The sequence below is a fragment of the Bradyrhizobium sp. ORS 111 genome, assembly GCF_045571485.1.
GTDB lineage: Bacteria > Pseudomonadota > Alphaproteobacteria > Rhizobiales > Xanthobacteraceae > Bradyrhizobium.
Window position 1 is genome coordinate 4,656,023 of sequence record NZ_CP120701.1, and the last position, 57,671, is coordinate 4,713,693.

Consider the following 57,671-nt stretch of genomic DNA (forward strand, 5'->3'; position numbering starts at 1 on the left):
CCGAGCCCCTCGTGCAGGCGAAAGCCGAACGCCTTCGGAAACCAGTAGGTGTAGCCGGCGAACGCGCCGAACAGCACGCCGCCGATGATGACGTTGTGGAAGTGCGCGACCAGGAAAGAGGCTGTTGTGCAGCACGAAATCGGCCGGCGGCACCGCGACCAGGACGCCGGTAAGGCCACCGATCAGGAACGTGACCATGAATCCGATCGCCCACAGCATCGGCGACGTAAAGCGGACCCGCCCGAGGAACATGGTGAACAGCCAGTTATAGATCTTCACGCCGGTCGGCACCGCGATGATCATGCTGGCGATGCCGAAGATCGCGTTGACGTTCGGCCCGGCCCCCATCGTGAAGAAATGGTGCAGCCACACCATGAACGAGATGACGCAAATCGCCATGGTCGCGAGCACCATCGAGCGGTAGCCGAACAGCGGCTTGCCGGAGAACGTCGACACGACCTCCGAATAGATCCCGAACGCCGGCAGGACGAGGATGTAGACCTCTGGATGTCCCCATGCCCAGATCAGGTTCATGAACATCATGACGTTGCCGCCGGCCTCGTTGGTGAAGAAATGGAAGCCGAAGTAGCGGTCGAGGATCAGCATCGCCAGCGTGGCGGTAAGGATCGGGAATGCCGCGACGATCAGGAGATTTGACGCCAGCGTGGTCCAGCAGAACATCGGCATCCGCAGATAGTTCATGCCCCGGGTGCGCAGCTTCAACACCGTGGTGACGAGGTTGATGCCGGCAACCAGCGTGCCGATGCCCGAGATCTGCAGCGACCAGAGATAGTAGTCGACGCCCACGCCCGGCGAATAGGTCAGCTCCGACAGCGGTGGATAAGGCAGCCATCCGGTTCGTGCGAACTCGCCGACGACCAGCGAGATATTGACGAGGAGTGCCCCGGTCGCCGTCAACCAGAAGCCCACCGAATTGAGCGTGGGAAACGCGACGTCGCGCACGCCGAGTTGCAGCGGGACGACGAGGTTCATCAACCCGATCACGAACGGCATCGCGACGAAGAAGATCATGATCGTGCCGTGCGCCGAGAAGATCTGGTTATAGTGCTCCGGCGGCAGATAGCCCTGCGACTGAAACGCGATCGCCTGCTGCCCCCGCATCATCAGCGCGTCGGAAAAGCCGCGCAGCAACATCACCAGAGCGAGCAAGGTGTACATCACGCCGATCCGCTTGTGATCGACGCTGGTGATCCACTCCCGCCAGAGATACGGCAGGTGACCCGCGAGCACGATCCAGACGAGCACCGCAAGGATGATGAACACGACCACGCCCGAGGCCACCATGGGAATCGGCTGGTCGATCGGGATCGCCGACCAGCTCAGCTTGCCGAACATCAGTGACTCCGTGGCGAGACTTCGGCCTCCCGATCCAACGATGGACCGGGCCCTGCCGGGATATGCTGGGTCGCCACCGCCTGGAACAGCAGCGGGTCATCCAGCCGATAAGTGCGCTTCGCATCGTCCACCGATTGACGTGCGAGTTTGACGTAGCTCTCCGCGTTCATCGCTTCGCTGCTCTTGGCCGCTCGCGCCACCCAGTCGGTAAACCCCATCTGCGAGACGACATGCACGTCGAACATCATGTCGGGAAAGCCGTCGCCGCTGAAATGCGCCGACAACCCTTGATAGGTGCCCTCGTTGTCAGCGCGCAGTTGCAGACGCGTCACCATCCCGTTCATCGTGTAGATCATGCTGCCGAGCTGCGGGATGAAGAACGCGTTCATCACGCTCGACGATGTCAATTCGAATTGGAGCGGCGACCCGATCGGGACAGTCAGCGTGTTGACACTGGCGACCCGCTGATCGGGATAGATGAACAGCCACTTCCAATCGAGCGAGACGACCTGGATCCTGATCGGCGGCCCTGTCCCCTCGACGGGACGCGCCGGATCGAGTTGATGCGAGCCGATCCAGGCGACGCCGCCGAGCAGGATGATCGTGAGTGCGGGAATTGCCCAGACCACCAACTCCACGCGGCCGGAATAGGCCCAATCCGGTCGATACTCGGCGCGAGGATTGGAGGCGCGGTACCAGTAGGCGAATCCGAGGATGGCTGCGATCGTGGGCACGATGATCGCGAGCATGATGGCAACGGAATCCACCAGGATTGTCCGCTCCGCCGCGGCAATGGGGCCTTGGGGATCCAGGATATTCATTGCGGGGTTGACCCTGCCCGGAACGCTTTCAGGGCGATCAACGAAACCGGAACCAAACGGTTCCCGAAAAATTGAGAACCCGTTGGGCGAACGTCCCCCGGCAGCCTAGGGTCGCCTAGCCCCCTGCTCCAAGATCGATCAGCGCGATCCCCAATTCTGGCCGCTTGGTACGCCTCAACGGGGCCGGCGTTTCCGTCATCACGACCTCGAGCGTCGGGCGGACCGTCGCGGCGAGAAGGTGCCCGCCCCGGGTCGTACCATCGGCCAGCCCCAGGACGACATGTATATGCAGACTTGGCCGGCCGTCGTCGGCCAGTGCGACATCGCCGATCGCGCTCAAGACCTCACACTGCTCACGCACCTCGATCTTCTTGTACGTCTTGCGCTCGAGATCAAACCATCCGACCGTCGCCTTCTCGAACGCGCCGATCGCAGTCAGTGACGCGGCCGGTATCGCCAGCTTTCTTGCGACGTCCGTGAGCGCTGCAAACGCCTCTTCACCGGAATCGAGAATCACGACGTGAATCCGATGTCCGGCCTCGTCGGCCACGAGCTTCGTTTTCATCAATGCACCTCTGCCTGATCACGTTGGCGAACGCTAATGCCTATGGCGCCCTATGGCGCCGGCTGGCCCAAAGCGGCTTCGCCCTCCTGCCTTGCGGGGACGCTGACGTGGACCTCATGACCTTCCCGGATCGCCAACGACGCCGCGGTCGCGGCCGCTTCGAACGCCGCCTCCTTGGTGGCGTATCCGCCGTTCAGATTGCCGTCGTGCAGGACGCCCCATTCGTTGTGAACCGGAACCACCGCGTACTGAGCCAATCCCATGATCCTCTCCTCATGCGTATCAATTCAACCAGGCTACATCTCAGGCTGCGCGCTCGCGGTCGCGCCGGCCGCCCTGGTTCTGGTCTGGCCTAGCGCAAGCTCGCATTCGTCGGCTGACGGTTCGAGCCGGTGACGCGCCACACGGTGTTGCCGACGTCATCCGCGATCAGAAGACCGCCCGATTTGTCGATCGCCAGGCCAACGGGACGGCCGCGTGATTTTTCGTCCTTGTTCAGAAAACCAGTCACGACATCCTGTGCGGGGCCATTGGGGTGGCCGTCGGCGAATGGGATGAACACGACCTTGTAGCCGTTGAGCTCCGGCCTATTCCAACTACCGTGCTCGCCGACGAAAGCGCCGCCGCGGTAACGCTCCGGAAGCGCGTCGCCGTTGTAGAACGCGAGGCCCAGCGGCGCGACGTGCGAGCTCAGCGCGTAATCGGGCACGATCGCCTTCGCGACGAGATCGGGCCGCTGCGGCTGCACGCGTGGATCGACATGCTGGCCGAAGTAGCTGTAGGGCCAGCCGTAGAAGGCGCCGTCCTTGACCGACGTCAGATAGTCCGGGACGAGGTTGGGTCCGATCTCGTCGCGTTCGTTCACGACGGTCCACAGCGCGTGACTTTGCGGCTCGAAGGTCAACCCGTTCGGATTGCGCAGTCCGCTTGCGAAGATTCGCCAGCGCCCGGTCGCACGATCGACCTCCAGGATCGCGGCGCGGTTCTTCTCCGCCTCGATACCGTTCTCGGTAATGTTGCTGTTCGAGCCGACGCCGACATAGAGCAACGAGCCGTCCGGGCTTGCCACCAGACTCTTGGTCCAATGGTGATCGATCGGCCCTCCGGGCAGCGGCGTCAGGGTCTGTCCTGGGGCCGTGATCTTCGTGTCCCCGGTTTGATAGGGATAGCGCACGATCGCATCGGTGTTGGCGACGTACAGATCGTTGCCCACCAACGCGACGCCGAACGGCGACTTGAGGTGATCGAGGAAAACGCTCTGCACCTCGGGCTTGCCGTCGCCATTCGCGCCGCGCAGCAGCGTGATGCGATTGCTCTCTCCGGTATCACCACCCGACGTCGCCCATGACTCCACCCATTTCATGATGAAGTCCTTCGGACGCTTGATCGGCTCAGTGCCCGGCGCCTTCGATTCGACGACGAGAATGTCTCCGTTGGGCAGCACATAGAGCGATCGCGGATGCTGCAGGCCGGTGGCAAGCGCGTTGATCTGGAGACCGTCGGGCACTGCCGGCTTCTCGCCTTGCTGCCATCCCACGACCGGCGCGATGTGCATCGGCGGGATCAGGTACTGTTGCAGCGCCGGCAAATCGGGCTTCGCACCGATCTGGGTCTTCGGATCAGGCGCGGATTCACCGCACCCTGCAAGGCATAAGACGGCCGAGAGCACCACAGCGAGCCGGATGCGGCTGATCTCGATCGGGCTGTTGATCACAGGCATCAATCCGCAACTCCCACGTGACGGCGATAGACCATTTCCCACCCCATCCATCCCGTGAACAGCATCACGAGCACGGTGAGCGCGGACAGCACCAGTCCGACAGGAACGACCGAAGTCCAGGCATCGCGGCTGTGAATGAACGAGTTGAACAAGGCGAGCAGCAGCACCACCACGTTGCCGGCCATGTGCAGCCAGGCCGGTGCCAACTCGCGGATGCGGCGACTGGCGAGGAAATCAATCAGGCCGGCGATCGCCGCAAGCACGCCAAGGACTACGCCGGCAAATAGCAGCCACGCCGAGAAATCGGCCCACATCATCTGGGCGGTTTGCCAATAGGCGATGTCGCTGATCAGCGCGCCGACGAAGCACACGATCGGAAACGGCACCAACATCGGATGGATGGGGTGCATGGCAATCCGCGCCGTCGAGTCCGGATTTGACGTGCGGCTGCCGGCTTGCGCTGCCTGTGACATTCCGAGCCTCCGAGATGAGCCACCAACGGCTCGCCTGAGGCGATGTTCCTAACGGGCGCCGGTAGTCCCCCCGGAACAACAGGAACGAAGGCGCCACAACAACGTCGACCTGTGGTCGTGATCACAGCGCAAGAGGCCTACCATGGTCCGCGAAGGTCCCGCTGAACCGCCACCCCCTCCCGCCGCAGAAACCACGGAAGCCAGGCAGACGCGCCCGTATGGGCTGCTGGCCACATCGCTGATCATCGTGGTGGTCATCATCGTTGTTGCATATATTGTATTGAGATAGGTGACGATTGCCGCTTGCTGCCTTCCGGCAGTGCCGCGCCGACCCCGGCCTCGTGCGGAGCCCCCTGCATTCCTGGTCCTCGACCGTTTCGGCAGATCCCGCCAATGTCATGCAGAGGTCATTTAACCCTGCTGCGGTTCGAGAACATCGCTCCGGTGCGGCCGTCGTATTGGGAACAGCATAACGGTCGAGAAGCGACGTTGCGCCTCGAACCTGCGTGCTGCGTCAAACGCACCGTTGATCGGGACTCAAGTCTTGATCGAACCCAAGCCTGCCTTGTCGCGTTTGTTCCTGTGCACCGCACCGACATGCCGCTTCGCAATAGGCGCGCACCAGGGGAGTTCCGCTCGAGATCGACGGGCGCGTCAGACGATGACTGGCCGAAAAACCAAAACACTTGCCATGACGGGGCCGCTGTGGGCGCTGCTCGCATTGAATTTCTTCATGGCCGATATGCAGTCCGGGATCGGACCGTTCGTCGGGGTCTTCCTGCAGGGTCACGGCTGGACCAGCGGGCTGATCGGAACGGCGCTTACGATCGGGAGCGTCGCGGGGATGCTGATCACCACGCCGATCGGCGGCTTCATCGATACGACCAATCACAAGCGCGCGTGGGTCATCGTTCCCGGTGTCGCCGTCGTCGTCTCATCGGCCATCATCCTGGTGTCGCAGACGTTCTGGGCGGTCGCGCTGTCCCAGATCGCAACCTCGGTCGCGGGCGCCGCAATCGTCCCGGCAGTGACCGGCATCACGCTCGGCATGGTCAAGCAACGCGGCTTCAACCGGCAGAACGGCCGCAACCAGGCCTTCAACCACGCAGGAAACATGCTGGGCGCGGCAGCCTCAGGCTATCTCGGCTGGCAGTACGGGTATGTCGCGGTGTTCCTGCTCGCAGCAGCGTTCGGCGTGCTGACGATCGTAAGCGTGATGTTGATACCGGCCGATGCCATCGATCATCACGCCGCACGCGGCAAGGAAGACGACCCGGAAAGCGCGCCGCACCGATTCCGCGTTCTCGCCAGGCACAAGCCGCTGCTGGTGCTTGCCGTCGCGCTCGCGATCTTCCATCTCGGTAACGCCGCCATCGTTCCATTGTACGGATTGGCCGCGGTCGAGGCCGGTATCACGAATGGAGCCGGCGTGGTGGCGACCACGATCGTGGTGGCGCAGGGCGTGATGGTGATCATGTCCGTCGTCGGCATGCATGCCGCCGAACGCCGCAATTTCTGGCCGGTCCTGCTTGCGTCGTTTCTGGCCCTGCCCGCGCGCGGCGTACTGGCGTATTTCCTGTCGGGCTGGTGGGGCGTGTTTCCGGTGCAAATCCTGGATGGCATCGGCGCGGGTCTGCAAAGCGTGGCCGTCCCCGGTATCGTGGCGCGCACGCTCAACGGCACCGGGCGCGTGAACCTCGGCCAGGGGGCGGTCATCACTGTGCAAGGAGTCGGCGCCTCACTGAGCCCTGCGCTTGGCGGCTGGATCGCCCAATGGGTCGGCTACCAGCTCGCATTCCTCTGCCTCGCCGGATTCGGCCTGCTCTCGGTCGCGCTGTGGATTTCGCTTCGAAGCGTCGTGAAGCACTATTGAGGACGTCCGCGCGCAACCGGACACAATATCGCGCGCTATCGTGACCCGCGAAGCGGATCTCTCAACGCCTCAGTACAGCCCGCCTGTCCCCGACCGCACGATCGCGCGATCGGCATCAGGTGAAATTCCGGCCTGGGTGCCGTCGATCACATCGGTGCCCGGCACGGTGTCATAGATCGGTGGCGCCTGGCCCGGCTTGAAGGCTTCGAGCAGCGTGCCGCTGGTCTCGCCGGGACCCGCGCGCGCACCGGTCTTGGCCACGACCCGAACCAGCCGGATGCCGGGTGGGATCTTGAACGGAACGGGCGGCTTGTCGGCCAGCGCGAGCTTCATGAAGTCGCGTGCGATCGGCGCTGCGGTGTGACCGGCTTGCGCGCTCCGGCCGAGCGAGCGCGGCTTGTCATAGCCGACATAGAGACCGACCACGAGGTCCGGTGAGAAGCCGACGAACCAAAGGTCCTTGGCCTCGTTGGAGGTGCCGGTCTTGCCGGCGATCGGCTTGCCGACCTCCTTCAGCGCTGTGCCGGTACCGGCCTGCACCACGCCTTCCATCAGCGATGTGATCTGGTAGGCGGTCATGGCGTCGAGCACCTGTTCGCGGTGGTCGATCAGTTGCGGTTCGGGCTGGTTCTTCCATCCTTCCGGTGCATCGCAGCCAATGCAGTCGCGCTGGTCGTGCTTGAAGATGGTGTGGCCGTAGCGATCCTGGATGCGATCGATCAGGGTCGGCTTCACCCGGCGGCCGCCATTGTCGATCATCGAATACGCCGTCACCATGCGCATGACCGTGGTCTCGCCGGCGCCGAGCGCGTAAGAGAGATAGTTCGGCAGCTCGTCATAGACGCCGAAGCGCTTGGCGTACTCGCCGATCAGCGGCATGCCGATCTCCTGCGCGAGCCGCACCGTCACGGTATTGCGCGACAGCCGCAGCGCATTCCGCAAGGTCATCGGCCCCATATACCTGCCGACATCGAAGTTTTCCGGCCGCCAGACGTTGCCCTGCCCCTGGTCGATCTCGATCGGCGCGTCAACCAGGACGCTCGATCCCGTGTAACCATTGTCGAGCGCCGACGAATAGACGATCGGTTTGAACGTCGATCCGGGCTGCCGATAGGCCTGCGTCGCGCGGTTGAACTGGCTCTGGTCGAACGAGAAGCCGCCGACCATCGCGAGCACACGGCCGGTCCGCGGATCCATCGCCACCATCGCGCCAGAAATCTCGGGGATCTGGCGCAGGCGGTACTGTCCTTCGACGAGATGTCCGTCCTTGTAGAGCGGGTCGGCGTAGATCACGTCGCCGGGCTGCAGCACCTGCGCGACCGAGGTCGGTGTCTTGCCCTTCAGCGACCCCGAGGCCGCCCTCGCCCATCTCACGCCGTCGAGCGAGACAAGTCCGGTCTCGCGCTGCTTGCTGATGGCGCCGCCGAGCTCGCGCCCCGGCTGGAAGCCGATCCGCGCCGACTGCGGGCTGGTCTCCAGCACCACCGCCATCCGCCACGGCGAGATGTCCGAGAGTGACTTGATGTCCGCGAGACGCACGCCCCAGTCGCCGGAGATGTCGAGCTTTTGAATCGCGCCGCGATAGCCCTGCTGCTCGTCATAGTTCACGAGCCCCGCCACCATGGTCTTGCGCGCCATCACCTGGATCTTGGGATCCAGCGTGGTGCGCACCGACAGGCCGCCCTCATAGAGTTTCTTCTCGCCGTAGCGCTCGAAGATGTCGCGGCGGACTTCTTCCGAGAAATACTCGCCGGCGAAGGTATGCGCGCCGCTGGCGCGGTTGGTGACGACCAGCGGCTCCTTGCGCGCCTTGTCGGCGTCGGCCGCAGTGATCCAGCCGTTCTCCTGCAGGCGGTCGATCACATAGTTGCGCCGCTCGACGGCGCGCGCGTGGTTACGCACCGGATGCAGGCTGGCCGGCATCTTCGGCAGCGCCGCCAGATACGCGGCTTCCGCGATGGTGAGCTCCTTCACCGACTTGTCGAAATAGACCAGCGAGGCGGCCGCGATGCCGTAGGCGCCGAGGCCGAGATAGATTTCGTTGAGATAGAGCTCGAGGATCTTGTCCTTGGAATAAGCCTTCTCGATCCGCATCGCGAGCAAGGCTTCCTTGATCTTGCGGGAGAACGACACCTCGTTGGTCAGCAGGAAGTTCTTGGCGACCTGCTGGGTGATCGTGGAGGCGCCCTGAGGACGACGGTTGGAACCGTAGTTCTGGATATAGGCGAGGCCAGCGCGCGCCATGCCGGTATAATCGACGCCGCCGTGCTCGTAGAAATTCTTGTCTTCTGCGGCGAGGAAGCTGTTGATCACGAGCTTCGGCACCGCCTGGATCGGGAGATAAAGCCTGCGCTCCCTGGCGTATTCGGCGAGCAGCGAGCCATCGGCTGCGTGCACGCGCGTCATCACCGGCGGCTCATAGTTCTGAAGCTGCGTGTAGTCGGGCAGATCCTTGGAAAAATGCCAGAACAGCCCCGCGACCGCGGCCAGGCCAGCCAGAAACAGGATCGATCCTGCAGTGAACAGAAATCCAAAGAACCGAAACAGCAATCTCATCGACGAAGTCCCGTGGCGAATACGCGGCTCATTCTGAGCCCGCTGCCGGCCACACAGGCGGTCGGTATATCGGTCGCTCCGGATACCTGCAATTCGATGCGGGAGAATAATAGCGGGTCAGCCGCCAAACTTATGCCATAGAGCCGGGGTCGCACTCCCGGCCAAATCAGCGAGCGGCCGAGCAGCCGCGCTCGGTGGGCCGAACCGAGCGATCCGTCGCACTCGGCGCGCCCTGTCCCCTCGTCGATTGAACCGGTCAATTCGGCTGTCGTCACATTCCGGTCGTCATCGCGCCGATCACATGCGCGCGACGTCGCCGATTCGCTCCGCCCACAGCCCCTTCCCGTGCGTTGCTGGGCCCGTTGTGGAACCGGATTCGCGCCCGCGCCAGCTCCGGCAACTGCACCATTGAGGCTTCGGACTCCAACGGCACAACCAGAAATCGGCCACGATTAGCCATTCATTAACCATATCGGCCACATCGTGTCATGGCCCATCATGACTCGGCTGACCATCATGGCACTGCGCGGCTTCAGAAAGCCATTTGCAACCGGCGAAAACATTCTCGACCTTCCGAAGCCGTCCGCCCCCGATGTGGGTGCCGAGGCCCTCGACCTCGTCCATCAGGCGGCGGACCTGTTTCGCAGCATCGAGGACCGGGCTCGTGCCACCGAGACACGCGCCGAGGCCGCCGAGCGGGCTCAGCTCGAGATCATCAGCGCGACCGAACGCAAGCTGAGAGAGGCATCCCGGGCGCTCGACGAAGCGCAAAAGCGCATCGAAGTCCAGCAGAGGCAATTGGAGGCGATCGAGCTTCGTGCCCAGGCCGCCGAGGCCGAGGCACGCGAAGCCCGCCAGACCCTGGCATTGGTCGAGGATGCGATTCGCCGGCGGCTCCTCCTCACCGCTGAGCCTGCGGACAACAGGTCATCGGCGGTCGCCTGAGGCCCGGCCGATTCCGCGAGCGACTTAGCCTGCCCTCATCGCAACGACACGCTCAGTAGCCGGCCGCCAGTCCGGTGTTGAGGCGTGGATCGTTCGCCCCGTAGAAGCGATTGTTGCCGACCGGCTTGCCGCCCAGCGCCGGTGCGCCGACGATGATCATCGCCAGGTGATTGGGAGGCTGCGGCGGACCGAACTTGTGTCCCATCCCCTCCAGGATCTTCTGCGTGTCCGGCGACAGCGTGTAGCGCTCCAGGTTGGTCGGCTCCGGAAGCCATTGCTGGTGGAAGCGCGGCATGTCGACGGCTTCCTGCGCGTTCATGCCGTAATCGATCGCGTTGATCATCGTCAGCATCACGGCCGTGATGATGCGACTGCCGCCCGGCGTGCCCACCACGATGACCGGCTTGCCGTCCCTGGTAACGATGGTCGGGCTCATCGAGGACAGCGGACGCTTGCCCGGCACGATCGCGTTGGTCTCGCCCTGCACAAGGCCGTACAGGTTAGGAACGCCGATCTTGGCAGTGAAGTCGTCCATCTCGTCGTTGAGCAGCACGCCGGTCTTGGCCGCCGTCACCTTGGCGCCGAACCAGTCGTTCAACGTATAGGTCACCGACACCGCGTTGCCGTCCTTGTCGGCAATCGAATAATGCGTGGTGTTGCTGCCCTCGTGCGGTGCAACGCCCGGCTTGATGTCCCTGGACACACCGGCCTTGTTCGGATCGATCGCGGCGCGGATCTTCGCGGCGTAGCTCTTGTCGAGCAGATGCTCGAGCGGATTCTTCACGAAGTCGGGGTCGCCGAGATAGCTGTTGCGGTCGACATAGGCATGCCGCATCGCCTCGATCTGGTAGTGCACGGCCTGCGCGGAGTGATAGCCCAGCTCCTTGAGCGGATAGCCCTCCAGAATGTTCAACATCTCGCAGATGATCGCCCCGCCCGAGCTCGGCGGCGGCGCCGAGATCACGTGGTAGCCGCGGTAGTCGCACTCGACGGGAGCGAGTTCCCGGACCTTGTAGTTGTCGAGGTCGTCCTGCGTGAGCAGGCCCTTGCCGGCCTGGTTCGAGGCCACGATGGCGGCGCCGACCCAACCCTTGTAGAACCCGTCGGTGCCGCGCTTGCTGATCTCGCGCAGGGTTTCGGCGAGCTCGTGCTGCACCAGCCGCTCGCCGACCTCGAACGGCTTGCCGTTGTTGAGGAAGATCGCGGCCGAAGCCGGGTCTTCCTTGAGGTCGTCGGTCGCGGAATGCAGCATGTCGACGTCGCCCTGGCGCAGCGCAAAGCCGTCCTCCGCCAGTTGCAACGCGGGCGCGATCAGGTCGGCGCGCTTCATGGTGCCGTATTTCTCGCGCGCATATTCCATGCCGGCGACCGAACCCGGCACGCCGACGGCGAGATGGCCCTTGGTCGACAGGCCCTTGATGACGTTGCCGTCTTTGTCGAGATACATGTTGGCAGTGGCGCCCTTCGGCGCCGTTTCGCGGAAATCCAGGAAGGTCTTTCGACCATCCGCGAGCTGGATGGTCATGAAGCCGCCGCCACCGAGATTGCCGGCCGCCGGATAGACCACGGCGAGCGCGTAACCGACCGCCACCGCGGCGTCCACGGCGTTGCCACCCCGCTTGAGCACATCAACACCCACCATCGTCGCCAGATGCTGGGCAGTCACCACCATGCCGTGCTCGGCCGCGACCGGCGCAACGGACGCAGCATGGCCGGGCGCGGTTGTCGCAACGCCGATCGATACAATCGCGGCGACGACCCACCGCACGCCGGTCACTTTCTCTTGCATTGGAATTCCCCCGCGAAACGCCGACTGCTGCGGCGCTTGTTGCTATCTAGACGCGCAAACCTAGCAGGCTGCGCGGCCATGCACCATGGGAGATGTTTCGCGCGGCAGCGCGTCAGCCCGACGCCCGCATATTCGTCGGTCCGGCAAAGTCGAGCACCGGCGTCGCCGCCAGCAGCGCCTTGGTGTAGTCATGCTGCGGGCGATCGAACACATCGTCGCGCGTGCCCTGCTCGACGATGCGGCCGCCCTGCATCACCACCACGCGATCGGCGACCTGCTCGACCGCGGCAAGGTCATGGCTGATGAAAAGACAAGCAAAGCCGTACTGCGCCTGCAGCCGCTCGAACAGCTTCAGCACCTGGGCCTGGATCGTCATGTCGAGCGCGGAGACCGGTTCGTCCGCCACCACGAACGCCGGATGCCGCACGATCGCGCGCGCGATCGCGATGCGCTGCCGCTGCCCGCCGGAGAGCTCATGCGGCCAGCGCTCGGCGAAGCCGTCGAGCCCGACCTCGTCGAGCATGCCGGCGACGCGCTTATTGCGCTCGGTGGCCGAAAGTCCCGCGACATGACGCAGCGGCTCGGCAACGATCTCACCGACGCGCATGCGCGGGTCGAGCGACGAATACGGATCCTGGAACACGAGCTGCGCGGCAAGGCGAAACGCGCGGTCATGCGCTGTCACGTCCCTGCCCTGAAAGCGGATCTCGCCGCCGGCCGCTGGGATCAGCCGCAGCATGGCGCGACCCAGCGTGGTCTTGCCCGATCCGCTGCCGCCGACCACGGCCACCGTCTCGCCGGCACCGATATCGAGATCGACGCCGTTGACTGCCGCGACGTCGGCGTCGCGTCGGAACAGGCGCTGCCGGCCGCCGAACGACACCTTCAGCCCACGCACGCTCATCAGCGGCTCACCCGCCGCGCGCCGCGGCGCCGCAGCGCGACGGCGCGGCAGGGCGTCGACGAGCTGGCGCGTGTAGGCTTCGCGCGGCGCGGACAATATCTGCCGGACGCTGCCGGTCTCCACCACCCGTCCCTGCCGCAGCACCACCGCGCGCTGCGCGTAGCGCGACACCAGGCCGAGATTGTGCGTGATCAGCATCACCGAGGTGCCGTGATCGCGCGCCAACTCCACCATCAGGTCGAGCACCTCGCGCTGGCTCAGCGTGTCGAGCGCGGTGGTGGGCTCGTCGGCCAGCAAGAGCTTCGGCTTCAACAGCATCACCGAAGCGAGCATGATGCGCTGGCGCATGCCGCCGGAGAACTCGTGCGGATAGGTATTGAAGGTGTGCTCGGGATCGCGGATCTGCACCCGCGCCAGCATGTCGAGGCAGCGGCACTTGATCTCGCGCTTGGTCAGCGTCTCATGCAGCGCAAGGCCCTCGGCCATCTGCGCGCCGACGCTGATCGCCGGATTGAGCGAGACCATCGGCTCCTGGAACACCATGCCGACCGAACGGCCGCGCAGCGCGCGCATGCGGTGCGGCCCAACGGTCGCGAGGTCCTCGCCGTCGAGCCGGATCCGGCCGCCGGCCCGGCGCAGCCCCGGCGGCAGCAGGCCGAGAATGGCACGCGCCGCCGCAGTCTTGCCGCTGCCGGACTCGCCAACCACGGCGAGGAATTCGCCGCGCTCGATCGCGAACGAGACGTCGTCGACCACCACGAGCCCGGTCCTGCCGGCCTCGATGCGCAGATGATCGACGGTGAGCAGCGGTGTCGTCATCCGTGTGCCATCCTGGGATCGAGACGATCGCGCAAGGAATCGCCGAGCAGGTTGATGCCGAGCAGCGTGAGCGCGATGCACAGCCCGGGCGCGATGCTGAGCCAGGCCGCCGTTTCCATGTAGGGACGGCTTGCCGCCAGCATGTTGCCCCAGGTCGGCGCCGGCGGCGGCACGCCGAGACCGAGGAAGCTCAGCGCGCTCTCGGCCAGCAGCACCCAGCCGAACATGCTGGTCGCGAGCACGGCGACCGGCGCCACCGCGTTCGGCAGCACGTGCCGGACCATCGAGTAGAATTCCGAGTTTCCGATCACGCGCGAGGCCTCGATATATTCCTTCTCGCGGATCGACAGCACCGTACCGCGCACGACGCGCGCGACCGAAGGAATGTAGGCGAGCCCGAGCGCCAGCACGAGGCCGGACTTGTTGGCGCCGATCACGATCATCACCGCCAGCGCCAGCAGAATGCCGGGAAACGCCAGCAGCGCGTCATTGATCGCCATGATGATGCGATCGGTCCAGCCGCGCAGATAACCGGCGACGCCGCCGACCACGACGCCGATGCAGACCGCAAGCACGACGGTAGCGAGCGCCACCACGACGCTGGCGCTGGCGCCCGCCATCAGGCGGCTCAGTACGTCGCGGCCGAACTCGTCGGTGCCAAGCCAGTACATCGACGACGGCGGTTGCAGCCGCGCCTTTAGATTGATCCGCAACGGATCGAACGGCGTCCAGAACGCCGCAGTGACCGCGGTGCCGAGCAGCAGCGCGATCAGCGCCCCGCCGATGATGGTGTTGGCGCGCCACCTCATGCGATGGTCACCCTCGGATCGAACAGCGGATAGCAGAGATCGACGATCAGGTTGACGACGACATAGATCACCGCGGTGAACAGCAGGCAGCCCTGCACCACCGGATAATCCCGCGCGAAGATCGAATCGACCAGCAGCCGCCCGAGGCCCGGCAGCGTGAACACGGTCTCGATCACAGCGATGCCGCCGAGCAGATGGCCGAGCACGAGGCCAATCAGGGTCCAGGTCGGCGCGAAGGCGTTGGGCAGCACGTGGCGGCCGAGCACCAGCCATTCCGGCACGCCCTTGGCGAGCGCATGGGTGACATATTCGAGCCGCAGCACCTCGATCGAGGACGCCCGCGCCATCCGCGTCAGCACGCCGATCTCGACGATGGTCAACGTTGCGACCGGCAGCAGCATGAACATCAAAGCCTGCCAGAAATTCTCCGAGAACGGCACGTAGCCGATGACCGGCAGCCATTTCAGCGTGAGGCCGAACAGCAAGAGCAGCAGCAGGCCGAGCCAGAAGCTCGGGATTGACAGCAGCAGCGTGGCGCTACCGACGATCGCCAGATCGAGCGCGCTGTTCTGCTTCCAGGCCGCGATCAGGCCGGCCACGACCGCGATAGAGGCGGCAAGGCCCACCGCGACCAACACGATGACGGCGCTGACCTGGAAGCGTTCCAGGATCAGCGGCAGCACCGGAAGGTTGTTGGTGATGGAGTGGCCGAGGTCGCCGGTCGCGAGCTTGCCGAGCCAGTAGAGGAATTGCAGCGGCACCGGCTGGTCGAGCCCAAGCTGCGCGCGCAGTTGCGCGGCCTGCGTGGCATCGGCGTTGTCGCCGAGCATCACCTGCACCGGATCGCCCGGGATCAGGCGCACCAGCGTGAACACCGCGACCGCCACCAGCAGCAGCGTCGGGATCGTCATCGCCAGCCGTCTTGCAAGGTAGCCCAGCATCGCCGCGATTCCTTCCCGTTACTCGACGCTGACGCCCCAGAAGCGCGGCTGCGCGAACAGCCAGCCGGCATACCCCTTGACATTCTTGCGCAGAGCGGAAATCTCGGAGCCGTTGAACAGCACGACCATCGGCACGTCGTCGATGAAGCGCCGATGCAGCTCGTCGAACAGCTTCTGGCGCTTGGCCTTGTCGTCGATCATCATCGACTCCTGCAGCATTCGCTGCGCCTCCGGGTTGTCCCAAACCTTGCGCGGCTGCGTCGCCTTCGGTCCGGTCAGCATCTCGAAGCTGAGCGAGGGGTCGAGCCGCGCCGAGTAGACGAAGGCCATCGACTGGTAGTCGCCGCGGTTGTAGCGGTCGAGCTGGGCGGCCCAGTCCAGCACCTCGATGTCGATATTGATGCCGACCGCCTGCGCCATCGCCTGCACCAGCACCGCGGAATCGAACACGAAGGCGTAGCGTTTGTTGGCGATCATCTTGATCGGCTGGCCGTGGTAGCCGGCCTGCGCCAGGAGCTTCTTGGCCTCCGCGATATTCTGGGTGTAGCCGTGCGCCTCGACCTCGCCGTAGAACGGGCTGCCGATCGGCAGCGCCGAATTGTTCGGCCGCGCCGTGCCCTGCATCACCGCATCGACGATCTGCGGCGTGTCGAGGCAGAGCGCGATCGCGCGGCGGATGCGGACGTCCTTCAACAGCGGATCGCGGGTCTGGAACAGGATGCCGGTGACGCCGAGCGCCGGCGTGATGCTGAGCTGCACGTCCGGCCGCGCCTTGAGGTCGTCGCGATCCGGGATCGCGAGGTTGCTGATCACATCCAGCGAGCCCGAGAGCAGGCCCGCCTTCGCCGCCGAGCTGTCCGGAATGACGTTGAAGCGGACACGGTCGACCACCGCGGTCTTGTTGCCGGTGTAGCCGGTGCGCGGCTCGGCCCGCGCGGCGTAGCCGTCGAAACGCACCAGATCGACATACTGTCCCCGCTTCCACTCGCCGAGCTTGAACGGCCCGGTGCCAACAGGCGCGATCCATTTGCCGTCCGGCCCGACCGAGTCGCGATGGATGATGGCGGTCTGCCCGCAATCGGGCCGCGCGATGGTCGGCAGGAACAGCGCGGTCGGCTGGTCGAGCGTGATGACGACGGTCTGCGCATCAGGCGCCTCGATCTTGTCGATGCGGGCGATCCCATTCGCGCTGAACTCGGACAGGCAGCGCCACTGCGTGGCAGGATCGAGCCAGCGCTTGAACGACCACACCACGTCGGCCGCAGTCATGCCGGCGCCGTTGTGGAATTTGACGCCCTGGCGCAGGTGGAAGGTATAGGTCTTGCCCTCGTTCGAGACCGTCCAACTGTCCGCCAGCATCGGCCCGATCGAGGTATCGTCGCGGAACGCGACCAGCCCCTCGACGATATGCGCCATCACGCCGTCGGTGTTGGCGTCGCGGTTGGTGCCGGGATCGGTGGAGCGGATGTCGGCGTTGAGCCGCGTGCGCAGCAGGGTCTCGGCTGCGGCCCCGACCGGCACCGCCGCGAGCGCGGCCGACAGCACCATCAAGCCGACCGTCAGCAATGCTCGCGACCGTCGACCCGGCATCATCACGACGCCCTCGCGGTCGCGGACGGCGCGGCCTCGTTGCGCGGGCTGGCCGCTACCTCGAGCCGATAGCTGGTGAACTGTCGGTTCAGCGCCGGCAGCGGCGCGACCTCCATTAGCCCGCTGGCCGGCTCCATCAGCACCATCGCGACCGTGGCGCTGAGATTGTTGCTGAGATTGCGGCGCGGCGGCCGGCACACCGACCAGGGATAGGCGAAATCGTCGAACAACGCCGTCTTGACGGTCTCGAAGCTGATCGTCCCGAGATGCGGTTGCAGCAATTCGCGCACCCGGATATCGCGATAGAGGCTGTCCGGCGTGCTGGCGATACCGGTATCCCTGAGCTTGCCGAGCGCCACCGGGCTGACGAAATGGTTGGCGTGCACCAAGAGCCCGCGATCGGGATGCACCTGGAAGGTCTCGTCCGGCGCGCATTCGAAGTCGATCGCGACACCGTCGCGATGGCTGACGATCATGTTGTTCGCGGCGGATTTCTTCGTGCAATAGACCGTGCGCATCGCCAGCGCGACGTGATCGCTCTCCAGCACCTTGCGCCGGATCAGCGCCAGCGGCGCACCGATCTGGCGATAGTCGCGGTCGCACTGCAGATAGTTCGCCGTGATCGCGATGCCGACCGCGTTGAAGCCGCAGCGGCCGAGTGCGCCGGCCTCCGTGAAGGTCATGAGATCGGGACCATCGTCGCGGCGCACCTTCAGTACGACGGCGGTCTCGGCGCATTCGCGCTTCCAGTCCCAGTTCTGGGCATGGATCAGACGCCCGGAGGCGCTTGCCTGCGGCAGCACGACGACGCCGGTGCAGCCATCGGGCTCGTCAGGCGTCTTCAGCCGCGCCCGAACCGACGGCTCCGCGAGCTTGAGGATCTCGGTGCGGGCATTGAGCAGCACGACGTCCTCGAACGGGACGCCGGCGCCCTCCGCGATGCCGCGCATCTCCTCGATATAGGTCGGCTCGAACGCTTCGACGATCGGGAGATAATCGCCCACCAGCGCGGCCACGCCGGCGGCGTCGAGCGAAAGCTCCTTGAGCTGCGCGAAATAGTGCGACGTGCCCTTGCGGATGCGATCCGCTGCCTGGCGGCCATACTGCTTGCCGCGCTCATGCGGCGGCCCGGAAATCTCGATCAGGGGAAATGGTTCGACCATCGCTTTGCGCCAACTTCCTTTTGCTTTTCGAGGAAGGCTAATGTATTTTGTGGCGACATGAAACAAAAATCTTTGCCCACTCCGAAGGCGGCGCCGAGCCGCCTTCAGCGCGAACTGTCGGCGAGCATCCTGGAGGTGATCCGGGCGGACAAGCTCGCGCCCGGCGCGCGGCTTGCGGAGGTGGCGCTGGCGGAGCGGTTGCAGGTGTCGCGCACGCCGGTGCGCGCCGCGCTGAAGTTGCTGGCAAGCCGCCGCCTGGTGCGGCCCGGCGCGAGCCGCGGCTATTTCGTGGCCGATACGGTGCCGCCTGCGCGGAAGGCTGCAGCCAAACCCGTCCCCGCCGACACCGACCGCTTATTCCTTGCGATCGCGCGCGACCGGCGCAGCGGGCGCCTTCCGATCGATGTCTCCGAGCGCGACCTGATGCAGCGCTACGGCGCGACGCGTCCCGTGGTGCAGCGCGTGCTGACCAAGCTTGCCGAGGTCGCGGCCGTGCAGCGCAAGCCCGGGCACGGCTGGCGCTTCCAGCCGATCATCGCAGATGCCGCCGCGCGCGACGAAAGCTACCGCTATCGGATCCTGATCGAGCCCGCCGGCCTGCTGGAGCCCGGCTTCCGCCTCGATCCGTCCTGGGCCGCAGAGATGCGCGAACGTCACCGGGAGACGATGAAGCTGCCGTGGAACGACACCGCAAGCATCGCGCTCTACGAGATGAATGCGGCCTTCCATGAAGGCCTGGCCGCCGCCTCCGGCAACCGCTTCCTGCTGGTCGCCGTGCAGCAGCAGAACCGGCTGCGCCGATTTGCAAACTATGATTGGACCTTCGGCTATGAGCGCGTGCTGGTGAACTGCCGCGAGCATCTTGAAATCCTCGACCGGCTCGAGGCCGGCGAGCGCGAGACCGCGGCAGCGCTGCTGCGCAGGCACCTGGAAAGTGCCTCGAAGCTTATACGCGTCACCGACAATCCGACCTACGGCCACATCAACAACGTCAGGAAATAACAGGAGGCCTCCATGCATTCGCCGCACGCAGAGATGTCGAACACGCCCCTCACCCGCGAGGCGATGGAGCCGTTCTGGATGCCGATGACGCCGAACCGGCAGTTCAAGTCCAATCCGCGCCTGTTCGTCGGCGCCGAGGGCATGCATTACGTGGCGCAGGACGGCCGCCGCATTCTCGACGGCATGGCCGGGCTCTGGTGCGTCAATGCCGGACACGGCCAGAAGCGGATCACCGAGGCGATCCAGAATCAGGCCGCGAAGCTCGATTTCGTCTCCTCGTTCCAGATGAGCCACCCGGCCGCGTTCGAGCTGGCCGGACGCATTGCCGAAATTGCGCCCGAAGGGCTCGACCACGTCTTCTTCACCAATTCCGGCTCGGAATCGGTCGACACCGCGCTCAAGATCGCGCGCGGCTATCACCGCGCCCGCGGCGACGCGAGCCGCATCCGCTTCATCTCGCGCGCCAAGGCCTATCACGGCATGGGCTGGGGCGGATTGTCGGTGAGCGGCATCGTCCGCCATCGCCGCGACTTCGGCCCGCTGCTGCCCGAGGTCGACCATCTGCCGCATACCCATGATCCCGAGCATGCGGCGTTCTCGCGCGGCCAGCCGCAATGGGGCGCGCATTTCGCCGACGAGCTGGAGAAGCTGCTGACGATCCACGATCCCTCGACGATCGCGGCCGTCATCGTCGAGCCCGTTACCGGCTCGGGCGGCGTCTTTCCGCCGCCGGTCGGCTATCTTGAGCGGCTGCGCCAGATCTGCGACCAGCACGGCATCCTCTTGATCTTCGACGAAGTCATCACCGGCTTCGGCCGGCTTGGCGCGCCGTTCGCGGCCAACGCGCTCGGTGTGACGCCCGATCTCATCACCTGCGCCAAGGGCATGACCAATGCGGCGGTGCCGATGGGCGGCGTGATCACCAGCGGCAAGGTTTATCAGGCGCTGATGAACGGGCCGGAAAACACCGTCGAGCTGTTCCACGGCTACACCTACTCGGCGCATCCGCTGGCCTGTGCGGCGGGGCTCGCCGCGCTCGACGTCTATCACGACCTCGGCCTGTTCGACCGCGCGCGGCGCATCGCGCCGGTCTGGGAGGCGGCCGCGCATGCGCTGAGAGACGCGCCCCACGTCACCGATATCAGGAACATCGGCCTGCTCGCGGCGATCGATCTCAAGCCGCGTGACGGGGCAGCAGGTGCGCGCGGCACCGAGTGCGCCACGCGCAGCTATGATGACGGCATCCTGATCCGCGCGGCCGGCGACACCTTGATGATCTCGCCGCCGCTGATCATCACCGAGGAGCAGATCGAGGCGATCTTCGCGGCGATCCGCCGCGCGCTGGGCGCGATCGCCTGACGTTTAAGCGAAATCCCTGGCCGCGAGCAGCGCGCGCAACTGCGCATCGCTCGCCGCGGCCAGTTCGAGCAATCCACGATAGGGATCGCCGCCGATGCCGAGCACGGCGGCGAAGGCCGGCTCAGTCTTCTTCCCAGCGGCTCTTTGTGTGCCGACGGCTTGACGGAGCCGCCCATCATCGAGCGCGAGCAATCGCCGCTCGACCTCGAAGTGGAGCCAGCCCGGCTGCTCTTCCACGGGACGCGTGTCGCCGAACAGTTCAAACGGCCAGCCGTCCCACCTGAACCGTGCGATCGCAGGCCGCGTGCCCGACATCCATCGGTAGAGCACAAAGCCATCGGCCAGGTGATATTGCTCCCACACCACCGCCGCGAAAGCGTTCGGGTCGGCCGCGTGGCAGACGATATCGATGTCGCTGCCGGGTACCGCGAGCCCAAGCGGCAACGTGCCGACCACACGCGGATCGAACGGACTGAGCGTCGTGGTCACGGCGGAGTTCGTGATCGCCGCCACGTAGTCCGGAACAACCATCCCGCAGCCCTCGCTGTTGCCGAACACCGGCAATAGCAACGTTTGCTAGAGATGTCTGCATTGTCCGCGCCGCCACCGCCGTCGCGATATTGCGAGCCGGCGTGCGGGAGCCGCTGCCCGGACGTGCCGCTTGATCAAGCGTCGTCAGTAATGTCGATGGTACGCTTTGCCGACAGAGCGACCGCTATAGCCGCGCATTTCCGCGTGTGCGTTCCTCGTGGAACGCGGCAATGTGGCACTGTTCGGCCGGACCGCCGGTGCGGGCGTCTGCTTCACCACCAAGCCCTGGGTGAAGGGATCACGATCCGGATACTGCGCGCATTCCTGACACTGCGCCGACGCGCTCGACGCATACGCGACAGACGCGAACGCCGCCGCAGCAAGCGTAAGCGACGTGACAGCCAACTGTTTCTTGCGGTTCCTCATTGTTCTTTTCCTTTTCTTCGCCATGATCCGCCCGCGTCTGAGGTGGCGCGTCTCCCGCAAAGAGTTAGCCCGCCTATGGTGGGGCTGGTATGCATTGAGCGGTCACGCCAACGTGCATCCGTCACGATGGCCATTCGGAACAGGACCAACACTGCGAACGTTGCAACTGCGCTTTCCGTTGGCGCCTGTCGCGTGATCGACCTCCAGCGGCAATTCGGAGACGACAATGCGCAAGAACACCTACGCGATCGTGATCATCGTCGGTCTCGCCCTCGCGCCGGCTCAACTGCTCGCACAAGGCGTGGGCGGCGCTGCACCGCCGCCCAGACCCGGAGATCGAGCGGCTCCTTCAGGCGGCGTCGGCGGGAGCGCGCTTCCGACCAAGCCCGGACAGCGGATCGGACCTTCCGGTGGCGTTGGCGGCGCTGCGCCACCCGCCGCTCCTGGAGCGGCGAGCGGCGATTCCGGCAGCAGCCGGAGCACAACAGGAAACAGGAGTACAAGGGGAAGATGAGCCGGCACGCGTGGTAGTCGGATCGACAGCAGATCAGTCTCGCCTCACGCATTTCAACCGATGAGCGCATTTCGGCCGACACCGGCTCGCTTTCCTCGGTGACGCTTGCACCTATTTCGAAGTCTCGGCTGCCATTTGCCGCAAGGCAGCGGTCAGCAGGAGGCCGAGACAATCCTTGGCCTCGGCAATGCTACGGCTCGGATAGGTGCGAAGCGACTGCCACATCTCCCAATCGACGAGGGTTGCGATGGCCACGAGCCATTTCCGCCGTTCGTCCTCGGGCAGCCGGTCGAGCTCGACGGCAAACCATAGCTCCACCACATCACGGAAGGCCTTGCGCACCCGGAGGCGGTGCTTCTGCAGCATGGGTGAGGTCTCGATCATCGCATTTGAGGCACGACGATGGGGCGTCATGGTCTCGAGCCTGCGGGCGCGCATGTCGATGAACTGCGCGATGCGATTTTCCACCCCGCCATGCAGAATGGCCTCGGAAGGCGGCGGCTCGATCCGGTCCGGCGTCAACGCTTCGAGCACCGCCTGCCTGAGTTGTCCCTTCTCCGGAAAATGCAAGAAGAACGTCCGCATCGAAACGCCGGCGCGTTCGGCGATCTGTTGCGACGAGGGCCGCAGCACGCCTTCGTTCTGCAGCGCGATACAGGCGGCGATGATATTGCCGCGGGTGATCTGCGCGCGTTGCCGCCGGCCATCGACGGGCTCGGCAACGGATTCAGCGCGGGGCGAGCGGGAAACCATGCAATCGCATCCTTCAAGAGTTTGACTCTCTCATAGCAAAACCGGGCGCGAGACAATATTCGCAAGGCAGCCGTGCCGCGATTTTTTGCGCACCCCGAGTTGCAGCGCCGCGATCGATCAGCCACGACCGCAGCGCCATGACGCTCCCTCGCCTCCCGGGCCAAGTCCATGCGGCTTGACGCCGCCCGCCCGGCTGCATTATTATTGCACAATCTTATGCAATAAGATGTACCTGAGGAATTGGCTCGGCCACCACGACGGCGGTGTATCCGCCGCCAGTCGGTCCTCGGCAAGACCGCGTCTGGGGCTGGACGAACAGGGAGGAGCCGTTGTCAGACATCAACTACCGCATCCTGCGCTTCGACGAGCTTGTCGTTCAGCCCAATCGCGGCGAGGACGTCGCCAGGGCGATCAAAGCGAACGGGCCGCCTCCGAGCGCCCAGTTGCTCGGAGTGTTCCAGCCGCTGATCGGGGTTTCGAGCAATATCGTCACCGTCGTCACCAATTGGACCGGCGAGCCTGCACCGCATTGCTATGAGAATGCGGCGACCCGCAGCGTCCGCAGCCGCGTGTTCGACACGCTGGCCCGCGGCCAAATGCCGTGCACCGCCGACGGCATCTACACCCATCGCTGGTTCGTGGTCGCGCCGGACCAGGTGCAAGCCCTGACGGCGCTGAGCGCCGAGGCCTGGCGATCGTCCGAAGCCGACACCGGAATGCGCATCGCGGGCTTCTGGAACTGCCGCCAGCCCACCGCCGACGGCGCGGCGCTGGTGCTGATGATCGTCAACTATCCAAGCCTCACCGCGTGGGACGAGAGCCGCTACTGGAAGCCGAAGCCCGAGCATCAGGCGCAACCGAATCGAGACGTCTGGGGCGGGCTGTTCGCGCGTCGGCGCGAGATCCTGCTCGATTCCTGGGTCACGGTGCATCAGCTCGCAAAGTCATGATCGACGCAGCACGGACGGCTTGACATCGCGCAAACGCCAAACTTATAACTGCATAAACATATGCAAAAATATTTCGGGAGGATCAACGTGTCGTTCAGCCGCAATGCTGCATCGCGGATTGGCGCGGCGCTTCCGCAGCCAACGTTCACCGCTGAAACGTGACGCGGGCCAGCATGGCGCGGCAGGTTATAAGCCCCGGCTGGAAGGTCGTGATCGGCTCGGGAATCGGCATTTCGTTCGGCGCGGCGCCGATCTTCACCAGTGGCTTCGCGCTGCTCACGAGCGCAATGGCGCACGAGTACGGCTGGAACCAGACCGAGGTGGCCCAGGCCGCAACCATCGTGCTGTCGGCAACGATGATCGCCTATTTGTTCTGCGCCTGGCCACTCGATCGATTGGGATCGCGCAGATTTGCCGCCACCAGCATCGCGCTGTTCGCAATATCGCTCGTCGTTCTGAGCCAGGTCGGACCTTCGCTGTCGCAGTTCTATCTCGCGGCCGCCCTGTTCGGCTTCGTCGGCGCAGGGACGAATGTCGTCTCCTACGCGAAGGCGATCTCGCGCTGGTTCGATCGCAAGCGCGGCCTTGCCCTTGGTCTTGCCGCAAGCGCGCAGGCCGGCGGCAGCTTTATCGTGCCGCTGGCCGCGCATGGGATCATCACGCGGTACGGCTGGTCGGCCGCCCTGCTCTCCTTTGCCGCGTTCGAGATCGTCGTCTGCCTGCCGCTCGTGGCGTGGCTGGTGAAGGACAGTCCGCCCGCCGACGCTTCAGTGCCGGACAGCGGCAGCCGGCCGCAGATTGCCGAACCGGAGGTCGCCGAGGCCGATATCGGCGCCGCGGAAATCGTTCGCTCCGCGACCTTCTGGAAGCTCGCGCTCTGCTTTGCGGCGATCGGGATGTCGTTCTACGCGATCGCGCCGAACACGATGTACATCTTGACGAGACGCGGCGACGTGACCGCGGCCGATGTCGCCTGGATTCAGGCGATCGGCGCCATCGCCGCGTTGTTCGGCCGCATTCTCGTCGGACTTCTGCTCGACCGGCTGCACGCACGTGTCGTCGGCATCTTGACCGTGCTGTTGATGGCGACGTCGATGCTGATCAACGGGACTGCGACCGGAGTTGCAACCATGGCCGCCGCCTCGATCCTGATGGGATTTGCGATCGGCGGTGAAGCCGACCTGATGCCCTATCTGGCCGGGCGCTACTTCGGCACGCGCTCCGTCTCCAAGGTCTTTAGCTGGCTTCTGTTCGCGTTCTGCATCGGCGCTGCCGCCGGACCGGTTGCGTTCGTCCGGCTGTCGACATTGAGCGACAGCGTGGTCACGCCATTGCTGCTGTTGTCGGCCCTGCAGATCGTCCCGGTCGCGCTGTTCCTATCGCTCGGCCGCTACCGGACAGCGCCCGAGCCCGCCTTCAACCTCGCCGCTGCACCGTCATGATCGAGTGCGACCGATCACAAGACAAAGCCGCACATACCGACCGCCGCATCTGGAGTACGTGACATGAGCCTCAGCGAATTGCTTCCGACACCGCGCCCGCCGCTGATGCGGCACTTGCCCCTGCAGCCCCGGAGGCCCGCCTCGCCGAGGCCGCCGGTGAGGCCTTCATCTACGCGCTGCCGCTGATCGAGATGGCGGCCCTGCGCCAGCGCACGCGACGATCGAACGTGCTGTCGCATCAGCGCGCCTTGCTCGACCACACCCATCGCTGGGTCACGACGCCGAACAACGACACCCTGTACTCGATCGCATGGCTCGACCTGAGTGGAGGCCCGCTACGTCTGACGATCCCGGCGACCGGCGATCGCTACTACTCCGCCGCGTTGATGGACATGTTCACCAACAACAACGCCGTGCTGAGCACACGCACGATCGGCAACGTAGGTGGCACCTTCACGATCGTCGGTCCCGGGCAGAGCGGCTCCGGCCCCAACGTCGTGCGTGTCGCGACGCCGCACGCTTGGCTGCTGATCAGAACGCTGGTCGATGGTCCTGCCGATCTCGACGCCACGCACCGCGTGCAGGACGGCTTCGCGCTCGAGGGCGTATCTGGCGCTGCGCTCGACGCGTATGCGGACCGCAACGCCGCCGCGCCCGAGCTTTTCGGCAGCGTCAGGCGCTTGCTGGCATCTGATCCGCCACCGGCAACCGATGTCGCCCTGCTTCGCCGCATCGCGCCTGTGCTCGACCTGACCGAGCCGACGGCAGCGGAGGTGGACGCGATGGCGGACGGCCTCACCAGGGCGCGATCGGCGCTGATGTCAGCCGGAAAGCGCCGAGCGTTCATCGATGGCTGGAGCTACCCACTCCCTTGCCTCGGCGATTTCGACCAGCATTACCGCTATCGCGCCGTGGTGGCGCTGTGGGGCATCGGCGCGCTGCCGGTCGCCGAAGCCATGTATATGCGGGCTGCCGGAAATCTCGAGAACGGCTTCTTCGACGGCACGGCCGGCTACCAGCTCCGCCTGCCCGCGAGGATGCCGCTGAACGCCTTCTGGTCGCTGACGATGTACGAGATCGCCGACGACAATCAGCTATTTCTCGCAGAGAACCCGCTGCGCCGCTACGCCATCGGCGATCGGACCGAGGGACTTCGGCGCAACACGGATGGCTCGATCACGCTCTGGATCAGCCGCGCCGATCCGGGCGGCGACCGGACTGCAAACTGGTTGCCGGCGCCGAGCAGCGGCCCGTTCAGCCTGATCATGCGCTGCTATCTCCCGAGCAACGAGTTGCTGGAAGGCCGCTGGCGCCTGCCGCCGGTTGAGGAGATCCGAAACTAGCGGATGCGACGACCCGAATGGTGCGATGGGGATTCGGGTCGGTGACAACATTGGGGGGCATCATGATGCGGAAGAGCGTATTCCCTGGCGCAGTCGCCGGGCTGTTGTGCATGCTTGCAGCCGCGCACGCGGCGGACCAGGCAGCCAGTGACACCGGCAACACGCCGAAGACGACGTTGAGGCTCAAGGCGCCGCCTCGCGCTGAGAAGCCGTTCTTCCTGATCAACGACAACCGCGTCACCTTCTCGTCGTTCTCGAACGGCGGCGTTCCCGGCTACGCCGCGAACTCGCAGAGCTCGACGCTGGCGTTCACCCATTTCGACGCCTGGGCCTATGGCACCAACAGCTTCTCGCTGTTGATGTCGAAATACGATCACGGCGCGGCCACCGCGCCGTGCCTCGGACCCGTGCTCGCACCGACTGGACGATGCGCCGGCGGCGTCGCGGGGCAGGCGTCGATCCGCAGCACGCTCGGATGGAACGAGCTGTTCGACACCAACATCTTCTCCGCAGGCCCGCTGACCAACATCTCGTTCCTGGTCGGCAGCGACGCGCTGCTGACGAACGTCTTCACCGCGTCCAGCAACTACGACGTGCTGGCCGGCCTGCAATTCGGCTTCAAGCTGCCTTACAAGGGCTATTTCAACCTCAGCCCGATGTACTTTCAAAGGATGCAGCATGGCGCGCAGCTACATCCGCCGAGCTTCGGCGGCGCCTTGTCGATGCCGCCGCCCTATCCCGGCCTGCCCGACGGCGTGATGCACTTCTCCCCGACCTGGGGATTCGATTTCAACTACTACATGGATCTGGGCTTCCTGCCCGAGAACTTGCAGTATTTCGCGATCAGCGGGCGGGGCTCGATCCGCGGCCCGGACGGCAATGGCGGCTACGGCCCGTATCCGAGAAGCCCGCTCAGCAATCGGACTATCGCCTACGCGCTCGAACCGGTCCGCCTGACGCTCGACGCCGGCAAGCTGTTCTGGGGCGCTGACTATGCGCATCTCGTGGATATCTGGACCGCCTGGCGCTATGACCGAAACATCAGCGGCTATGCCGAGGCCTACGACACCTCCTGCGTAACGAAGGGTCACTACAACGGCAGTTGCTCCAGCAACGGTATCTATTCCGGCGTGACCGTGAAGCTGGGCGCACCCGTGCCCGGAACACCGTCGCTGTCGCCCTTCGGCACGCCGTTCTTCACCAGCGTCGACAACACCTTTACCTATGGCGTGCTGCCAAACGCGACCTCTCCCGGCGAAACCGCGAAGACCGTGAAGCAGGTCTACGCCTTCATCCACACCGATAGCTGGGCCTACGGCACCAACCGCCTCTATGCCGAAGTGCTGAAGTCCGATCATCGCGACCCCGCGTCGCCCTGCTCCGCGATCTACAGCCATCCGGCGTTCGGCACGGACGCGCCATGCGCGGGCACGATGGAGATCAACGCCTCGCTACGCAGCACGCTCGGCTTCAATGAAATCTTCAACACCACGGCCTTTCGGGCGGGATCGCTGCGCAACGTCTCGTTCGAAATCGGCGGCGACGGACGAACCACGCTGAGCTACTCGGCACCGGCCAAGGAGGCCATTGTCGCCGGTCTGCAATTCGCCTTCGACCTGCCATACAGGAGCTATCTGACCGTCGCCCCGCTCTACTATCAGGAATGGAATCACTCCGTTTATGCGTACCCCAACAATGCCGGCAACAGCCCGTACGGCGTCGGTCTCTACGGCAGGCCGCCGTACTACGGCCTCATGCCGCCAGGCTATACCGGAACGATCGACGGCAACCTGCACTACAACCCGACCTGGGCGCTCGAGGTCGATTACGGCAGCGAGCTCGATTTCCTGCCCGAGAGCCTGCGCTACTTCTCGGTGAGCGGACATGTCGGCATCTACGGGCCAAAGGGCACCGGCGCCTACGGTCCCTACAGCCTTCCGCCGAGTTGGAACACCGAGACGGAGATCAACGCCGAACCGATCCGCCTGAGCTTCGACGCCAGCAAGGCGCTGTGGGGTGAGAAATACGCCCACTTCGTCGAGGCCTTCGTGGCGTACCGCTACTGGCAGAACAAGTTCGGGCTCGACGGCAGCAACCCCGCCAACGGCATCTGCTTCTTCGCCAACGGCACGAGCAACAAGAGCTGCACCGAACGGACGGTCTATGCCGGCGTGACCATGAAGTTCTAACTGACGGCGGCGGGTCCCTAGGGACCGCCGGCTCACACCTAGTGGCAGGTGTCTCCTCGCTAAGCGCGCGGCAGCATCTTCGCGAGGACGGTGACAACCAAGCCCAGTCTCGCCGGGGCGAGCACGTATAAGCCGTAACCCATCGCGCAGGGAAAGCCGGAGTGTTTTCCGGTTACACCTGTGGTCCTACCCCCGCCCATGGGTGCGATCGGCACCCGGCTTTCCCTGCGCCCTCTCTGTTCAAGAGAGGGCGAAACGAGAAGCAAAGCTCGGACGAATCACGTCGCTAGAATGCAAATCTATGGCTCGCCAGCGGTGCAATACACTCGCCGTCGTCCCGGCGAAGGCCGGGACCCATAACCCCGAATGCATGTTGTTATGCACCGTCTGGAACGACGAGTCTCGTTCACAACACAAGCCGCGGCGTATGGGTCCCGGCCTTCGCCGGGACGACGCGATGGAGCGAGCCGCAGCCTCTCATTTCAGTCGCTGGCGTCTCTGGAATACTGGGTCACCCGCATACGCGGGTGATGACAGCAGCACGCTGTTTGACAATCAAAGCCGAAATTGGTGTGTGCGCAGGGACGCAGTGTGGGTGACGCCCACAGATCGGCCTAGCCCTCACCGCTGGCGCGCAGCCGGCTGTGGCGTCGGCCGTAGACCGCGTAGATCGCGAGCCCGATCACCAGCCACACCACGAGCCGGATCCAGGTGTCGAGCGGCAGGCCGAGCATCAGGAACAGCGACGTCACGGCACCCGCGGGCGCCACCAGCCAGATCGCCGGCGCCCTGAACGGGCGCGGCAAATCGGGATCGCACAGGCGCAGCACCAGCGTGCCGATCGAAACCACCATGAACGCAAACAGCGTGCCGATGCTGACGAGCTCACCAACCAGACCGATCGGCAGCAGACCGGCGAGGATCGCGGCGACCACACCGGACACGATGGTCGAGACGTAGGGCGTCTGGAAGCGCGGATGGATTTTTGCGGCGACCGCCGGCAGCAGGCCGTCATGCGCCATCGAGCGGAAGATCCGCGGCTGCGCCAGCAGCATGATCAGGATCACCGAGGTCAGCCCGAACAGGATTCCGAGCTTAATGAACGGACCGAGCCAACGGACGCCGACGGTGTCGATGCCGACCGCGATCGGGTCGGGCACGTTCAGCCGGTCGTACGGCACGATGCCGGTCAACACGAAGCCGACGGCGACATAGAGCGCGGCGCAGATGACGAGCGAACCGAGAATGCCAATCGGCATGTCGCGCTCCGGCGTCTTCGCCTCCTGTGCCGTGGTCGAGACCGCGTCGAAGCCGATATAGGCGAAGAACACCACGGCCGCACCGCGGATCACGCCGGACCAGCCAAAGGCGCCCGGGCCGGCATTCGGCGGGATCAGCAAGCCATCCGGATTGCTCGCGGTGACCCAGTTCGCGGTCGTCACCGACGACGCTGTGGTAGCGAGGAACAGCGCGATGACGATCAGCTTGAGCACAACGATGAAGCTGGTGAAGCGCGCGGATTCGCGGATGCCGATCACCAGGAGCGTCGTGATGAAGGCGATGATCGCCATCGCCGGTATGTTGATGATCGCGCCGGTCGAGGACCATCCGCCGGTGTTGACGTCATAGGCGAGCGGCGCCGAGGTCAGTTGCGGCGGCAGGTTGATGCCGAAATCGCGCACGAAGCTGACGAAATAGCCGGACCAGCCGACCGACACTGCAATCGCACCGACCGCGTATTCGAGGATCAGGTCCCAGCCGATGATCCAGGCGATCAGCTCACCGAGCGTCGCATAGGCATAGGTATAGGCGCTGCCGCAGATCGGCACGGTCGACGCCATCTCGGCGTAGCACAGCCCGGCAAAGGCGCAGGCAACGGCGCCCAGCGCGAAGGAGATGGTGACTGCTGGGCCGGCATTCGCGGCTGCCGCGTGGCCGGTCAGCACGAAGATGCCGGCGCCGATGATGCCGCCGATGCCGAGGCTCACCAGTTGCAATGCCGAGAGCGAGCGTTTGAAGCGTGGCGCCTCCGCGTCGCCAACTGCCTGAACTGCCTCCTGCAGCAGCTCGGCCGTCGATTTCCGCATCCAGACGTCGGTCAAATCACTCACCTCCGCCGTCGCCCCGTCAAGGTCCGACACGATCTCCGCAACTATAACGCGTTAGACGCAAAGGCGTTCAAACAAGCGGCAGCGAACGGCGCGTTTATCCACCGTCGCGAACGATGCACGGTGCCAAGGCGCACCGGCGGCTGTCGAAGCCGCCGGGCGCTGGGTTGAACGACCGTCAGTGGTTATGCACGTCGGGCCGTGGATCGCTGACGAAGCCGTCGCGGTTCGGCATCTTGATCGCGGCAAGCGACTTGGCGTCGAGCACGGCGTCGGCCGGCACGATGCCGTTGAGGCTGAGGATGTAGGCGGATACCGCGTAGACATCCTCGTTGCTCAGCGACTGCGGCGCGTTCTGCGGCATGGCGCGGCGGATGTAGTCGAACAGCGTCGGGGCGTAGGGCCAGTAGCTGCCGACGGTGCGGATCGGCTTGGGGCTCGCGAGCGTGCCCTGTCCGCCGACCAGACGATCGCCGACGCCGCCCTGCCCGTTGTCGCCATGACAGGCCACGCATTGCTCGCTGAACACCACGCGCCCGCGCTCGGCGCTGCCGCTGCCTGGCGGCAGGTTGGAGCCGTCACGACCGATATCGATATTCCAGCCGGCGATCTCGGCCGGCGTCGGCGGCCGGCCGATACCGTAGCGCTCCTCGGCCTGCGCAGCAAAACCGATCGCGGCGATGGCGCCCGCCAGCAGCGCGACCTTGAGATCAAGCCTGCGCATTGCTCACCTCGCCGTTCGCGTCGATCCGCCAGGGCCAGATCGCATTGTTGTGGTAGAAGGAGTTGACGCCACGCACCGCCACCAATTCAGCAAGCGTCGGCTGCATGTAGCCGGTCTCGTCGATGGCGCGGCTCTGGATCACCGCGGGCGCTCCATCCCAATGCCAGGGCAAGCGGAAGCGCGTCAGCGCCCGCGTCAACACCGGCTCCTGCAGCACGGCGTCCTGCCAGGTCTTGCCGTCATCGACCGACACCTCGACCCGCTTGATCTTGCCATGGCCGCTCCAGGCAAGCCCCGTGATCTCATGGAAGCCCTTGGTGGTCAGCTTCTGCCCACCCGAGGGCCGCGTGATGATCGATTTGGCTTCCATATAGAAGGTGAATTCGCGTGCCGTGCCGTTGGGCATCGGGTCGGTATATTTCGAGGTCTCCTCGCGCGAATAGGCGGGCTCGGCCACCACCTTGAGCCGGCGCAGCCACTTCACGTTCATGTTGCCTTCGAAGCCGGGCAGCAGCAGACGCAACGGATAGCCCTGCTGCGGGCGCAGCCGTTCGCCGTTCTGGCTGTAGACCAGCATCGCGTCGTCCAGGCATTTCTCGATCGGGATGCTGCGGGTCAGCGCGGCCGCGTCGGCGCCCTCGGCCACGATCCATTTTGCGCCGGCCTGCAAGCCGGCCTCGTTCAGCACCGTCTTCAGCGGCACGCCGGTCCATTCGGCGCAGCTCAGGAGGCCGACGAGGTCCGATGCCGTTCTGCCGTAAGGCTTGGTGTAGACCGGGTTGCCGGAGCACTCGAGGAAATGGATGCGCGACTGCGACGGAAAGCGGCGGATGTCGTCCATCGTGAACACCAGCGGACGATCGACCATGCCATGCAGCATCAGCCGATGCTCGGCCGGATCGATGGTCGGCACGCCGCCATGGTGCCGCTCGTAGAACAAACCGTTCGGCGTGATGATGCCGTCGAGCTCCTGCAGCGGCGTGCGGCCCGAGCCAGAGATGTATTGCGTCAGCGTCTTTGAGATGTTCTTGATGACGCCCTTCTCATGAACCGAAGGGGTGCCGTAGGGCTGGCTTCCCATCGGATCGCCGGGCGCCTTCATCCATTCGGGGACGTTGGGTGGAAGATTGCTCCCGCCCTCGGCAAGCGCGCTCGAACCGCCCAGCCCCGCCACCGCGGAGCCACCGGCCAACGCTGCACCCGCCTGCAGGAAATGCCTGCGGGACGCCTCCCGCACGCGCTTGTCCGTCGTCTGTTCGCTCATCGACGTTTCCCTCTGACATTCGTGTCGCGGCGCAGCCTAACACCGAACGCCAGAGGTCAAGCAACGATCCCGTCGCATACCCCATCAGCCGCCGGCGACGACCGGCAGTCTGTCGATCGCGCGAATGCCCGGACGGCCGCGCCAGCGGACGTGCTCAGGCTTGACCGCAAGCTGCAGGCGGGGCCACCGGGTGAACAGGGACTGCAGCGCGCAAGCCGCCTCGATTCGCGCGAGCTGGTGTCCGAGACAGAAATGGATTCCGGTCCCGAACGAGACGTGCCGGTTCGGCCGGCGCTCGAGATCCATCCGTTCAGGGTGCTCATGCGCGGTCGGATCGATGTTGGCGGCCGCAATCATCGCCATCACGCGATCACCCTTCTTCAGCCTGACGCCACCGAGCTCGACATCGCGCCTGACATAGCGCGGCTTGGTGAACTGCACCGGCGACACGAAGCGCAGGAATTCCTCCACCGCGAGGCCGATGCGGCTCCAATCGGCCGCGAGCCAATCGCGCCGCGCGGGATCCCGCAGCAGTTCGAACACCGATCCGCTGATCAGATGCGTCGTGGTCTCGGAGCCGGCGCCGAGCAACAGGAACATCATCGAGACCATCTCGTCGGGCGTGATCCGGCCGCCCTCCTTCTCAACCTGCACCAGCTCGGCGATCAGCCCCACACCACCGCTCTCGCGGACCGACTGCAATTGCTCCGCGAGATACCGCCGCATCTTCGACAGCGAGCCCATCATGCGCAGGAAGCTGATCGGGCCCCTGAGCTGCGTCATCGCATTGGCCCAGGCGATGAATTTCGGTCGGTCGGCCGTCGGCAGCCCGAGCAGCTCGCAGATCACCGATACCGGCACGATGCGCGCATAGCGCTGAACGAGATCGGCCGGGCTTCCGGCTGCGAACAGCTCGTCGGCCAGGCGATCGGCGATGGCGCGGATATGCGGCTCCATGTCGAGCACGGCGCGGCGGCGAAAGGCCTCATCGACGATGCTGCGCAGACGCGTATGGTCGGGCTCGTCCATCGTCAGCATGTTGTTGGCGACGGTGGCGATCGACTTCGGCATCCACCAGCGCAAACCGGCGACCTCGCCATCCTCCTTGCGGAGTGTGAAGGTCGTGCTGTCCTTCAACATTTCCGAGGCCGTCTCATAGGTGGTCGTCAGCCAGACTCGCCCGACAATCGGAAATTTCACTTCGACGAGCTGCCCGTGAGCACGCAAAGCGGTGATGCCGGCGGCGGGATCTCTGTTGAAGGTCTCACTGGAGAAGTCGGGTTGCGACGCCATGGCGCCACCTCGTGCTGCCGTTCGGGCCTCCGAGACATGGTGAGGAACGCAGCGCCCGCAAGGCCGCAGCGCCACTTACATTCGTTCGCCCGGCAGTTGACTGGCTTGCTTGACCCAGGCGGCGAACTGGGTTTCGTCCAACTCGTCGCTCTCGTGGATGTTGAGGTAGCGCGTATCCGGCTGCTTGGATTCGCCCGGCGGGACAGGACGCAGCGATGCGCCGCGGAAAAACGCCACTTTGACGTAATTCGTGAAGGTGTGAATTCCGAGAAACCAGCCTTGACCTTCCATGCCGTAAAGCGGCGAGTTCCATTTCACCGCTTTGTGCACGCTGGGCACGGTGCGCGAGATCAGCGCGTCGAGGCTGCGTCCGACGTCGCGTTTCCAGCCTGGCATCGCCGCGATATAGGCCTGCACGGGAGCGTCGCCCTCACCCTTCGGAATCTGGGGATTGCCGCCCGCAAGGAGACGCGGCTTTGCAGCACTCCGTTTGGCGGGGACTTTCCTTGCGATCTTCGCCGATCCCTTCGACGTCTTGCCTTTCATTGTGTCGATCCTCTCGAACCAGACCATGTCGATCATGCGTCAGACACTATAGCCATCGACCGCTTGTGGTCGCGGCGGCGTATCGACGCGTTTCGCAATCGGCGCCGTGTAGGAGGCCTGCGATGCCGGATCGCGAGCTGCGTCTCAGCGCTGCACGGGTGGCGTGCCGTGGGTGTGGAACGATTCGATCGTCTTCAAACCCCAGGCCTGTCCCTTCTTGCGCTCATCCTCGGTCCACACGATCGGCTTCCAGTCCGGCGCAAGGATCAGGCGCGCGCCGGCATTGGCGACCTCGACACGGTTGCCGCCGGGCTCGTAGACGTAAAGGAAGAAGGTCTGCTGGATCGCGTGCTTGTGCGGCCCGGTCTCGATGTGCACGTCGTTCTCGAGAAAGATATCGGCAGCGCGCAGGATCTCCTCGCGGCTGTCGAGCGCGTAGGTGACGTGGTGGAAGCGGCCGGATACGCCGTAGTGATCGCGCGTATAGGCGAAGTCGTAGCTCTTGTTCGACATCGTCATCCACATCGCGGCTTCGCTGCCGTCATTCAGCACGATCTGCTCGGTGGTCCGGCAACCGAGATAATTTTCGAAGAACAGACGATTGGCCTTGATGTCGACCGCGAGGCAGTTGAGATGATCGAGCCGGCGGACATTGACGCCGCGCGCCGGAAAGCGCTGCGCCTGATTCTTCAGCGCGGGCTTCAGCTCGGCAGGCGCCTCGTACCACTCGGTCTCGTAATAGAGTTCGATGACGTGACCATCGGGATCGCGGCAGCGGAATGCCGGCCCCTGCCCCATGTCGTCGTCGACCCAGCCGATATCGAAGCCGGAGCCCTTCAGGGCGGCGACGCGGCGCTCGAGCGCCTGCGGGCTGCGGGCGCGCAACGCCATGTGCTCCATGCCCGAGGTCTTCGATGCCGTGAGCTTGAGCGAATAACGTTCATAGTCGTCCCAGCCGCGCAGGTAGACCGACTCGCCTTTCCGGCCGCTGACGGTCATGCCCATGACACCGACAAAGAACTTGAGGCTCTCGTCCGGCTTCGGCGTCAGCAGCTCCGTATGGCCGAGATGAGCGAGATCGAAGATCGGTTCGGGCTGCACGAGGCGACCTCCTTCGGCGGCGACGCCAGATCGACGGCGCAAGACATCGCCGCGACGTGATCAGCGCGCAATTTGCACTAAGTGTACAAGGGATCAGGTCTCGTCAACAAGATAGTGGGTGCCGGCCGGTACCACGCCAAGACCCGCCGTCAGGCGACCGAAGCCACATCCTCGCGGTGCGACGACAGCAGCTTGCGGATCTCGGCCGCCGGCACCGGACGGCTGAACAGATAGCCCTGCATTTCGGTGCAGCCGAGGATGCGGAGCATGTTGCGCTGCTGCTCGGTCTCGACGCCCTCGGCAGTGGTCGTCATGTCGCTGGCGGCGGCAATGTTTACGACCGCCTGGACGATCGTCGAGGACGCACCAGCGCCGGCGAGATCCTTGATGAAGGCGCGATCGATCTTGATCTTGTCGAACGGGAACCGCTGCAGATAACTGAGCGAGGAATAGCCGGTGCCGAAATCGTCCAGCGCGATCCGCACGCCGAGCTCGCGCAACTGGTGCAGGATATCGAGCGCGGCATCGTCGTCGCGGATCAGCACCGCCTCGGTGATCTCGAGTTCGAGCCGCGAGGCCGGGAGCCCCGAAGCCGCAAGCGCGGCGGCGACGTTCAGCGCCAGCGTCTGGCTCTTGAACTGAATCGGAGATACGTTGACCGCGACGTGAACGTGGTCGGGCCAGTTCACCGCCTCGCGGCATGCGCTATTAAGCACCCAGTGCCCGAGATCGTTGATCAAGCCGGTCTCCTCGGCGACCGGAATGAAATCCGCCGGCGAGATGGTGCCGCGTTCGGGATGACGCCAGCGCAACAGGGCTTCGCAGCAACTGACCTGGCCGGCCTCGAGATGGAGCAGCGGCTGATAGTGGAGCTCGAAGCCGCCATCGGCGATGGCCCGGCGCAACTCGAGCTCGAGACTGCGCCGCGCCTTGGCGCGCGCATCCATGCCGGCCTCGAAGAACCGGTAGGTGCGGCGGCCGTCGCTCTTCGCCCCGTACAGCGCGAGGTCAGCGTTGCGCAGCAACTGATCGAGTTCGAGGCCGTCGGCGGGCGCCATCGCAATCCCGACGCTGGCGTCGGTGGTGATCAGATGCCCGACGCAATCGATCGGCTCGCGGATCGTCTGATAGATCGCAGCCAGAAGCTGCATGGTCTCGGTGTGGCTGTGGATCGCGGTCTGGATCACGGCGAACTCGTCACCGCCGAGCCGGGCCGCGACGTCGGTATCCTTCAGGCAGGAGCGCAGGCGGTCGGCGATCGCCTTGAGCAGCTCGTCGCCGATCTGATGGCCAAGCGCGTCGTTGACGCTCTTGAACTCGTCGATGTCGATGTACATGACGGCGAGCTGCTCGCCCGGCCGGATCGCCTTCAGCGCCTGCTCCAGCCGCTCCCGGAACAGCACACGGTTAGGCAGATCGGTCAGCGCATCATAGTGCGCCATATGGGCGATCTTCTCGTCGGCGCGGGTGCGCTCGGTGATGTCCTCGATCGTCGCCACCCATCCGCCCTGAGGCAGCGGCTTGTTTACGATCTCGATTGCACGCCCGCCCGGTGCCTCCGTGAGCTGACGCGTTGCCTTGCCGAGCGCCACATTGCGGATGATGGCATTGCAGAATTCGTCGACGTCACCGTCGAACGATCCGGTCTCCTGGCGGTGCGCGATCAGCCGCTGCATCGTGCAGCCTGGCTTTGCGATGTCAGGCGAGAGGCCGAACATCTCGAGGTAAGTCCGGTTGCAGATGATGATGCGGGCCGACGCATCGTAGAGGACGAGCCCCTGCGGAATGTTGTTCACCGCGGTCGAGAGATTGCGGCGCTCGACGGCGAGCCGCTCATCCGAGATCTGATGTCGCTTCAACACCAGGAAGACAATGACGCCCAGGATCACGACCGCCGCCATCAGCAGCCCTTCGCGCGCGCTCCAGCTCGCCGTCGCGCTCCCAAGCAGGCTGCCCACCAACAGGCCGGCGCAGAACGCAAGCCCCTTGGTCGAGCCGCTCTCGACATTTCCTGGCGTCGGATAGCGATCCTCGATGCTCACGCTGGTCTCCCCGAGAGACCGCATCGTTACGCGCGACAAATGGAGAGCGCGTTACAAGTCGCAGTTAGCAATCGGTTACACGATACCGAGAATCGGCGTGGCAGAGCACGCAGCGCGCCGACGACCATGATCCGCAGAATGCGCTCGTTGAACATGGTAAATCCGACCTTAACGGAAACACTGCGAAACAATTGCAGCCCGTCGCAAAGCGAGGATTTCTTCCCGGAAACCAAGCCGCTTCATCGCACTTCATCGCGCTACGAGAACAAATCGTCACTGCGAAGCAGTAGATTTAGCCGATCCGGAACCACGACGATTTAACGGATTGTCCAATCCCGTCCCGGCATATTGGTCCGGACGTTTAATTTTTTCGGAACAACCAGGCCACAACAGTGACATCCTTCGGACGTGTGATCTCTGTGCGCGGCTCGCAGGCCCGGGTCGGGCTGATGGCCACCGGCCAGATGCCGCTTTCGGAAATGCGTGCGACTGTCGGCCGGTTCGTCAGCGTCCGTTGCGCAAGCTCGGTCATCGTCGCCATGATCACCGAAGTCTCGTGCGAGGACCTGCCGCCCTCCGACACCTACATAGCCACCGCCTCGGTCGACCTGCTCGGCGAGATCCTCGGCGGCGAACGCCCCAAGTTCCAACGCGGCGTCACTCACTATCCGACGATCGGCGACGGCGTCGAGCTGATCACCAACCAGGAGCTGCGCACGGTATACGCGCCGAGCGGCTCGGACCAGATCAATGTCGGCACGCTGCAGCAGGATCGCTCGGTGATTGCCTACGTCGATGTCGAGGAAATGCTCTCCAAGCACTTCGCGGTGCTCGGCTCGACCGGCGTCGGCAAGTCGACCGGCGTGTCGCTCCTGCTCAACGAGATCCTGAGATCGCGGCCGAATCTGCGCATCTTCCTACTCGACGTCCACAACGAGTACGGCCGCTGCTTCGGCGAGCGCGCGCAGGTGCTCAACCCGCGAAACCTGAAGCTGCCGTTCTGGCTGTTCAACTTCGAAGAAATCGTCGACGTGCTGTTCGGCGGGCGACCGGGCGTGCCCGACGAGCTCGACATCCTCGCCGAAGTGATTCCGCTCGCAAAGGGCATCTATACTCAATATCAGAGCTCCGACCGGGTCGGCCTCGGGTTGAAGCGCGTTGACCCCAAGCAGGTCGGCTACACCGTGGATACGCCGGTGCCCTATCGCCTCGTCGACTTGATCTCGCTGATCGACGAGCGCATGGGCAAACTGGAGAACCGCTCCTCGCGCATCATCTATCACAAGCTGATCTCGCGCATCGACACCGTGCGCAACGATCCGCGCTATGCGTTCATGTTCGACAACGCCAATGTCGGCGGCGACACGATGGCTGAAGTGATCAGCCATTTGTTCCGCCTGCCGGCCAACGGCAAGCCGATGACCATCATGCAGCTCGCCGGCTTCCCGGTCGAAGTCGTCGATTCCGTCGTGTCGGTGCTGTGCCGCATGGCGTTCGATTTCGGCCTGTGGAGCGACGGCGTCTCGCCGATGCTGTTCGTCTGCGAGGAGGCGCATCGCTACGCTTCCGCTGACCGCAACATCGGGTTTGGCCCGACCCGCAAGGCAGTGTCGCGCATCGCCAAGGAAGGCCGCAAATACGGCGTCTATCTCGGCCTCATCACCCAGCGTCCGGCCGAGCTCGACGCCACCATCATCTCCCAGTGCAACACGCTGTTCACGATGCGTCTTGCCAACGACCGCGACCAGGCGCTGCTGCGCTCCGCGGTGTCGGACGCCGCCGCCAACCTGCTGTCGTTCGTGCCCTCGCTCGGCACCCGCGAGGTGCTGGCGTTTGGCGAAGGCGTGGCGCTGCCGACACGCCTGCGCTTCAAGGAAGTTCCGCCGCACCAGGTGCCGCGCGGCGAAGCCACCATCGCCACGGTGCCGTCGGTCACCGCCGGCCATGACATGCATTTCGTCAGCGCCGTGCTGGAACGCTGGCGCGGCGCCACTTCGCATCGCGACGCGCTCGGCGATTCCGGCGCCAACGACCGGGCGCCGCCGCGCTCACTCGCTCCGGCGGAAGCCCCGCTGCTCCAGCCCTCCCTCGGGCTCGATCCGGATCGCTTCTCGCTGCTGAAGAAGCCGCTGCGCTAGCGCGCCGTCATGCGTCAACAACGGCCGCGGCAGCGGACCGATGCGCCTTGCACCGAGGCGATCATCCACTATGGTTTCGGATGACGCCGCATTCCTGCGGCATGCCGGAACCACCTCATGACCCAGCCGACCGCAAAACGCTTTCCCACGCCTGCCCTCGACAAGCTCCCCGACGATATCCGCACACGCATCCTGGCGGTGCAGGAGAAGTCCGGTTTCGTGCCGAATGTCTTCCTGTCGCTGGCCTATCGCCCCGACGAATTTCGCGCGTTCTTCGCCTATCACGACGCGCTGATGGAAAAGGACAGCGGGCTCTCCAAGGCCGAGCGCGAGATGATCGTGGTGGCGACCAGCGCTGCCAACCAGTGCCAGTATTGCGTGATCGCCCATGGCGCGATTCTGCGCATCCGCGCCAAGAACCCGCTGATCGCCGACCAGATCGCAGCCAACTACCGCAAGGCCGATATCACGCCGCGGCAGCGCGCGATGCTCGATTTCGCGATGAAGGTGAACCGCGCGGCCGAGGAGGTCTCGGAAGCCGACTTCGCCACCCTCACCGCTCACGGCTTCAGCGACGACGACATCTGGGATATCGCCGCGGTCGCGGCGTTCTTCGCGCTCTCGAACCGGATGGCCAACGTCACCGCAATGCGTCCGAACGACGAGTTCTACATGCTCGGGCGGCAGCCGAAGTAGAGTTCGCGCTGGCGGACTGGAGCGGGATCATCCCGCGTCGCGGCGGAGCCGTCCTGGTCGAAGGCTCGGCGGCGCCGCATGCGCCGGCCGGATCCGGCGCCGCGCACGCCCAGGTTGATCAGTCGTCCGATGCCGGCCCGCACCAACCCGGCAGATAGACCGCATCCTTGCTGCGTCCGAGCGCCAGTCCCTTCTCCAGCGCCCTGTCGAAATTGTTCTCCACCGTCTTTCGCGGAATGTGCCGGCGCAGGAAATCCGCCCACAGGAATTCGCTGAACGGCGTCGTATCCTTGGCGAAGCCGCCCGCCCGACGCATCTCGCCGGCCAGGCTGCGGAACGGATCGTCCTTCAGATCCTTGATCGTCTTCGGAATATCCTTGAAATGCCGCCGTTCGCCCTTGGCGTCGTAAGGATAGACCCAGCGCTTGTTGTCCATCACGCCCCAGAACACGTCGCGCTCGACCATCGTGAGGTCGCCGATCACCGTGACCAGGATGTCCTTCACGCCCTCTTCGTGCAGCGCACGTGCCATGTGATGGTGATCGACCACGTAATACCGATCATCCGGTCCATGGACCACGGGGATCATATGCTTGCCGAGCAGTTCCGCCCGCTTCTTGTCGGAGGCGTGCTCGCGCCAGCGCTTTCGCTTCTCCTTCACCTCGTGCATGCCGACCGTCATCTGGGTCGGCCGCAGCGACAGGATCGGTACCGGCTTGACGTAGGGCTCGCGCGTATGGGCCATGATTTCTGCTCCCCTTGGCCGGCATCACCAGCCGGGTTCCACTATGGCATGATGTCTCGGCCGAGCGAAAGGCCGGCCTCGCGATTTGGCCGCAACGCGGTGGACGTCGAAGCCATCGGCGAAGCTCGGCTGCACCGTTTCGGGAAAGGGACGGCATTGCAACGCAAACTGTGCATCCGCGAAAATCATCCGCCCTTTCCGGCATCCGCGCCAGCTATCGCCCGCTGAGATTCCCGCCGCCGGCGATCGTCAACTCAGGATCGGCGACGGCCGGTTCCACGCCAGGGGTCGACACATCAATACCACCTCTGCGAGCACTAAGATTTTAGGTGAGGAGCGCGACGAACGTGCTACATATTGGCTGCGACGCGACCGGACTAACAGCAGTGAAAACGCAGCGGCCAATCACCTCGGATGAGGAGCACGTGGTGCTCAAATTCCGGCCGCGTACCTCTGCACAACCGCCGGGCAAGCACCAGGAGCCGACCCGGCCGGTCCGTCCGGCGTCGGTTGCCAATGATTTGTCCCGCTACGAGAAGCCGCGCGAGGAGCCGGACGACTTCCGCCAGCGCATGCTTGCCAACGTCGCCGCCTTCGCCTTCACCGTGGCGCTCACCGCGATCGGGATCTGGCTCGCCGTGAGCATCGCCGACCTGCGCAAGACCCAGGACTGCGTTCTGATGGGCCGGCGCGACTGCGCGAAGATTTCGGTGATGCCGCGAAGCTAGTGCATGATCCGGAAAGGCGTGAAGCGGCTTCCCTCGAGAGCGTTCAAACAAGGGCCCAAGCGCGATGACGCTTCCATGCAATCTCATCGCGCCTCGCGCTGGCCGGAACCCCTGCCCGAAAAACAGCCCACTGCCGGGTCGGCCAGCTCCATTGAACTAACGGCCCCGCTCCGATATACGGGCACACGACTCCGGCAACAAAACTAGGGGAGGCTGGGGCGACGCATCCGCTTTCTCCGAAGCCGCTCCGGAATTACCCCCAATATATCAAAGGCTTAATGATGTCCTCCACATTCGAGCAGATCGCCAACATTATCGCGGAGACCTGCGATATTCCGCGCGACACGATCAAGCCGGAGAGCCATGCGATCGACGATCTGGGAATCGACAGTCTCGACTTCCTGGACATCGCCTTCGCCATCGACAAGGCATTCGGAATCAAGATGCCGCTCGAGAAGTGGACCCAGGAGGTCAACGATGGCAAGGCAACCACGGAGCAGTACTTCGTGCTGAAGAACCTCGCCGATCGCATCGACGAGTTGGTCGCGGCCAAGAACGCGGGCACGGGCACGGGCTCGTAATCGCCCGCCATGCAGCTTGACACTTTTCAGCTCATTGACCGGATCGTCGACCTCAACCTCGACGCCAAGACGATTACGGTCGAAGCGCAGGTTCCGGCGACGCACAGCATTTTCCAAGGGCATTTTCCGGGTTTCCCCATCATGCCCGGGGTGCTGCTAACCGAAGCGATGGCGCAGAGCTCGGGATGGCTCTTGCTCGGCCTGTTGAAGTTCGAACGCATGCCGTTTCTCGCAATCGTAAAGGAAGCGAAGATGCGGGGCTTCGTCAGCCCCGGTCAGCTCTTGACGATCGATGCAAAGCTCGAGCACGAAGGCTCAGGCTTCGCGGTCACGAAGGCCAAAGGCCGCGTCGGCAAGGACTTGAAGTGCAGCGCTGAAATAACCTTCGGCCTTACACCCTTCCCCGATCCCGCCCTCCGCGTCCACATGGATGCGATGGCCAACAAGATCGGATTCCCGCTGCAGGCAATTGCCCATGGCTGAGCCGAAAGAAGTCTGGATCACAGGAATTGGTCTGCTGTCCTCGCTTGGCGAGGGGTTGGACGCGCATTGGGAGGCACTGGCCGCCAAGCGCGTCAACGTCGATGAGCAGCGCATCGCGCCTTACGTGATCCACCCGATCGCCCCGGTCAGCTTCGACGCCCAGATCCCCAAGAAGGGCGATCAACGCCAGATGGAGATGTGGCAGCGCATCGGCACCTATGCGGCCGGCCTTGCGCTCGACTCCGCCGGCGTCAAAGGCAATCAGGAAATCCTGTCGCGGATGGACATGATCATCGCGGCCGGTGGCGGCGAGCGCGATCTCACGGTCGACCTGGCGATCATGAATGCCGACGCGCAAGGCAACTTGCCGTCCGGCGCCATCAACGAGAAGCTGATGAACGAGCTGCGGCCGACGCTGTTCCTGGCGCAGCTCTCCAACCTGCTCGCCGGCAATATCGCGATCGTCCACGGCGTGTGCGGCACCTCGCGCACCTTCATGGGCGAGGAAGCCTCGAGCATCGACGCGGCGCGCAACGCGGTCGCCCGCATCGGCGCCGGCCAGAGCGACATCGCATTGGTCGGTGCCGCCCACAATGGCGATCGCGGCGACCTCTTGATGCTCTATCAATTCGGCGGTTTCAGCCTGAAAGACCGGTATGTGCCGGTCTGGGCCCGCAAGGACAAGCCGGGCTTCGCCATCGGTTCGGCCGGCGCATTCCTGGTGATGGAATCGCGCGAGCATGCCGAAGCCCGCGGCGCGAAGCCCTACGCCAAGTTGACCAAGGTGGTGGCCGATCTCGCCCGGCGCAAGGAATCCGGTGCTCTGACACGATCACTGGAGGCGATGTGGCCGCAGCTCGGGGTCAACGACGAGCATACGGTCCTGATCACGGGAGCGACCGGTGCCGAACCCGCCACCGCGGAAGAGCGCGCCTTCCTGAGCGAACATCCCGGCCTCGCAGTACGGGCCACCGGGACGACCTTCGGCCATTTGGTTGAAGCGCAGTTTCCGCTTGGGCTGGCGCTCGCCGCATTGTCGATCTCGCGTGGAGCGCTCTACCCGGCCAACGATCCGACCGGGTTCGAGGTTGAAAAGGCGGATGCACCAACCCAGATTGTCGTCATGGGGGCCGGTCACTACCAGGGCGAAGGCATGGCGCTGGTCGAGGCCGTCAAGTAGGTCTGGCGCAGCACCGACGGGGAAACCATGACAGCACCACGCGATAAATTCGGCCGGCCGATCGTTGTCGTGACCGGCATGGGAATCGTGACCTCGCTCGGCGCGGGCAAGACGGACAACTGGAAGCGACTGACGGCGGGCGAATCCGGCATCAAGACCGTAACGCGCTTCCCGATTGACGGCATGAAGACGACGATGGCCGGTGCGGTTGATTTCGTCACGGTCGATCCGTTCTCGTCGACCAGTCTTTCCGAACGCCTCGCGGTGATGGCCACGGAGGAAGCGCTCGAGCAATCCGCTATCGGCAGCAAGGGCGATTTTCCCGGTCCTCTGTTTCTGGCCGTTGCCCCGATCGAGACCGAATGGCCGCAACGGCTGGAGGTCGCGCGCGCCGTCGAGACCAAGGATTTCGGACTGGTCGAGTATCTGGCTGCCTGCGGCAGCGGCAAGTTCACCAGTTTCCATCGCCGATTCACCTTCGGCTCCGTCGCGCTCCATCTCGCGGAAACCTTCGGCACCAAGGGGTCGCCGATTTCGCTGTCGACGGCCTGCGCGTCCGGTGCAACCGCGATCCAGCTCGGCGTCGAGGCGATCCGACGCGGTGAGGCCGACGCGGCGCTGTGCATCGCAACCGACGGTTCGGTCAATCCGGAAGCCATGGTGCGCTTCTCGCTGCTGTCGGCCCTTTCAACCCAGAACGATCCGCCACAGAGTGCCTCGAAGCCGTTCTCCAAGAACCGCGACGGTTTCGTGATGGCCGAAGGTGCCGGCGCGCTCGTGCTCGAAAGTTACGACGCAGCGATGGCGCGTGGCGCAACCATCCTCGGCGTCGTCGCCGGCTGCGGCGAACTCACCGACTCCTTCCACCGCACGCGTTCGAGCCCGGACGGCAAGCCCGCGATCGGCTGCGTGCGCAAGACGCTTGCCGATGCGGGCATGGAGCCGAACCAGATCGACCACATCAACGCGCACGGCACATCGACGCCGGAAAACGACAAAATGGAATATCTTGCGACCGCGGCGGTGTTCGGCGAGCACACGCCCAATATTCCGGTGTCGTCGAACAAGTCGATGGTAGGCCACACCATCTCGGCAGCCGGCGCCGTCGAGGCGATCTTCTCGCTGCTCACGCTCGAGCATCAGCGGATTCCGCCGACCATCAATTACGAAGTGCCTGATCCGGCAATTCCGTTCGACGTGGTCGGCAACAAGGCACGCGACGCGCGCGTCACCGCCGTGATGTCGAACTCGTTCGGTTTCGGCGGGCAAAATGCCTCGCTGATCCTGACGCGCGAACCCGCCTGAGCCCACGCTCTCGCTGCGCGCGATGAACCGCCTGCTCCTTCGCACCAGGGCGCGCCTTCGCGATGCCGCGAAGCCGATAACCGAGGCTGCGGTCGGCGCGCTGACGATCGGACTGTTGCGGGCCACACGCTATTTCGATCCGGACAAGACGGCGGACTTCTTCGGCCGGGCCGCCCATTTCATTGGCCGCAGGTTGCGCGAGGATCGCATCGGCCGCGAGAACCTCAGGGCGGCGTTCCCGGAAAAGTCGCCGGAGGAAATCGAGACGATCCTTGCCGGCGTCTGGCATAATCTCGGCCGTCTCGGCGCCGAGTTCGTCCATCTTGATCACATCTGGGACTACGACATCGATCACCCGGAGAAGTCCAGCCGGATCGAAGTCTCGCCTCGCAGCAAGGAGCTGTTCGATCAGCTCCGCGACGACGGCAAACCGGCGCTGTTCTTCGCCGCTCATCTCGGCAACTGGGAGCTTCCCGCGCTTGGCGCGGTGGCCCACGGGCTCGATGCCGCGATCCTGTTCCGCCGCCCGAATATCGAATCCGCCGACCGCGCCATCGAGCGCATCAGGGCGGTCAAGATGGGAACGCTGATCCCTGCCGGCCGAAACGCACCGCTACGGCTCGGACAGGCGCTGCAGAGCGGCCAGCACGTTGCGATGCTGGTCGACCAGTACCTCACCAACGGCGTTCCGGTGACCTTCTTCGGCCGCAAGACGACGGCCAATCCGCTGCTGGCGCGTCTGCGCCGCCAGGTCGACTGCCCGATCCACGGCACCCGCATCATCCGCCTGCCCAACAACCGATTCCGTGCCGAACTGTCGGAGGAAGTGAAGCCGGTGTTCGATGCATCCGGCCAGATCGATATCCAGGGCACGATGCAGGCGGTCACCGACGTCGTCGAGGGCTGGGTTCGCGAATATCCGGATCAGTGGCTCTGGCTGCACCGGCGCTGGCGATAAGGCTAAACCTTTGACACCGTCATTGCGAGCCAACGGGTCGCACGAACGCGCGCCCGATGACAGGCCCCGCGAAGCAATCCATCTGGCCGTTTGCCGAACTATGGATGGCTTCGTCGCTAGCGCTCCTCGCACATGACGGTGTACGTCGCGCCGACGAGAACGTCACCGTCCCGTCTTCACCCGGGTCCACAGCCGGTTGATGATCCGCTGGGTCGCGGGATCGCGCGCCGTAATCACGAACAGTTGCTTCTGCATCGCCTCGTCGGGATAGATATCCCTGTCGTTGATGATCTTGGGATCGATCAGCTTCTGGCTCGCCAGATTGCCGTTGGCGTAGGACAGGAAGTTCGAATTCTTCGCCGCGACCTCCGGCCGGTAGAGGTAGTTGATCAGCGCGTAGGCCTCCTCGACATTCTTCGCGTCCGCCGGGATCGCGAGATTGTCGAAGAACATCTGCGCTCCCTCCTTCGGGATCGTGTAACCGATCTCGACGCCGGTCTTGGCCTCCGCGGCGCGGCTGCGCGCCTGCATGATGTCGCCCGACCATCCGACCACGAAGCAGATTTCGCCCGAGGCCAGCGCGCTGAGATATTCGGACGAATGGAATTTGCGCACATAGGGCCGGATCTTCATGACGAGCTCGGCGGCCTTCTCGAGGTCCGCCTGCTTGGTCGAATTCGGATCGAGCCCGAGATAGTTCAGAGCCGCCGGCAGGATATCGTCGGGGGAATCCAGCATGTGGATCCCGCAATCCCTGAACTTGGCGAGGTTCTCCGGCTTGAACACCATCTCCCAACTGTCGATCTTGGCGTCGGGCCCCAGGATCTGCTGCGCCTTCTTGACGTTGTAGCCGATGCCGGTGGTGCCCCACATGTAGTTGGCGCCATACGTATTGCCGGGGTCATAGGTCGCAAGCTGCTTGGTCACCACGGGCCACGCATTGGCGAGGTTGGGCAGCTTCGACTTGTCCAGCGGCAGAAGCACCTTCGCAGTGATCTGACGCTGCAGGAAATAGCCGGTCGGCACGACGACGTCGTAGCCCGATCTGCCGGCGAGCAAGCGGGTCTCAAGCGTCTCGTTGGCGTCGAACGTGTCGTAGACGACCTTGATGCCGGTTTCCTTGGTGAAGTCCTCCAGAACCCCGGGCGCGATATAGTTCGACCAGTTGTAGAAGTTGACCGTGCGCTCTTGCGCATGGACGGAGACGGACAACAGCAAAGCCGCGGCGACGACACCGATCAGGCACACGTGACGGCGACTCTGCTCTCGCATTCCGAGCTTACCTCCTGCGGCTGTGGACCGCATCCGACAGACGCTCCAACGCCGCATCGAGCGTGGCGTCCTTCTTGGCGAAACAAAAACGCACGACCGAGGTCACCGCGTCCTGTTCGTAGAATGCCGACACCGGGATCGCCGCCACCTTGTAGTCCTTGACGATACGCCAACAGAACTCCGCGTCGGTCTCGTTGAGGCCGAGCGGCGACAGGTCCACGGTGAGGAAATAGGTTCCCTGCGACTTCAGCACTGGAAAGCCGAGGCTTTCGAGCCCCTTGGTCAGGCGGTCCCGGCTCCGCGCCATATCCTTGCGCATGTCCAGGAAGTAATCGTCGGGCTTGTTGAGGCCGTAGGCCACGGCCGCCTGAAGATTTGGTGCGGTCGTGAAGGTGAGGAACTGGTGCACCTTCGCTGCGACCCGTAACAGCGGCGGCGCAGCGCAAACGAAGCCGATCTTCCATCCCGTCAGCGAGAAGATCTTGCCGGCGCTGCCGACCTTGATCGTGCGGTCGCGCATGCCCGGGATCGTGATCAGCGGGATGTGCTCGCGTCCGTCGAACACCACGTGCTCCCAGACCTCGTCGCAGATCGCGACGCTGTCGAACTCCTGGCAGAACCGCGCGAGCAGTTCGAGGTCCTCACGCGGATAGACCACGGCCGCCGGATTGAGCGGGTTGTTGAACAGTACCGCCTTTGTCTTGTGACTGAAGGCGCTTCTCAGCATGTCCTCATTGAGCCGCCAGTGCGGCGGCTCGAGACGCAGCAGCCGCGGAATGCCGCCGGCCTGGCGGATGATCGGCAGATAGGAATCATAGACCGGCTGAAACACGATCACTTCGTCGCCGGGCTCGACGACGGCGAGGATCGCGGAGGTCAGCGCTTCGGTGCCCCCTGACGTCACCATCACCTCGGTCATTGGATCGAGCGCGAGGCCATGCCAGCGGCCGTAGTGCGAGGCGATCGCCTGACGGAGCTCCGGAATGCCCATCATCGACGGATACTGGTTGTAACCATTTACCGAAGCGTCCGCGGCGGCGCGGCGGATATCCTCCGGCCCGGGATCGTCGGGAAAGCCTTGTCCGAGATTGATGGCGTTGTTGTCGCGGGCGGCCTGCGACATCGCCTCGAAGATCGTGACTGGAAGGTCTGCGAAGACCTTGTTCATGGAGGTCATGTCGAGGATCAGCCGCCCGTCCTGGTGGGCAATCCCGCAGCCTTCCAGCCGATGATGCCGCCGGCCAGATGCTTGTCGTAAGGCAGGCCGGCCGCCTGGGCGGCTAGCGAGGCTGTCACCGAGCGTTTGCCGGAGCGGCAGGCAAACACCACTTGCTTGCCCTGTGGGTCCGGAATCGCGCCCGGGTCGAAGGTCGACAGCGGCACGACAACACCATCGGGATAGGCCTCGACGGCGACCTCATTCGGCTCGCGGACGTCGACCAGGAGATAGCGACCTTCCGCTACGCCCTTCGACACCTCGTCCGGAAACAAATCTTGCACCTTGTGGTCCGCCACGGAAAAATCCTCCCGACATCAGAATGGCCGGCTGCGCGCCCCGCCGGTCCGGGCCGCAAAGTCGCCTCTCGCGCTGAGAAAATCAAGCGCCCAAAACGGGTTACGGCCCTGCGTTGAGCTAGATCGTGACCTGGGTGCCGACCTCGACCACCCGCCCGGTCGGGATCTGGAAATAGTCGGTGGCATCGTTGGACGCGCGGCTCAAGGCAATGAACAGATGGTCCTGCCAGCGCGGCATGCCGGAATGGGCGGCCGGCTTCAGCGCGCGGCGGGACAGGAAGAACGACGTCGACATGATGTCGAACTGCCAGCCGAGCTTGCGAGCGATCGCCAGCGTCTTCGGCACGTTCGGCGATTCCATGAAGCCGAACTTCAGCGTCACCTTGGAGAAGGTTTCGCTCAGTTGCTCCATCCGAACCCGCTCGGAAGGATCGATGCGCGGCGTCGGCGCGGTTTCGATGGTGAGGATGACGTTCTTCTCGTGCAGCACCTTGTAGTGCTTGAGGCTGTGCATCAGCGCGGTCGGCGCGCTGACGGGATCGCTGGTCAGGAACACGGCAGTGCCGGAGACCCGCTGCGGCGGCCGCTTTTCCAGCATCGCGACGAGATCGGCGAGCGGGAATTCCAGCTTGCGCGACTTCTCGAACAACAGCCGGCTACCGTGACGCCAGGTGTACATCACGATGATCATGGCGCCGCCGAGCGCCAACGGCACCCAGCCGCCCTCGAATACCTTCAGGAGGTTGGCCGCAAGGAAAGTGAGATCGAGGAACAGGAACGGCGCGACCAGCGCGGCGGCCGCAATCGGTGACCACCTCCAGACCCGCCAGATCACGACAAAGCCCATCATCGCCGTCACCACCATGGTGCCGGTCACGGAGATGCCATAGGCCGAGGCGAGCGCGCTTGACGAACGGAACATCAGGACCAGCACGATGACCGCGATGAACAGCATGCGGTTGATGCGCGGCATATAGATCTGCCCGGAATGCGCTTCCGAGGTGTGGCGGATTTCGAACCGCGGCAGCAGGCCCAACTGGATCGCCTGGCGCGTCAGCGAATAGGCACCGGTGATAACCGCCTGGCTCGCGATCACCGTCGCTATCGTTGCAAGCGCGACCATGGGGATCAGCGCCCAGTCCGGGAACATCAGGAAGAACGGGTTTTCGATCCCCTTGGGGTTGCCGATCAGAAGCGCCCCCTGCCCCAGATAGTTCAGCGCCAGCGACGGCAGCACGATGAACAGCCAGGCGGTCTGGATCGGGCGTTTGCCGAAATGCCCGAGATCGGCATAGAGCGCCTCGGCGCCGGTCACGGCAAGGAAGACCGCGCCGAGTGTGATGAAGCCGATCACGCCGTGATGCAGCATGAACGACACCGCGAGGGCCGGATTGAAAGCGTACAAGACTTCCGGATGCCGCACGATCTGCGGCAGCGCCGCGATCGCAATCAGCGCGAACCACACGCACATCACCGGGCCGAAGAACGCCGCGACGCGGGCCGTGCCGCGCGACTGCACCGAGAACAGCACGACCAGGATGATCACCGTGATCGGAACGACATAGGGATCGAAGGTCGCGGTGACGAGCTTGATGCCTTCGATCGCCGACAATACCGAGAGCGCCGGGGTGATGACGGCGTCGCCGTAGAACAATGCGCCGCTGATGATGCCGAGCAGCACGATCACGGCGCCGCCCCTGGTCGCGGCACGTTGCGCCAGCGCCATCAGCGCCAGCGTCCCGCCCTCGCCGTTGTTGTCGGCCCGGAGCAGGATCACGACGTATTTCAGCGTGACGACGATGATCAGCGCCCACAGGATCAGCGAGATCACGCCGAGCACAGCATGGGCGGTCACACCCGCTTCACCGCCGCTCGCCGCGACGACAGCCTCGCGTAACGCGTACAGCGGGCTGGTGCCGATGTCGCCATAGACGACACCGATGCTGCCGAGCATCAGCGCCTTGAAGCCCGCAGTCGAATGCGCCTCGCCATGCCCATTGGCCGCGGGCGTTTCCGCCGCGGTGATCGCACTCTCGGATGACATGGGAAGCCGTGCCTCTACCTTCTACCGCACCGCACAATACAAGGCGGGGGCTATACTCCCGGCCGGAATGCATAGGTTAGCCCGGATTCAGGCCCCGGCTATGCATTTCATGCATGGATCGGTGCGCGTTTATCTCCGATTACTATAGCAGCATCAGATAGTTACCTGAGTACCGACTTCAACGACCCGTCCGGTGGGGATCTGGAAATAGTCGGTGGCATCGTTGGCCGACCGGCTCATCGCAATGAACAGGTGATCCTGCCACTGCGGCATGCCGGATTGCGCCGCCGGCTTCAACGAACGGCGCGACACGAAGAACGAGGTCGCCATGATGTCGAACTGCCAGCCGAGCTTGCGGGCGATCGCCAGCGCCTTCGGCACGTTCGGCGACTCCATGTAGCCAAAGCGCAGCCGCACGGTAGAAAACTTGTCACTGATCTTCTCCATGTTCACCCGCTCGGAGAGATCAACGCGCGGCGTCGGCGCGGTCTCGATGGTTAGGATCACGTTGTGCTCGTGCAGCACCTTGTTGTGCTTGAGATTGTGCAGCAGCGCGGTCGGCACGAAGTTCGGGTCGCTGGTGAGGAATACCGCCGTGCCTTTCACGACATGGGGCGGCCGCTTCTCCAGGCTGTGGATCAGATCGCGCAGCGGCACCTCGGTGCGGCGGGTCTTCGCCACCAGGATCGCGGCGCCGCGCAGCCAGGTCCAGATCATGATCGCGACAGTCGCGCCGAACAGCAGCGGCACCCAGGCGCCCTCGAGCAGCTTCAGCAGGTTGGCGCTGAAGAAGGTCATATCGATGATCACGAACGGCAGGATCAACGCTGCCGCCGACGCCATGCGCCAATTCCACAATTTCCAGATCACGATGAAGCCCATGATGCCGTCGGCGACCATAGTCGTGGAGACCGCGATGCCGTAAGCGGAGGCGAGCCCGCTCGAGGTCCGGAACAGCAGCACCAGCAGCAGCACGCCGATCAGCAGCAGGCGGTTGACGCGCGGCAAATAGATCTGGCCGGCATGGGTCTCCGAGGTGTAGCGGACCTCGAAGCGCGGCAGCAGCCCGAGTTGCACCGCCTGGCTGATCAGCGAATAGGCGCCGGTGATGACGGCCTGGCTTGCGATCACGGTCGCTACCGTCGCGAGCACCACCAGCGGCAGCAGCAGCACATCCGGCACCATCCGGTAGAACGAGTTCTCGATCGCGGCCGGGTCGGACAGCACCAGCGCGCCCTGCCCGAAATAGTTCAGCAGCAGCGACGGCAGCACGAAGAACAGCCAGCCGGACTGGATCGGCTTGCGCCCGAAATGCCCGAGGTCGGCGTACAGCGCCTCGCCGCCGGTCACCGCGAGGAACACCGCGCCCAGTGTCACCAGGCCGATGGTGCCGTGGGTCAGCACGAACTGGACCGCGTAGTACGGATTGATCGCCGCCAGCACCGACGGATTGTCGGAGATATGCGCGAGCCCCATCGCCGCCAGCGTGGCGAACCACACCACCATCACCGGCCCGAAGGCGGAGGCGACCCGCGCGGTGCCGCTGCTCTGCACCGAGAACAGCAGGACGAGAATCACGATCGTCAGCGGCACCACATAGTGCTCGAGATGCGGGGTGGCAAGCTTAAGGCCTTCGACTGCCGACAGCACCGAGATGGCCGGCGTGATCATGGAATCGCCGATGAACATCGAGGCGCCGATCACGCCGAGCACCAGCAGCGGCCAACTCCGGCTTCCGATCGCGCGCTGGCCGAGCGCCATCAAGGACAGCGTGCCGCCCTCACCGTTATTGTCGGCGCGCAGCAGCAGCAGCACGTATTTCGCGGTGACGACGGTGAACAGCGCCCACAGAATCAGGCTGAGCACGCCGAGCACCATGATGCGGGTGACCGGCTGCCCGTGCGCGGCGCCGCCGACCGCCTCGCGGAATGCGTAGAGTGGCGAAGTTCCGATGTCGCCGAACACCACGCCAATGCTGCCCAACGTCAGGGCCCAGAAGCCCGAGGTGCCTTGCCCCTCTTGGGCTTCGGTGGATGAGACGCTGACAGCCATGGCGAGGTTGGAACGCTCGATCGGTTGATTTGATCCGCGCGGCTATCGACGCTTCCGTCGCGCGTGTCAACAGAGCAACACAGCCGCGTCTACAGCAACATGATACCTCAGATTTACGGTTTCAAGTCCGGCGGCAACGGCGGATTTTCGCGCATTAACGTGATGGTCACGCGACGATTGGCGGGAAGCGTTGGATCGTCGGGAAACAGCGGTTCGCCGTCAGCCTTGCCGGAAACCGCGAAAATATGGGACGGCGGCAATCCTTCCCGCTCCAGGATCTGGCGCACCGCATTGGCGCGGTCCGCCGACAGGTCGAAGCCGTCGTAATCGCTGCGCGCAGGCACGAAACCTGCGGCAGTATGTCCTACGATCGCAATCCGGAGCGGCGTCGCCTTCAGCGGCGCGGCGAGCTTCTGGATCAGCCGGCGGGTGCGGTCATACGGCTCCCTGGAGCCGTCGGCGAACATCGAGCGGCCATCCTGGTCGACGATCTCGAGGTTGAGTCCCTCTTTCGTCTCCTCGAACATGATGTTCTTGGAGATCTCGGTCAGCTCCGGCATGTCCTGCAGCGCCTGCCTCAGCGAAGCGGAGGCCAGCGCGAACTCGCGGTCGATCTTCAGCCGTGCGCCGTTGATCTGACTGCGCTCCTTCTCGTCCGGAGTCGGATTGGCGGAGGACTCCTCCGGCGAGATGTGGTCGACATTCTTCAGCTTCGGCCGCGTCGGCAGGCCATCGGACTCGACGATACCGGAATAGCGCACGTTGCTCTGCACGCCGAAGGCATCGCGCATCGAGCCGGCGACGATCTTCAGCTTGTTGTTGTCCATGGTGGAGAAGGCGACGAGCATCACGAAGAAGCTCATCATCAGTCCCATCAGGTCGGCGAAGGTCACGAACCAGCCGTGACCTCCGGTGTGGGCGTCGCCGCGCTTCTTCTTTGCCATCGCTGCTGTCCCGAGAGCGTCGGTCCGGACCGTCAAGCCGGAACGGGCTCACCCTCCTCCTGGCGATGCTTCTCCGGCAGATAGGCCAGCAGCATTTCACGGACCAGCGCCGGGCTCTTGGAGTCGCGGATCATCAGGATGCCGTCGATGATCAGCGTGCGGTTGGTCTCCTCGTCGAGCAACTTGCCGTGCAGCTTGTCGGCGATCGGCAGGCAGAACAGGTTGGCGACCAGCGCGCCGTACAGCGTCGCGAGCAGCGCGGTGGCCATGAACGGGCCGAGCTTGGAGGGGTCGGTCATGTTGGCGAACATCTGCACCATGCCGATCAGCGTGCCGATCATGCCGAAGGCCGGCGCGCAGTCGCCGATCGCGCGGTAGATCTTGCTGCCCTCGTCGAGGTGCATCAGGAAATTGTCGCGATCGCGTTCCATGTTGTCGCGGATGAATTCGAGGTCGTAACCATCGGCGACATAACGGATTCCCTTGGCGAGGAACGGCTCGTCGGTCTCGACCTTTTCAAGACCGACCGGGCCCTGCTTGCGAGCGATCTCGGCGATGCGGGCGAGCTCGTCGACGAGGTCGCGGGCCGACAGCCGGCTCATGGTGAAAGCATATTTTGCGCCGAGCGGCAGGCCATGCAGCATCACGCCGAGCGGGAAGCGGATCATGGTCGCCGAGATCGAGCCGCCGAAGATGATGATGATGGCGTGCTCGGAAATGAACATGTGCAGGTCGCCGCCCATGAACATCATGACCGAAATGACAATCGTGCCAGCCAACAGCCCGGCGCCTGTCATGATATCCATCGGAGACTCCAACGCGAACGCGACAGCCGCCTGTCCTGGACGGCCCGCAGCCCAACGCGGGCCGCGTGGAAAAACCCTAGCGTTGCTGCCATTAAGGACGCGTTACTGAATTCGGTAGGGATAACAACGGGTAAATCCGCCTCTTCTCGTGATGTCGTTGAAGATGCTGGCTTTCCGCAACGACCGTCACGGCATGCGCAAAAGGCCTCCCCGTAGAACAACGGACATGACATAGCTTCTCCCATCAGAGGAAACGAACCAGCGAGCAGAACAGGATGAAGGCGGTCGTCGTCGAGCAATATGCGCCCATTGACCAGATCGGACTGACGGAGCTCGCCGCGCCCGAACCTGGGCCGGGGCAGATCCGGGTCCGGGTGCAGGCCGCGAGCATCGGCTTCGTCGATGGACTGAAGGTCGAGGGCCGCTACCAGACCAAGGATCCCCTGCCCTTCACGCCCGGCGCCGAATTCGCCGGCGTGGTCGATGCCGTCGCCGACGGCGTCACCGGCATTGCGCCGGGCATCCGGGTGATGGGCGCGGCACGCTCGGGCGCACTCGCCGAGCAGATTGTCGTGCCGGCCGCCGCTGTCGAGATCATGCCCGACGGGCTGTCGATGGAAGCCGGCGCCGCCTTCCGCACCAACTACCTCACTGCGCTCTACGCGCTCGGCGAACGCGGCCGGCTGCGCGCCGGCGAGCAATTGCTCGTTCTCGGTGCCGCCGGCGGCACCGGGATTGCCGCGATCCAGATCGGCAAGCTGCTCGGCGCGCGCGTCATCGCCGCGGCCTCGACCGAAGAGAAGCGCAACTTCGCCGCAAGATTCGGCGCCGATGCCGTCGTCGACTACACGACGTCAGACTGGCGCGATGCGCTGAAAGAGGCGACCGGCGGCCACGGCCCAGACGTGATCTTCGACCCCGTCGGTGGCGAGGTCTCCGTGCAGGCCTTCCGTTCGATCGCCTGGAACGGCCGTCATCTCGTGGTGGGATTTGCCGCCGGCAGCATCCCCGCGCTGCCGTTCAACCTGCCGCTGCTGAAAGGCGGCCTGTTGATCGGCGTCGACGCGGCCCAGATCGCGCGCCGCGAACCGGACGCACAAGCGCGCGTGATGATGCAATTGTCGGCCTGGCTGAACGATGGCAGGCTGACGCCCGTTGTCGGCAAGGTCTTCGCATTCGATGACTTCCGCGCCGCGTTCAAGACCATGCAGACCCGCGCCGCGCTGGGCAAGATGGTGGTGAAGATCGGGTCGTAGAGAAGCACGCCATTTCACCGTCGTCCCGGCGCAGGCTGGGACGACGGTGAGAATAGTTTCGCTCGACGTCTCACGCCGTCATTGCGGGGAGCCAACGGGTCGCGCGAACACGTCCGATGGCAGGCTCCGCGACGAACCAATCCATCGATCCGCGCATGCGGAGGGATGAATTGCTTCGCTTCGCTCGCAGTGACGCAGGGGGTTGGCATTTGGGTAAAGTCTCGCGTTCTCGTGACATGATTTGTCCGAGCTTTGCATGTCGTTTCGCCGCTCTGAAAGCAGGGTGCGCAGGGAAAGCCGAGTGCCGATCGCACCCACGCAGGCACTGGGCACCGAAGAAAATCCGTGAAGTAGAATTGAGTTGCCCGGGGCGCCGCCGCGGGCTCGCCGATCAATCGCTCGAGGATTGCATTTGCGCGCTATCGGGAATCCGCACCGCGGTATGCTGCATCGCCGTCGACACCCAGGGAGGTTCTCCGTGGCGAAGTCCTCCCAGAATAGCGGCATCAAGATCGAGTTTGAAAAACAGGATGAAGACCCGGCACTTGACGCAGCGGAAACCCGAAGCTCCGTCGCTGACCATCGGCGCATTGCACGAGATGCAGTTCATGCGTCCTGCAATGCGAAAGCATCCCATTGGTTCCAAAATTCGCGCGTCGCTTCGGCGCAGGAACCGATTGAATCTGCTGGGCGTTGGTGAACCCGGGTGACACGTCATCGAAATCAACAAGGGCGGCCTGATCGGCGATCTCCGAATGAATCCAGACATGGTAGATATTACGGAGGGTCAGCGGCTGCAGCTGCTGATCGACGCCATCGTTGACTATGCAATCTATTTGCTTGAGCCGGACGGCACAGTCGCGAGCTGGAATTCCGGCGCCACCCGACTGAAGGGATATGCCGCCGACGAGATCATCGGCCGTCCCTTCTCGATCTTCTACACCTCGGAGGACCAAGCCGCCGGGCTGCCGCAGAAGGCGTTGACGATCGCCACCGAGCAAGGACGCTTTACCACCGAAGGCTGGCGCGTCCGCAAGGATGGAAGCCGGTTCTGGGC

49 protein-coding genes and 1 pseudogene (2 of these 50 running past the window's edge) are annotated in these 57,671 nt (G+C 64.5%); 19 read left to right on the forward strand and 31 right to left on the reverse strand.

Annotation, left to right across the window (positions count from 1 at the left end):
• The 6 genes and pseudogenes from cyoB to P6U30_RS21870 form a co-directional block, all read right to left on the reverse strand.
• A pseudogene (gene cyoB / locus P6U30_RS21845) lies at nucleotides 1-1,356 on the reverse strand (cytochrome o ubiquinol oxidase subunit I); it reaches 640 nt to the left of the window's first position.
• Complete coding sequence (cyoA, locus tag P6U30_RS21850) at nucleotides 1,356-2,123, reverse strand: ubiquinol oxidase subunit II (RefSeq protein WP_407164983.1); 768 nt, start codon at nucleotides 2,121-2,123, stop codon at nucleotides 1,356-1,358. The pseudogene cyoB and the gene cyoA overlap by 1 nt, the downstream one beginning before the upstream one ends.
• A gap of 169 nt (nucleotides 2,124-2,292) precedes the next feature.
• Entirely contained in the window at nucleotides 2,293-2,742 is a 450-nt protein-coding gene (locus P6U30_RS21855) for a PPC domain-containing DNA-binding protein (protein WP_407164984.1), read from the reverse strand.
• A gap of 50 nt (nucleotides 2,743-2,792) precedes the next feature.
• Entirely contained in the window at nucleotides 2,793-3,005 is a 213-nt protein-coding gene (locus P6U30_RS21860) for a hypothetical protein (RefSeq protein ID WP_407146875.1), read from the reverse strand.
• Nucleotides 3,006-3,094: 89 nt separating this feature from the next.
• Complete coding sequence (locus P6U30_RS21865) at nucleotides 3,095-4,462, reverse strand: PQQ-dependent sugar dehydrogenase (RefSeq protein WP_407164985.1); 1,368 nt, start codon at nucleotides 4,460-4,462, stop codon at nucleotides 3,095-3,097.
• Nucleotides 4,462-4,935 carry a DUF2231 domain-containing protein gene (locus P6U30_RS21870; RefSeq protein ID WP_407164986.1) on the reverse strand — a complete coding sequence of 158 codons (474 nt, stop codon included), beginning with the start codon at nucleotides 4,933-4,935 and terminating at the stop codon, nucleotides 4,462-4,464. The genes P6U30_RS21865 and P6U30_RS21870 overlap by 1 nt, the downstream gene beginning before the upstream one ends.
• 661 nt (nucleotides 4,936-5,596) lie before the next feature.
• Here P6U30_RS21870 and P6U30_RS21875 point away from each other — a divergent pair.
• Nucleotides 5,597-6,808 (forward strand): MFS transporter, encoded by a 1,212-nt coding sequence (locus tag P6U30_RS21875; protein ID WP_407164987.1) that lies wholly within the window; start codon nucleotides 5,597-5,599, stop codon nucleotides 6,806-6,808.
• Nucleotides 6,809-6,877: 69 nt separating this feature from the next.
• On the opposite strand, the gene P6U30_RS21880 is transcribed toward P6U30_RS21875, so the two are convergent.
• Nucleotides 6,878-9,364, reverse strand: a complete 2,487-nt coding sequence (locus P6U30_RS21880; protein WP_407164988.1) for a penicillin-binding protein 1A — start codon at nucleotides 9,362-9,364, stop codon at nucleotides 6,878-6,880.
• A 498-nt stretch (nucleotides 9,365-9,862) separates the two neighbouring features.
• Between P6U30_RS21880 and P6U30_RS21885 the strand changes: the two genes are divergently transcribed.
• Nucleotides 9,863-10,309: a hypothetical protein gene (locus P6U30_RS21885; protein WP_407164989.1), complete on the forward strand. Its 447-nt coding sequence runs from the start codon at nucleotides 9,863-9,865 to the stop codon at nucleotides 10,307-10,309.
• Between the two features lie 52 nt (nucleotides 10,310-10,361).
• Here the strand turns inward: P6U30_RS21885 and ggt are convergent, their stop codons facing one another.
• The 6 genes from ggt to P6U30_RS21915 form a co-directional block, all read right to left on the reverse strand.
• Complete coding sequence (ggt, locus tag P6U30_RS21890) at nucleotides 10,362-12,098, reverse strand: gamma-glutamyltransferase (RefSeq protein WP_407164990.1); 1,737 nt, start codon at nucleotides 12,096-12,098, stop codon at nucleotides 10,362-10,364.
• Between the two features lie 112 nt (nucleotides 12,099-12,210).
• On the reverse strand, nucleotides 12,211-13,821 hold the full coding sequence (locus P6U30_RS21895; RefSeq protein WP_407164991.1) for an ABC transporter ATP-binding protein: 1,611 nt from the start codon (nucleotides 13,819-13,821) through the stop codon (nucleotides 12,211-12,213).
• A complete protein-coding gene (locus P6U30_RS21900) occupies nucleotides 13,818-14,630 on the reverse strand; it encodes an ABC transporter permease (protein ID WP_407164992.1) in 813 nt (270 codons plus the stop codon). The genes P6U30_RS21895 and P6U30_RS21900 overlap by 4 nt, the downstream gene beginning before the upstream one ends.
• Nucleotides 14,627-15,571 (reverse strand): ABC transporter permease, encoded by a 945-nt coding sequence (locus tag P6U30_RS21905; protein ID WP_407164993.1) that lies wholly within the window; start codon nucleotides 15,569-15,571, stop codon nucleotides 14,627-14,629. The genes P6U30_RS21900 and P6U30_RS21905 overlap by 4 nt, the downstream gene beginning before the upstream one ends.
• An 18-nt stretch (nucleotides 15,572-15,589) precedes the next feature.
• Complete coding sequence (locus tag P6U30_RS21910; protein ID WP_407164994.1) at nucleotides 15,590-17,161, reverse strand: ABC transporter substrate-binding protein; 1,572 nt, start codon at nucleotides 17,159-17,161, stop codon at nucleotides 15,590-15,592.
• Between the two features lie 2 nt (nucleotides 17,162-17,163).
• Nucleotides 17,164-18,324 (reverse strand): C45 family autoproteolytic acyltransferase/hydolase, encoded by a 1,161-nt coding sequence (locus P6U30_RS21915; protein WP_407164995.1) that lies wholly within the window; start codon nucleotides 18,322-18,324, stop codon nucleotides 17,164-17,166.
• A 57-nt stretch (nucleotides 18,325-18,381) separates the two neighbouring features.
• Here P6U30_RS21915 and P6U30_RS21920 point away from each other — a divergent pair, with 57 nt between their 5' ends.
• A complete protein-coding gene (locus P6U30_RS21920) occupies nucleotides 18,382-19,326 on the forward strand; it encodes a GntR family transcriptional regulator (RefSeq protein ID WP_407164996.1) in 945 nt (314 codons plus the stop codon).
• Nucleotides 19,327-19,338: 12 nt separating this feature from the next.
• The gene (locus P6U30_RS21925) at nucleotides 19,339-20,685 is read left to right on the forward strand and encodes an aspartate aminotransferase family protein (protein WP_407164997.1); all 1,347 of its coding nucleotides are present in this window, start codon (nucleotides 19,339-19,341) and stop codon (nucleotides 20,683-20,685) included.
• A 3-nt stretch (nucleotides 20,686-20,688) separates the two neighbouring features.
• Here P6U30_RS21925 and P6U30_RS21930 read toward each other — a convergent pair whose 3' ends face one another.
• From P6U30_RS21930 to P6U30_RS21940, 3 genes are all read right to left on the reverse strand, one after another.
• A complete protein-coding gene (locus P6U30_RS21930; protein ID WP_407164998.1) occupies nucleotides 20,689-21,216 on the reverse strand; it encodes a DUF4269 domain-containing protein in 528 nt (175 codons plus the stop codon).
• Between the two features lie 144 nt (nucleotides 21,217-21,360).
• On the reverse strand, nucleotides 21,361-21,642 hold the full coding sequence (locus P6U30_RS21935) for a hypothetical protein (protein WP_407164999.1): 282 nt from the start codon (nucleotides 21,640-21,642) through the stop codon (nucleotides 21,361-21,363).
• A 625-nt stretch (nucleotides 21,643-22,267) separates the two neighbouring features.
• Entirely contained in the window at nucleotides 22,268-22,909 is a 642-nt protein-coding gene (locus tag P6U30_RS21940; protein ID WP_407165000.1) for a TetR/AcrR family transcriptional regulator, read from the reverse strand.
• A 329-nt stretch (nucleotides 22,910-23,238) separates the two neighbouring features.
• Between P6U30_RS21940 and P6U30_RS21945 the strand changes: the two genes are divergently transcribed.
• From P6U30_RS21945 to P6U30_RS21960, 4 genes are all read left to right on the forward strand, one after another.
• Nucleotides 23,239-23,859 carry a hypothetical protein gene (locus P6U30_RS21945; RefSeq protein ID WP_407165001.1) on the forward strand — a complete coding sequence of 207 codons (621 nt, stop codon included), beginning with the start codon at nucleotides 23,239-23,241 and terminating at the stop codon, nucleotides 23,857-23,859.
• Nucleotides 23,860-24,032: 173 nt separating this feature from the next.
• Nucleotides 24,033-25,301: an MFS transporter gene (locus tag P6U30_RS21950; protein ID WP_407165002.1), complete on the forward strand. Its 1,269-nt coding sequence runs from the start codon at nucleotides 24,033-24,035 to the stop codon at nucleotides 25,299-25,301.
• A 191-nt stretch (nucleotides 25,302-25,492) separates the two neighbouring features.
• Nucleotides 25,493-26,644: a DUF1254 domain-containing protein gene (locus P6U30_RS21955; RefSeq protein WP_407165003.1), complete on the forward strand. Its 1,152-nt coding sequence runs from the start codon at nucleotides 25,493-25,495 to the stop codon at nucleotides 26,642-26,644.
• Nucleotides 26,645-26,685: 41 nt separating this feature from the next.
• A complete protein-coding gene (locus P6U30_RS21960; RefSeq protein WP_407165004.1) occupies nucleotides 26,686-28,833 on the forward strand; it encodes a hypothetical protein in 2,148 nt (715 codons plus the stop codon).
• Nucleotides 28,834-29,447: 614 nt separating this feature from the next.
• Here P6U30_RS21960 and P6U30_RS21965 read toward each other — a convergent pair.
• From P6U30_RS21965 to P6U30_RS21995, 7 genes are all read right to left on the reverse strand, one after another.
• On the reverse strand, nucleotides 29,448-30,920 hold the full coding sequence (locus tag P6U30_RS21965; protein ID WP_407170505.1) for an amino acid permease: 1,473 nt from the start codon (nucleotides 30,918-30,920) through the stop codon (nucleotides 29,448-29,450).
• 199 nt (nucleotides 30,921-31,119) lie between these two features.
• Complete coding sequence (locus P6U30_RS21970; RefSeq protein ID WP_407165005.1) at nucleotides 31,120-31,665, reverse strand: c-type cytochrome; 546 nt, start codon at nucleotides 31,663-31,665, stop codon at nucleotides 31,120-31,122.
• A complete protein-coding gene (gene soxC / locus P6U30_RS21975) occupies nucleotides 31,652-32,929 on the reverse strand; it encodes a sulfite dehydrogenase (RefSeq protein WP_407165006.1) in 1,278 nt (425 codons plus the stop codon). Before soxC ends, P6U30_RS21970 begins: the two co-directional genes overlap by 14 nt.
• An 84-nt stretch (nucleotides 32,930-33,013) precedes the next feature.
• Nucleotides 33,014-34,222: a cytochrome P450 gene (locus P6U30_RS21980; protein ID WP_407165007.1), complete on the reverse strand. Its 1,209-nt coding sequence runs from the start codon at nucleotides 34,220-34,222 to the stop codon at nucleotides 33,014-33,016.
• A 75-nt stretch (nucleotides 34,223-34,297) separates the two neighbouring features.
• Nucleotides 34,298-34,768 (reverse strand): DUF1801 domain-containing protein, encoded by a 471-nt coding sequence (locus P6U30_RS21985; RefSeq protein ID WP_407170506.1) that lies wholly within the window; start codon nucleotides 34,766-34,768, stop codon nucleotides 34,298-34,300.
• 144 nt (nucleotides 34,769-34,912) lie between these two features.
• The gene (locus P6U30_RS21990; protein ID WP_407165008.1) at nucleotides 34,913-35,869 is read right to left on the reverse strand and encodes a catechol 2,3-dioxygenase; all 957 of its coding nucleotides are present in this window, start codon (nucleotides 35,867-35,869) and stop codon (nucleotides 34,913-34,915) included.
• Between the two features lie 149 nt (nucleotides 35,870-36,018).
• Nucleotides 36,019-37,911 carry a putative bifunctional diguanylate cyclase/phosphodiesterase gene (locus P6U30_RS21995; protein WP_407165009.1) on the reverse strand — a complete coding sequence of 631 codons (1,893 nt, stop codon included), beginning with the start codon at nucleotides 37,909-37,911 and terminating at the stop codon, nucleotides 36,019-36,021.
• Between the two features lie 449 nt (nucleotides 37,912-38,360).
• Here P6U30_RS21995 and P6U30_RS22000 point away from each other — a divergent pair, with 449 nt between their 5' ends.
• Together P6U30_RS22000 and P6U30_RS22005 are read left to right on the forward strand one after the other, a co-directional pair.
• A complete protein-coding gene (locus P6U30_RS22000) occupies nucleotides 38,361-40,049 on the forward strand; it encodes an ATP-binding protein (protein WP_407170507.1) in 1,689 nt (562 codons plus the stop codon).
• A 117-nt stretch (nucleotides 40,050-40,166) separates the two neighbouring features.
• Nucleotides 40,167-40,745 carry a peroxidase-related enzyme gene (locus P6U30_RS22005; protein WP_407165010.1) on the forward strand — a complete coding sequence of 193 codons (579 nt, stop codon included), beginning with the start codon at nucleotides 40,167-40,169 and terminating at the stop codon, nucleotides 40,743-40,745.
• 118 nt (nucleotides 40,746-40,863) lie between these two features.
• On the opposite strand, the gene P6U30_RS22010 is transcribed toward P6U30_RS22005, so the two are convergent.
• Complete coding sequence (locus P6U30_RS22010) at nucleotides 40,864-41,490, reverse strand: ParB-like protein (protein WP_407165011.1); 627 nt, start codon at nucleotides 41,488-41,490, stop codon at nucleotides 40,864-40,866.
• A gap of 386 nt (nucleotides 41,491-41,876) precedes the next feature.
• Between P6U30_RS22010 and P6U30_RS22015 the strand changes: the two genes are divergently transcribed.
• The 6 genes from P6U30_RS22015 to P6U30_RS22040 all read left to right on the forward strand — a co-directional run bounded on the left by P6U30_RS22015 (nucleotide 41,877) and on the right by P6U30_RS22040 (nucleotide 46,725).
• Nucleotides 41,877-42,218 (forward strand): hypothetical protein, encoded by a 342-nt coding sequence (locus tag P6U30_RS22015; protein WP_407165012.1) that lies wholly within the window; start codon nucleotides 41,877-41,879, stop codon nucleotides 42,216-42,218.
• Between the two features lie 281 nt (nucleotides 42,219-42,499).
• Entirely contained in the window at nucleotides 42,500-42,799 is a 300-nt protein-coding gene (locus P6U30_RS22020; RefSeq protein ID WP_024582229.1) for an acyl carrier protein, read from the forward strand.
• Nucleotides 42,800-42,808: 9 nt separating this feature from the next.
• Complete coding sequence (locus P6U30_RS22025; protein WP_407146897.1) at nucleotides 42,809-43,282, forward strand: 3-hydroxyacyl-ACP dehydratase FabZ family protein; 474 nt, start codon at nucleotides 42,809-42,811, stop codon at nucleotides 43,280-43,282.
• Nucleotides 43,275-44,462 carry a beta-ketoacyl-ACP synthase gene (locus tag P6U30_RS22030; RefSeq protein WP_407165013.1) on the forward strand — a complete coding sequence of 396 codons (1,188 nt, stop codon included), beginning with the start codon at nucleotides 43,275-43,277 and terminating at the stop codon, nucleotides 44,460-44,462. The genes P6U30_RS22025 and P6U30_RS22030 overlap by 8 nt, the downstream gene beginning before the upstream one ends.
• Nucleotides 44,463-44,489: 27 nt before the next feature.
• On the forward strand, nucleotides 44,490-45,767 hold the full coding sequence (locus P6U30_RS22035; protein ID WP_407165014.1) for a beta-ketoacyl-ACP synthase: 1,278 nt from the start codon (nucleotides 44,490-44,492) through the stop codon (nucleotides 45,765-45,767).
• 22 nt (nucleotides 45,768-45,789) lie between these two features.
• Entirely contained in the window at nucleotides 45,790-46,725 is a 936-nt protein-coding gene (locus P6U30_RS22040) for a lipid A biosynthesis lauroyl acyltransferase (RefSeq protein WP_407165015.1), read from the forward strand.
• Nucleotides 46,726-46,887: 162 nt separating this feature from the next.
• On the opposite strand, the gene P6U30_RS22045 is transcribed toward P6U30_RS22040, so the two are convergent.
• The 7 genes from P6U30_RS22045 to P6U30_RS22075 form a co-directional block, all read right to left on the reverse strand.
• On the reverse strand, nucleotides 46,888-47,997 hold the full coding sequence (locus P6U30_RS22045) for a polyamine ABC transporter substrate-binding protein (protein WP_407165016.1): 1,110 nt from the start codon (nucleotides 47,995-47,997) through the stop codon (nucleotides 46,888-46,890).
• A gap of 7 nt (nucleotides 47,998-48,004) precedes the next feature.
• On the reverse strand, nucleotides 48,005-49,174 hold the full coding sequence (locus P6U30_RS22050; protein ID WP_407165017.1) for an aminotransferase: 1,170 nt from the start codon (nucleotides 49,172-49,174) through the stop codon (nucleotides 48,005-48,007).
• An 8-nt stretch (nucleotides 49,175-49,182) separates the two neighbouring features.
• Nucleotides 49,183-49,512, reverse strand: a complete 330-nt coding sequence (locus P6U30_RS22055) for a rhodanese-like domain-containing protein (protein ID WP_407165018.1) — start codon at nucleotides 49,510-49,512, stop codon at nucleotides 49,183-49,185.
• Between the two features lie 118 nt (nucleotides 49,513-49,630).
• Nucleotides 49,631-51,556: a potassium transporter Kup gene (locus tag P6U30_RS22060; RefSeq protein ID WP_407165019.1), complete on the reverse strand. Its 1,926-nt coding sequence runs from the start codon at nucleotides 51,554-51,556 to the stop codon at nucleotides 49,631-49,633.
• Nucleotides 51,557-51,709: 153 nt separating this feature from the next.
• The gene (locus P6U30_RS22065) at nucleotides 51,710-53,608 is read right to left on the reverse strand and encodes a potassium transporter Kup (protein WP_407165020.1); all 1,899 of its coding nucleotides are present in this window, start codon (nucleotides 53,606-53,608) and stop codon (nucleotides 51,710-51,712) included.
• A 113-nt stretch (nucleotides 53,609-53,721) separates the two neighbouring features.
• Nucleotides 53,722-54,552: a flagellar motor protein MotB gene (locus P6U30_RS22070; RefSeq protein WP_407146906.1), complete on the reverse strand. Its 831-nt coding sequence runs from the start codon at nucleotides 54,550-54,552 to the stop codon at nucleotides 53,722-53,724.
• Nucleotides 54,553-54,584: 32 nt separating this feature from the next.
• Nucleotides 54,585-55,358 carry a motility protein A gene (locus P6U30_RS22075; RefSeq protein ID WP_280979499.1) on the reverse strand — a complete coding sequence of 258 codons (774 nt, stop codon included), beginning with the start codon at nucleotides 55,356-55,358 and terminating at the stop codon, nucleotides 54,585-54,587.
• 275 nt (nucleotides 55,359-55,633) lie between these two features.
• Here P6U30_RS22075 and P6U30_RS22080 point away from each other — a divergent pair, with 275 nt between their 5' ends.
• The 3 genes from P6U30_RS22080 to P6U30_RS22090 form a co-directional block, all read left to right on the forward strand.
• Nucleotides 55,634-56,614 carry an NADPH:quinone oxidoreductase family protein gene (locus P6U30_RS22080; protein WP_407165021.1) on the forward strand — a complete coding sequence of 327 codons (981 nt, stop codon included), beginning with the start codon at nucleotides 55,634-55,636 and terminating at the stop codon, nucleotides 56,612-56,614.
• Between the two features lie 478 nt (nucleotides 56,615-57,092).
• The gene (locus P6U30_RS22085) at nucleotides 57,093-57,314 is read left to right on the forward strand and encodes a hypothetical protein (protein WP_407165022.1); all 222 of its coding nucleotides are present in this window, start codon (nucleotides 57,093-57,095) and stop codon (nucleotides 57,312-57,314) included.
• 67 nt (nucleotides 57,315-57,381) lie between these two features.
• Nucleotides 57,382-57,671: the start of a PAS domain S-box protein gene (locus tag P6U30_RS22090; RefSeq protein WP_407165023.1), read on the forward strand. Its footprint extends 1,657 nt past the window's final position; 290 of the gene's 1,947 nt are visible here — the first part of the coding sequence; it begins with the start codon at nucleotides 57,382-57,384; its stop codon lies beyond the right edge, outside the window.

Coding starts and splice junctions, on each gene's coding strand:
- P6U30_RS21855 (WP_407164984.1), bottom strand. CDS start 2,742: ATGAAAACGAAGCTCGTGGCCGACGAGGCCGGACATCGGATTCACGTC.
- P6U30_RS21860 (WP_407146875.1), bottom strand. CDS start 3,005: ATGGGATTGGCTCAGTACGCGGTGGTTCCGGTTCACAACGAATGGGGC.
- P6U30_RS21865 (WP_407164985.1), bottom strand. CDS start 4,462: ATGCCTGTGATCAACAGCCCGATCGAGATCAGCCGCATCCGGCTCGCT.
- P6U30_RS21870 (WP_407164986.1), bottom strand. CDS start 4,935: ATGTCACAGGCAGCGCAAGCCGGCAGCCGCACGTCAAATCCGGACTCG.
- P6U30_RS21875 (WP_407164987.1), top strand. CDS start 5,597: ATGACTGGCCGAAAAACCAAAACACTTGCCATGACGGGGCCGCTGTGG.
- P6U30_RS21880 (WP_407164988.1), bottom strand. CDS start 9,364: ATGAGATTGCTGTTTCGGTTCTTTGGATTTCTGTTCACTGCAGGATCG.
- P6U30_RS21885 (WP_407164989.1), top strand. CDS start 9,863: ATGACTCGGCTGACCATCATGGCACTGCGCGGCTTCAGAAAGCCATTT.
- ggt (WP_407164990.1), bottom strand. CDS start 12,098: ATGCAAGAGAAAGTGACCGGCGTGCGGTGGGTCGTCGCCGCGATTGTA.
- P6U30_RS21895 (WP_407164991.1), bottom strand. CDS start 13,821: ATGACGACACCGCTGCTCACCGTCGATCATCTGCGCATCGAGGCCGGC.
- P6U30_RS21900 (WP_407164992.1), bottom strand. CDS start 14,630: ATGAGGTGGCGCGCCAACACCATCATCGGCGGGGCGCTGATCGCGCTG.
- P6U30_RS21905 (WP_407164993.1), bottom strand. CDS start 15,571: ATGCTGGGCTACCTTGCAAGACGGCTGGCGATGACGATCCCGACGCTG.
- P6U30_RS21910 (WP_407164994.1), bottom strand. CDS start 17,161: ATGCCGGGTCGACGGTCGCGAGCATTGCTGACGGTCGGCTTGATGGTG.
- P6U30_RS21915 (WP_407164995.1), bottom strand. CDS start 18,324: ATGGTCGAACCATTTCCCCTGATCGAGATTTCCGGGCCGCCGCATGAG.
- P6U30_RS21920 (WP_407164996.1), top strand. CDS start 18,382: ATGAAACAAAAATCTTTGCCCACTCCGAAGGCGGCGCCGAGCCGCCTT.
- P6U30_RS21925 (WP_407164997.1), top strand. CDS start 19,339: ATGCATTCGCCGCACGCAGAGATGTCGAACACGCCCCTCACCCGCGAG.
- P6U30_RS21930 (WP_407164998.1), bottom strand. CDS start 21,216: ATGGTTGTTCCGGACTACGTGGCGGCGATCACGAACTCCGCCGTGACC.
- P6U30_RS21935 (WP_407164999.1), bottom strand. CDS start 21,642: ATGAGGAACCGCAAGAAACAGTTGGCTGTCACGTCGCTTACGCTTGCT.
- P6U30_RS21940 (WP_407165000.1), bottom strand. CDS start 22,909: ATGGTTTCCCGCTCGCCCCGCGCTGAATCCGTTGCCGAGCCCGTCGAT.
- P6U30_RS21950 (WP_407165002.1), top strand. CDS start 24,033: ATGGCGCGGCAGGTTATAAGCCCCGGCTGGAAGGTCGTGATCGGCTCG.
- P6U30_RS21955 (WP_407165003.1), top strand. CDS start 25,493: ATGGCGGCCCTGCGCCAGCGCACGCGACGATCGAACGTGCTGTCGCAT.
- P6U30_RS21965 (WP_407170505.1), bottom strand. CDS start 30,920: ATGCGGAAATCGACGGCCGAGCTGCTGCAGGAGGCAGTTCAGGCAGTT.
- P6U30_RS21970 (WP_407165005.1), bottom strand. CDS start 31,665: ATGCGCAGGCTTGATCTCAAGGTCGCGCTGCTGGCGGGCGCCATCGCC.
- soxC (WP_407165006.1), bottom strand. CDS start 32,929: ATGAGCGAACAGACGACGGACAAGCGCGTGCGGGAGGCGTCCCGCAGG.
- P6U30_RS21980 (WP_407165007.1), bottom strand. CDS start 34,222: ATGGCGTCGCAACCCGACTTCTCCAGTGAGACCTTCAACAGAGATCCC.
- P6U30_RS21985 (WP_407170506.1), bottom strand. CDS start 34,768: ATGAAAGGCAAGACGTCGAAGGGATCGGCGAAGATCGCAAGGAAAGTC.
- P6U30_RS22000 (WP_407170507.1), top strand. CDS start 38,361: ATGGCCACCGGCCAGATGCCGCTTTCGGAAATGCGTGCGACTGTCGGC.
- P6U30_RS22005 (WP_407165010.1), top strand. CDS start 40,167: ATGACCCAGCCGACCGCAAAACGCTTTCCCACGCCTGCCCTCGACAAG.
- P6U30_RS22010 (WP_407165011.1), bottom strand. CDS start 41,490: ATGGCCCATACGCGCGAGCCCTACGTCAAGCCGGTACCGATCCTGTCG.
- P6U30_RS22020 (WP_024582229.1), top strand. CDS start 42,500: ATGTCCTCCACATTCGAGCAGATCGCCAACATTATCGCGGAGACCTGC.
- P6U30_RS22025 (WP_407146897.1), top strand. CDS start 42,809: ATGCAGCTTGACACTTTTCAGCTCATTGACCGGATCGTCGACCTCAAC.
- P6U30_RS22030 (WP_407165013.1), top strand. CDS start 43,275: ATGGCTGAGCCGAAAGAAGTCTGGATCACAGGAATTGGTCTGCTGTCC.
- P6U30_RS22035 (WP_407165014.1), top strand. CDS start 44,490: ATGACAGCACCACGCGATAAATTCGGCCGGCCGATCGTTGTCGTGACC.
- P6U30_RS22040 (WP_407165015.1), top strand. CDS start 45,790: ATGAACCGCCTGCTCCTTCGCACCAGGGCGCGCCTTCGCGATGCCGCG.
- P6U30_RS22045 (WP_407165016.1), bottom strand. CDS start 47,997: ATGCGAGAGCAGAGTCGCCGTCACGTGTGCCTGATCGGTGTCGTCGCC.
- P6U30_RS22050 (WP_407165017.1), bottom strand. CDS start 49,174: ATGACCTCCATGAACAAGGTCTTCGCAGACCTTCCAGTCACGATCTTC.
- P6U30_RS22060 (WP_407165019.1), bottom strand. CDS start 51,556: ATGTCATCCGAGAGTGCGATCACCGCGGCGGAAACGCCCGCGGCCAAT.
- P6U30_RS22065 (WP_407165020.1), bottom strand. CDS start 53,608: ATGGCTGTCAGCGTCTCATCCACCGAAGCCCAAGAGGGGCAAGGCACC.
- P6U30_RS22070 (WP_407146906.1), bottom strand. CDS start 54,552: ATGGCAAAGAAGAAGCGCGGCGACGCCCACACCGGAGGTCACGGCTGG.
- P6U30_RS22075 (WP_280979499.1), bottom strand. CDS start 55,358: ATGGATATCATGACAGGCGCCGGGCTGTTGGCTGGCACGATTGTCATT.
- P6U30_RS22080 (WP_407165021.1), top strand. CDS start 55,634: ATGAAGGCGGTCGTCGTCGAGCAATATGCGCCCATTGACCAGATCGGA.